Here is a 56917-nt window from a genome sequence, read left to right as displayed (position 1 = left end):
GATAAGCGGCCGACGATCCGGGGGTCATGGTGCGGCCAATGCCACAGTCGGGGGCGTACGCGCCGCCCGCAGCGCCGGGTACAGCCCGGCGAGAGCGCCGATCACGACCGTCGCCGCGATCCCGCCGACGGGTGCCACGAGCGGGATCGCCGTGGGCCAGCCCTGGCTGAGAGCGTATCCGGCGGTGACGGCCACGCCCAGCGCGGCCCCGCCCGCACCGCCCAGCATGGACAGCAGCAACGCCTCCACGAGGAACTGACGGGTGATGTGCCGGCGAGCGGCACCGAGCGCACGGCGCAGACCGATCTCCCTCCGCCGCTCGATGACCGTGATGACCATGGTGTTGGCCACCCCGATGCCGCCGACGAGCAGCGCCACGCCCCCGAGACCGACGAGCAGCCCGGTGAACGACTCCTCGGCCGCCTGCCGCGCCGCCAGCGCGTCCGAGGGCCGGCTGACCACTACGTGTTGAGGTCCGGCGGGGTTGACCGCCCGCGGCAGCAGCCCGCGGACGTAATCGACGGCTTCGTCGGCGGAGCGCTCGTACACCGTCGTCGGGTGACCGTCGAAGCCCAGGTACCGCTCGGCCGCCTTCCTGTTCACCAGGACGGCCGTATCCAGCTCCGGCGCGAGCGGCACGGGGGCGAGGATGCCCAGAACGGTGAAGTAGCGGTCAGCGAGCCACACCTGCTCGCCCGGCCCTGTCACCCCGAGCCGGTACGCGGCCCGGTGGCCGAGCACCGTCGTTGGGTAGTGGTCCGGCGCCCGGTCCAGCCAGCCGCCCCGGCTCACCTTGCCCCGCAGCGTGCTCAGCAGCCTCCGGTCGGCGGCGAACACCGACAACGCGTTCGTCTCCGCGCGGTCCACGCGCGCGTTACGGTAGGCGGCCGCCTCTTTGATCTCTCCGATGGAGCTGACGGAGTCGACACGGTCGGTACGGGCGACCGTCTCCACGGTGGTTACGGGAAGCGGTATCTCCTGGCTCGTCTCGGGGTCGAGGCCGGGGGCGATGGTCAGCAGATTGGTACCCAGCTTCTCCAGCTGGGCGTCGAGATATGCCTGGCTGGAAGTGGAGATCCCGATGACGGCGATCATCGCGGCGATCCCGATGGCGATGCCGGCGGCGGAGAGCACCGCCCGCAGCGGGCGCGTCCGGAGCCCGTTCGCGCCCAGCCGGAAAAGATCGCCGCCGCGCAGCCGCGAGGGCGGGAGGTCCGTGCGGCTCACGTGGTCACCCTGTCCTCTCGCGGACCGGGCCCCCGGCGCCGGCATCCTCGACGAGCCGCCCGTCGCGGACGAGCAGATGGCGCGGCAGGCTCGCCGCCAGCTCGGTGTCATGAGTGATGATCACGACCGTGGTACCCGCCGTGTGCAGTTCCCGAAGCAACTCCACCACCAGGGCGCCCGAGCGGGTGTCCAGTGCGCCGGTTGGCTCGTCGGCCAGCAGCAGTGCCGGATCGCCTACGACGGCGCGGGCGATGGCCACCCGCTGGCGCTCGCCGCCCGACATCTGGTGCGACCGGTGCCCTGTCCGGTGACTCAGGCCGACCCGGTGCAGCGCCGCCTCGGCGCGCGCCAGGCGGCGGCGCCGAGGCAGGCCCGTGTACAGCAGTCCGTCGGCGACGTTGTCGACGGCACGGGTGCCCTCGGCGAGATGGAAGTGCTGGAAGACGAAGCCGATCCGGTGGGCGCGCAGCGAGGACAGCCCCCGGTCGTCGAGCCGCGCCACGTCGTGCCCGTCGATGACGACCTGCCCGGAGGTGGGCCGGTCCAGGGTACCGACGAGATTGAGCAGGGTCGACTTGCCCGACCCGGACGGACCGGCGACGGCGACGAGTTCGCCGGGCGCGATCGACGCGGTGACATCCCGCAGGGCATGCACCCGGTGCGGGCCGCTGCCGTAGGCACGCCCCACCCCGGTCAGCCGCACCACGGGCTCGGGGGAACCGGCAGGCAGGACAGCAGCGTCGTGGAAGACGGCGGTCACAGCTTCGGCACCCCCACCCGCATACCCTCGGCGATGCCCGGAACGCTGATCGCGGCCCGTCCGTTCGCGAACACGCCGGTCTTCACCTTCACCCGGCGGACCCTCCCGCCGTCCACGATCTGCACCTCGTAGCCGCCGCCGGACAGCGGCAGAAGCGCCGTGACCGGCACCGAGAACACGTTCTCGGCCTCCACTTTCCTCAGCAGCACGACGACGTCCGCACTCTGGAACTTCTTGACACGCTGCGTCGAACGGAGTCTCACGGTGATCGGGACGATCTTTTTGTTGTCCTTGTTCGTCTTCAGGGTGCCGACGGAGGAGACGGTCCCCTTCGTCCGCCGGCCGTCGGGCAACTCGACCTCCACACCCGCGCCCTTGACCGCGAGATCCTGCTCGGCCGCCGGAACCTCCGCCGAGACCCGCTGCCCGGAACCGCTGGCCCGCAGCACTTCCAGGCCGGCCACCACCCGATCACCGGGACGCGCCGTCACGGTCGTGATCCGCAGCGCGCCGGGGGTGAACACCACCCGGCCCAATTCGATTCTTCCGCTCAGAGGCAGACCGGTGTTCTTCTGCCAGCGCTTCACCGCGGCCTCGGTCTTCTCGCTGAACTTGTCATCGACGGTGAAGCCGTCGTACCCGAGCACCGCGAGATTCTCCTCCAGCATGCGGACGTCCTTGCCGTCCTGCATCCCCGCCTTGAACTCCCTCCAGGCGGGCAGCTCGCCATGCAACAGGACGACCGGCATGTCATCGACCGCGTACAGGCGTTCCCCGCGTTCGATGACGCTGTTCGCCCGCGGCATCCAGGTGGTGATCCCCGAGAGCTGGTTCTTGACGCCGCGGGCACCGGAGAACTGAAGGGAGCCGAAGGCCCGTACCTCAGAGACCAGATCGCCCCGCACCACCTTCTCCGTGCCGGGCGGCAGCGGCTCGCTCACCGTCTGCCGCTCAGGCGGACTCACGCGGGCGTAGAGCACCCCGCCGGTGACCGCCACGGTCACGACACCCACCGCGACAACCGTCAGCACGCCGCGCCACCGCCCACGTTTCTCCCCGTTCTCGGTGGGCTCCGCGACGTAGGTCACTTCCTGCCGCCCTCCTCCATGAGCTTGTCGATCTTCTTGCCGAGTTCATCGTCCACGGACTTGCATGCCTTCATCGCCGCCTCGTACTCGGGGGTGAACCGCATGGTCACGTTGCCCTTGGCATCAGGCTTGGGAGGCTCGAATCCGTTCTCGCGCAGGCACTTGTCCAGCTTCAGACGGAGCGCCTGGACGTCGGGGTCGTTCTTGACGCTGGGGTCCGCGCCGGTACTCTGCGCCTGACCGGCGGGGGCCTTGCCGCACGCCTTCTCCGCCTTGTCCAAGGCGCTCTGCGGGGTGCCCCCGGGAATCTGCGGCGGCTCACCCGGCTTCGGATCGTCGACGGGGACGCCGTTGTCCCGCATGCACGCGGCGAACTTGACTCCGTCGGCGCCCGAGGGGTCGCCCGATCTCCCGGCCTGCGACGGTGCGGCGGTGGACGGTTTTCCCTCGCTTCCCGCGCACGCCGTCCCGGTGGCCAGCACCAGGATCGTGGCGGTCGCGGCGAAGCCACGGCGCAGTGTACGGGCGGTGAAACTCACGGATATCTCCAAGGAGCGACGGCGGCTTCGGTGAGCCGGACATGGGCTGGCGACACATGGCCACCGCCGGGGCGGAGGAACACCCGGAGACGGTCGGCCAGGGCCCACTTCATCGCATCCGGCCTATCGTGAGAGTCTGTGAAATTCCATACACTCACCACACATCCGGCGTTCCTCAGCCGATCAGCATCCCGAGGTCACGGACCACGCCTTGCCGTCGATCTCGCGACGCGATGCTCCGCCAACCGCCTCGGCGGCACCGCTGACGAGCGGGCTCGGCGCGCCCTCTCGCCCTTGAGGTCCTAACGAAATGATCTCTGGCGTATCCAGGCTTGGGCGGTGAAGCTAGCCGCTCGTCACCGAGGAGATCTCTGCCAGGGGGAACTCCAGGTAGTCGCCCGCCTCCTCGCACCAGGCGTCGAGCACGCCGCGCCGCAGCTCGCCGTGGCTGATCGTCGCGGTGAGCCCGTCGGACAGCGTGATCAGCGCGCGCACCCCCCGGTCGACGACGAACCCCAGCAGGGACTGCTGCGCCGTGGGCAGGCGGGTCGCCATGCGCCCGATCACCGCCCAGGTCTGCCCGGTGTGGCGCTCCTGCTCACGGGTCTCCATCAGGCGCCTGGCGTGCTCGCGGGGGTCGGGAGGCGGCTCGGCGATGGGGGCCTGCGGCTCCTCCAGCTCGGCCACCCGGCCGCCGGGCAGCAGAATCAGCCGCCCGCCCTGCGGCTCGCGCCTGATCGCGATCTCCCCGGTGTCGTCCACGGGCACCGGGGCGTACCCGGCGTCGCGCAGCGCGGCGAGCGTGCGGTCGGCCGGAGCGGAGCCGGCGAGCACGGTGGGCGCGAGCAGCCGCAGCCCGAGCTTGGCCAGGCGGCGGTGCGCGGCGATCTCGGCCAGCAGCCCGGGGTCGGAGCCCTGGATGATGCAGCCGACCGTGGTGACCGTGACCTCGCCGTACCGCCGCGCCACGTCCTTGACGAGGTACGTCAGCGGCTGCGGGAGGGTGCCCGCCGTACGGAGCTCCTCCAGCAGCGAGTCGGCGGAGTAGCCCGCGTCCAGGGCCCGGCGCACGCTGGCGGCGGTGAACCGCCACACCGACGCGGCGCCCTGCGACTCGCGCTCGGCTGCGCGGTCGAGCAGGCCCGACAGCTCGGCGGCGGGAGGCCCGGTCACGACGGCCGTCAGGTCGGCCCCGAACAGCGCGGTGCGCTGCGCGCCCGCGAGCGCGTGCACCGAGGACTCCACCAGGCCGGGATCGCGCTCGATCTCGGGCACCGTCTCGTCCTGCTCGTCACCGGCCACGGCCGAGCCGAGGGCCGCCAGCGCCCGCCCGAGAGCGGTCAGCGTGTCGGAGGTGACGAGGCCGAGCAGCCGAGCCTCCGCGAGGATGGCGGGGCAGCACTCCGCCAGAAGCTCCCCGTCGAGCAGCGGTGCCCGCCAGTGCACGGCCTGCACGAGCTCGGGCAGGCTCGCGAACGCCGTGTCCGGGGGCAGGGCGGCCAGCGTGGCGAGCACGGCCCAGCGGATGCGCGCCACGGTCTCCCCGGCCGGGTCGTCGCTGAGCACCGTCGGGTACCTGCCGGCGGTGCGGCGCAGCGACGAGCGCTCCATGCGCCACCACGCGGCGAGCAGCACCCGCAGCCGCGCGGGGGCGTCCTCCAGCCGCCAGGCGTCGAACCGCTTGGTCGGGATCAGGCCGCCCGCCGTCTCGTCCCAGGCGAGCAGCCGCGCCACGGCGCAGACCTCCAGCAGCAGCCGGGTCTCCTCCTCGGTGCAGCCGGTCTCCTTGATGACCCGGCGCACCTCGCGGACCCCGACGCCGCCACCCTTGAGCAGGGGGAGCGGGATCTTGTCGGTGTTCTCCAGCAGGGCGGCCGCCCGGTCGACGGCGTGCGGCGCGGCCAGGCACAGCGCGTGGTCGACGGCCTCGGGGTCGGCGGGCACCGTGCCGAGCTGGGGCGGCTCGGGGGTGAAGGGAGGGTGGTAGTCGGGGCCGCGCAGCGCGAGCGCGACCTCGCGGGGCATCTCGGCGATGTCCCACTGGGTGCGGTAGAGCAGGCCGCGGTCCGCCGCCCACTTCTCGGGGGAGCCGGGGGAGACGAAGCGGTTGCCGTCGACCCCGCGCACCGGCCCGTCCCACGCGAACTCGTCGAGCAGGCTCACCGTGCCGTCAGGCGCGCCTGCCAGCACGGCGGCCAGCCGGTCGGCGTCGCCGAGCACCGCCGTGACGCGGGTCATGAGCTGGCGCCTGCCGCCCTGGGCGGGCAGCCCGAGGGCGCGGCTCATGCGGCGCAGGCCCTCGGCGTTCAGGGTCCAGGAGTCGAGGTAGGTGACGAGGGGGTCGCCGAGCCCGCACGGGGCGGTCCACCAGCGGGCGACGGCCTCGGCCAGGTGGAGGCGGCCGTCCGGCCCCGGCCAGGCGAGGGCGTGGTCGAACAGGCCGTCCAGCCAGGGCATGACCTCGGCCCTGGTCACCCCGAGGAAGCGCGCGAGCTCGTCACCGGTGGCGCGCTCGCCGATGACCAGGGACGCCTGCAGGATCTCCAGCGGGGGCAGGGGCAGCCCGCGCATGACCTCCATGACGGCGAAGTTGTCGCTCAGGCGCCGTGCGAGCGTGTCGAGGCGGCGCGGCCAGGGTGCGGCGATCGCGTCCGGGCGGTTGGCCAGGACGCGGGAGAGCCGCTCTTCATCAAGGGTCGTCAACCAGTCGAGCAGGTGATCATCCATCACAGTCTCTCGAAGGTCTCGCGGGAGTCACCAAGTAGCCACCGTAATGCAGAGCACCCGCCTGACGGGATCGACGTAGCAGAATAGAACCGGAATCAATGAGTCCCGAGATCAACATCTTCTCCGCGGATCTGTACGAGCAGGGCGCGCTCTGGGGGCCAGTCAGCTGCGAGTTGACCCCGCAGGAGGTCGGGAGGCCGGAGGGCACGTCAGGGGATCCGTGACGAGCTCGTCGGGCAGGCCGGGGAGGGCCGCCTGCCGCGTCACGGGCGTCGCGGCGCCGTTGCCGCTGTAGGTGAGTCGGCTTGTCATGTGTATGTGTTCCGCGAACCGCCCGGCGCGCCCGTCGAGGATCCTTCGACGGCGCGGCCGAGCTGTTCGATTTGTTTGAGTATGGCATCCAACGCGGAAAAGCTTGGCGACTTCGGTGATGTGACGGCATCCTCACCAGGTGGTCACTATCCGGGGTCGCCCTCGCCGGAGAGGTCAGCTCTTGAGCACGGCCCAGACGACCTTGCCGTACGGGAGCAGGGGGTTCCAGCCCCATCGCAGGCTCATCGACTCCACGATGTGCAGCCCCATGCCGCCGGGCTCCAGTGGCGAGGGGTGGCGCAGCACGGGCGCCGCCGAGCCGGGGTCGGCGAAGACGCAGGTCACGAGGGAGTCCCTGCGGATCATCGACATGCGGATCGGCTCGCGGCCGCTTCGCCGGAGGTTCCGGGAGTCGAGCACCAGGCCGTGGCGGAGCGCGTTGGTGGCGAGCTCGGACACGATCAGCTCCATGTCCTCCACGACGTCGCCCATGCTCCAGCCGAGGAGGCATCCGGCGGCGAAGCTGCGGGCCGAATGTACGGATTCGGCCCGTGGGGGGAGCACGAAGGTGGCACTGGACGTGCCGGCTCCAGGGGGCGTGAGGTCGCGCGCTGGGTTGGGCCACCAGCCGGCGGGAGGCCACCAATCGTTGGCCGACCACTGGGTTTGCCCACGTGTCAGGTCCGTGGAGTGCACGAGATCATCTTGGTGCAAACTCCTGTGCAGGTGCAAGAGCGAATGCACGTGCAGAAGACCCGTGCAACCGCTACGGTTGGCCAAGGGAGTAAGACCGAAGGGGGCCCTCACGCGCGATCTTTGACAGACTGTGAACCAGTCCACAACCGGAGGAAAGCACGTGTCCATCGACCCGCCTGGTTCCGGCTCAACGGTTCGGCGCATCATGTTGGGCGCCAGCCTACGCAGGCTGCGTGAGGAACGCGGGCTAACCCGTGAGGTCGCGGGATTCCACATCCGCGCCTCGGAGTCCAAGATCAGCCGGATGGAGCTCGGACGGGTCGGGTTCAAGACGCGTGATGTCGAGGACCTGCTCACGCTCTACGGCGTCAACGACGACGCCGACCGCCGTGGGCTGCTCGAGATGGTCCGTGAGGCCAATACTCCCGGATGGTGGCACAAATACAGCGACCTGCTTCCCACATGGTTCTCGACGTACGTCGGGCTGGAAGAGGCGGCCTCGGTGATCCGCACCTACGAGGTGCAGTTCGTACCAGGTCTCCTGCAGACCGCCGCGTACGCCCGGACGGTAATCAGGCTCGGGTACCCGGACGTCACGGACGAGGAGATCGAGCGTCGTGTGCATCTGCGCATGCAGCGGCAGGAACGTCTCACCCGTGAGGACGGACCGAAACTCTGGGCTGTCATCGACGAGGCCGCGCTGAGGCGGCCCATCGGCGGCAAGGAGATCATGTATGAGCAGCTGCAGCACCTGATGGCGGTCGCGAGCCTGCCGACCATCACATTGCAGGTGATGCCGTTCCAGTTCGGCATGCATGCGGCCGAGGGTGGAGCGTTCACCATCCTGCGTTTTCCAGAGTCCGACCTGTCGGACGTGGTCTACGTCGAGCAGCTGTGGGGTGCCCTGTACCTGGACAAACGTGAGGACATCGATCCGTACCTCACCGCCATGGAACAGCTGTGCATCGAGAGCACAACTCCCGGGGGCACTGCCGAGATACTCGGCGACATACTTAGAGAGACCTAGATGAACCAGCCGTATAACGGAATGCCGGCCACGAGCCTAACCGGCGTCGCGTGGCGAAAGAGTGTTCACAGCAACTCGCAGGGTAACTGCGTCGAGCTTGCCAAACTCCCCGACGGGGGCGTCGCCGTCCGGAATTCGCGCTTCCCGGATGGTCCAGCCCTCATCTACACCCGAGACGAGATCCGGGCGCTCGTGCTCGGCGTCAAGGACGGCGAGTTCGACAATCTGGTCGCGTAACATCCTGTTCACATATCGCGAGTCCGGTTAACCGGAGAGCGCTGATCGCGTAACCGGGGTCGTTCATCGATCCGGCAGACTTGGTCCGTCCACTTCCTGAGATTCTCGTGGGGGCCGTGATGCTGGACCAGATGACTCTCTATCCCGTAGCCGACGACGTGCTGTTCGCACCAGGGGGCCGCGTCGTGATCCGTACGTACGGCGTCGCGTCCGCGGCCTCCACCGAGGAGGACGGCGCCCGTCCCGTGTCCTACCGCACATGGGTGACGGGAGTCAGGGACCAGCCGAGATACTGGCGCTGGGGTCACTTCGAGGACGCCCGCCGGGGTCACCACAGGGTCCTCGAATGGCTGACCGGCCGGGGCCCCCAGCCTCAGGCCGTCGCCGGCTGACCGGTCTCCTGAGGCCGCGGCCCGGCCGACCTGGCGAGACCGGTCCGGCGGCAGGTCTTCTCTTCCGGTCCCTCCGTTGATCGTCCTGTGCGTTCACGGCTTCTTGTACGGCTGCCGCGCCGAGGCTAGTCTTCGACCAAGCGTTAGCTTGGTTAGGGGAGGTCTCGATGCGCCGTGGGATCTATCTGATCGAAGAGGTCGACTTCCGGCCGATGAACTCGCGCAAGCCGCTTGAGTACCTCACCTGGCTGACCAGGTACAAGAAGGAGGACGAGCGGCTCGACCGCCCCGAGCTGACCAAGGGCCTGTCCATCCGTTCACGGGAGATCGACCTCGTCGGGGCCTTCTACGCGGTGGGCATCACCGGACACCAACAGTTCAAGGCCGTCACGCTGTGGGACTGCCACGGCGGCTGGGACGGCGGCTGGCGCCAGATGATGAACATCTACGACGGCGTCGACGACAGGCTCTTCCTGTCCGACATCGACGACCTGCGGTTCTCGGCCCTCTCACGCCCCCTCGGCGCCGCCGGCGGCAGCCCCGCCGTCGCGGACCTGCTCGCCGAGGGGTACGCGGCGCCGTTCTACCTGTTCGAGAGCGCCCAGGTGCGGCCGGGAGCGGCCCTCGACTACCTCGCCGCCGTGAAGGACGAGCGGGCGCCCGTCCTCGCCGACCACGGCCACCGGCTCGTCGGCCTGTACGAGGTGCTGTTCTGCGACACCGAGGTCGTCACGATCTGGGGCATGTCCCTGGACGACCACCTCGCGACCCAGCGGGCCCGGGACGCCGCGCTCGGCCTGGACGACGAGGTCGAAGCCGACCCGCGGCTACTCGACTGGGGAAAGCGTGCGAGGAACTTCCTCGACGGCCCCTGGCGCGAAACCCTCCTAGCCCCCTTCCCTGGGTCGCGGCTGGCCCCGTGAATCCGGCGCTGCCGCCCTTTGCGACGAGGGCCTTGCTGGGATGGCAGGGGTCCTCGCTCTAAGGCGGTTACCTGTGTTCTCGTTGGTCAATCCGGGAACGTTGTGGTGCCGGGAGTATCGGGCGGGATGAGCGGTTGGGTGGTGGCCGGATGGATGGAGGCGTCTTTCTTCGATCCGATCCTCAAGTTCCACAACCACGGGGCCTGCAACGCTCCGGGTGAGCAGGTTCCCGACGATCATTGGGTTCACCCGATAGTCTGGGCAAATACAGGTCCCGGGGACTTCGGGGACCTCTGGGATGGATGTATTTCGGACCGCGGTAGCTGTGCGAGCAGAACGTCACTTTATCCCAAGCTTGAGGGCGCCAGAGCCTATGCACAACTACTTCAGGAGCATCTGGCCAGTATTGAGGTGAATTACACCGGCTGGTAAAACCAAGGTGGCGCCCATTGTGCAAGCCTCCCGAGGGAGGCTTGCACAATACTCTTGAAGAAAACGATTCGGATTTCACACTGGAGGGCAAGGTGAGGAGGTGATGGAGGAGAGCTTTGAGGATTCGACGCGTGGATACAGTGTCGTGGTCGTGAGCCTGCTCGTCATCGCGATGGTCGCACTGCTGGTCATCACCCACGGTTATATCTGGACAGCCAACTCATCGGCCAGGAATAGCGCTCGATCCGCGGCCGAGGTGTTTGCAGCGAGATTCGGCGCTCAACTCAAGAACAATCCTTCAAGCGAGCCCGCAACCTCCCATCTTGTGGCGGAGATCGCCATTGTGAATGCGAGTCGCACATCTGACGCCTTGAGCATGGTGGCTGTTTCCACGGTGAAAAAGGGGTCGATGTTCGGAGGAGCTACCCTGTTTTCTACATGCTTTATAATCAAATATAAGCAACCGGGAACGAGTAAACAGGAATATGTGATCAATGACTATCAGAGTTGTCGGTACGCGGATGGGTGACCTCTGCTGACGCAGAGATGCGAGCGCTCCAGGACTGGATCGCCCGCTGATCATTCCGCTAGGGGCGCGCCGTTAGAGAGGGGAGCTCGATACAGGCGCGTTCCAGCGCGCGACGGCGTGCTCCTCATGCTCGAAGCCCAGTACGGAGATGGTGCCGGTGTCGAGCTTGAAGCAGCGGCCGTCCTGCGGGGGCAGGCCGAGCCAGCGGGCGGTGAGGACGCGCAGGAAGTGCCCGTGCGAGACCAGGACGACGGTGCCCTCGGCCTGGAGGACCCGCGCGATCACCTTGTCGGCCCGCTCGGCGACCTGTTCGATGGACTCGCCCGGATGCTCGGCGTCGCCGGGGATCACGCCGTCGCGCCACAGGTACCAGCCGGGACGCCGCTTCCTGATGTCGGGCGTGGTGATGCCCTCGTAACCTCCGTAGTCCCACTCCCAGAGGTTCGCGTCGAGCTCGTACTCGGTTATCCCGGCGAGCTCCGCCGTACGCCGGGCCCGGAGCGCGGGGCTGACGAGGACGAGCGAGAAGCTCTTGTCCTTCAGCGCGGGCGCGAGCGCGCGGGCCTGCTCCTCACCCTTGGGCGTGAGCGGGAGATCGGTACGCCCGGTGTGCCGGCCGTCGCGGCTCCACTCGGTCTCTCCGTGGCGCAGAAGAATGAGCTCGTCCATATCGCACAATCATCTACCGTCCGGCGAGCTCTTCGACGATCGGGGTGAAGGCGTCCAGGTCGGGCTCGTTGTGCAGGACGAAGTACGAGAGGTCGTGCTCGTCGCGCCAGCGGCGGAGCTTCTCCACGATCTCGTCGTGCGAGCCCAGCAGCACCTGGGGGGTCTCGTCCTGCCGGCTGGAGTCGGCGGCGCTCCACGCGGCCTCCGGCTTGCGGACGCCGATCTGCAGGACGCTGGTGCCGAGCTCGATCGCGTCGTACCGCTCTCCCGCTGCCGTACGGACGATGTCGATCTTCTTGAGGAACGCGTCCAGGCCCGCGTCGGAGCGGTCGGGGCCTCCGCCGTCGGCGCGTACCCGCATGGTCAGGTTGATCACGTCGGCCTCCCGCGCCGCGAGCCTCAGCACGCGCGGCCCGCCGCCACCGAGCACGATCTTGGGGTGGGGCCGCTGCACGGGCTTGGGCCGCTGGTCGAGGCCGGTGATCCGGTAGTGCTCGCCCTCGAAGGTGAACGGCCCGTCGGCCCAGAGCCCCTTGAGCACGGCCATTCCCTCGGCGAGCCGGTCGATCCGCATGCCGGGCGGGTCGAGGGTGAGCCCTGCGGCGGTGTAGTCGGCCGCCATCCAGCCGGTGCCGAGGCCGACCTCCAGGCGGCCCTCGGAGAGCACGTCGATGGTCGCGGTCTCCTTGGCGAGCACGGCGGGGTGCCGGAAGTCGTTGGCGAACACCAGCGTGCCGACGCGGAGGCGGGTGGTCGCGCAGGCGGCGGCCGTCATCGCGGCGACGGGGGCGAACCTCGGGCCGACCAGGTGGTCGGGGACGAGCAGCACGTCGAAACCGGAGTCCTCCAGGCGCCGGGCCTTGTCCGCCCAGGACTTGGCGGTGTCGGCCTCGCGGATGACGGCGGCGAACCGGAACGGCCTCTTCACTGCGGTCTCCTCTGTGGCTTCCAGTTGTGTGACCAAGCGCTTGCTACAGACTAGGTCGCCGGTCCTGCTCCGGGGAAGTCCGGCTGTTGTCGGTCTTCGAGCGGGAGGGGCTGGATGGGGCCTTCTGGGTCACCTTCGCCGGGTACGGGCATCCGCACCGGCCCGAACCCCGCTACGACCTGGACACGTGGTCCCTTCAACCCGCCCGGCTCTGTTCGGGGAGCCGATCGTCGTTGGCCTCACCTCAGAGGGTCTTGTCCGTTTCTGGAGACAGCATGGCCCCGGAACGGGGCACTCACTCCTTCATGAGCGGTTGCGGGAAGTGGACTCGCCAAGGACACGCAGCCCATGCCCGACCTGCGAGGAGACCACTGAGATGAGCGAGACGATCGCGGGCGTCACCATTCCGGACTCGGCGCTCGCCGACGAGGCCACCCAGCTCGTCCGGGACGCGACGCCCCCGCTGCTGTACGACCACTCGCGCCGGGTCTACCTGTTCGGGACGCTGCAAGGACGGCTGCTCGGACTCGAAGCGGACCCGGAACTGCTCTACATCGGCGCGATGTTCCACGACCTCGGGCTGACCGAGACCTACCGGCGCCCCGACCAGCGGTTCGAGATGGACGGCGCCGACGAGGCGCGCCGCTTCCTCGCCTCGCACGGCTTCCCGGAGGAGGACATCCGCAAGGTGTGGGAGGCCATCGCGCTGCACACCACCCCGGAGGTGCCGTACCGGCTCGAACCGGAGATCGCGCTGGTGACGGCCGGCGTCGAGACCGACGTCCTCGGCATCGGCTACGACAGACTGGACCCGGAGGACATCGCGGCGGTCACGGCCGCCCATCCGCGTCCCGACTTCAAGCGCCAGATCCTCGCCGCCTTCACCCACGGCTTCAAGGACCGCCCCGACACCACCTTCGGCACGGTCAACGCCGACGTCCTCGAACACTTCGTCCCCGGCTTCAAACACATCGACTTCGTAGAAGTAATCCAAACCTCCCCCTGGCCCGAATGACTCCCCGGTCCGCTCGCCGCGTGGTCTTGGCCGGAAGGAGTCCTGACTGGTCGCTCCGTTCACCCGGGGCGGCCGCTGGGATCACTTTCTCGCGCCCGCTTGGGGCTTTGCCGGGCCGGCGTCGGGGGCAGTGGGTCCGGAGGGGCGGCGCTCGGGATCCTTTCCTCGCCCCTGCCTGGGCTTTTCGGGCGCCGCGTCGGTGGGGTGTTCAGCGGTGGGGGTCGGCGCTGTGGGCGGTGGGTGCGGTGGGGGTCTCTGCCGGCTGGTCGCCTTCGGGTGGTTCCTCAGCCGGATGGTGGCACTTCTTGCGGAACCAGACGGTCTTGCCGGTGCCGGACCGGTCGGGAAGGATGCCCCACTCGTCGCTGAGGGCCTCGACGATGGTCAGACCCCTGCCGTGCTCGGAGTCGTCGTCCTCGGGGCTTCGCTCCGGCCGGCCCGCGCCATGGTCGGTCACCTCGGCGGACAGCATCTCTCCCGACACCCGGAGCGTCAGCTGGATCGGCGGGAGCCCGTACAGGACGGCGTTGCTCAGCACCTCGGTGGTGGCCAGCACGATGTCGTCGGTGAGGTCACTCGATCCGGCGAGCTGCCAATTGGTGAGGGTCTGCCGGACCATGCCCCGGATGTCTCCGAGGATCATGGGGTCCCTGGGGATGTCCCAGCGTACGGCGCGAAAACCGTCCGGGGTGCCGATCATTCTCTTCCTTGCTTGCGCCATATATGACCCGGAAGACCCTACTCTGTCCAGGTTTGGGCTGTTCATGGGGATGGGTTGCGGGCGTGATTCGTCGTCAAACAGCAACGAAGCGGGCTTCACTGGTGAGGTCTGGCAGCTCGGCCTCGCGCATCAATTCCCGCAGTTCGGCGAGCAGGCGAGCGTCCAGGATCAGCGGCTTGCGCGCGTGCCAGTGCGCGATGGCGTAGTACCGGCGGCTCCAGAGCCCGTAGAAGATCGTCCACCTCGGCTCGCCGGGGTCCAGCTCCCTCGCCGCCGCCCGCGCCTCCGGATCCCAGTCCCGCCGCCGCACCATCTGCCGGCCGGTACGTCTCTCGGCATGCCACTGCTTTCCGCCATGAAAACTAACGGTGGGTAGGCATTCTGGGAGTGCGGCCGACTGGCGGGCGGATGCGTTCGCAAGCCATCCGGGCCGCTGTCACATCGGACGCGACCGGAGCTCGGAGGGGCCTTCGGCGACCAAGGAGGCGATCATGCCCCCAGGACGACGGTGTGGCGACAGATCGCTGTCCGGATCAGGTCCGAATTACCGTGACCGGTGTCTGCGTACGCGTGCCAGACTTCGCAATAACCTGGTTTCGCTGGGAGACGACCCGTGGGGTGGAGTGCTTTACTCAGCTCTCCTGAAGCACCCAGCGAATCGGCTTGACGCGGCTCACCGGGCTCGCCATGCCGAGGAACTTGAAATCCACTGTTGCGATGTCGGAAACCTGCAGACGCTCGGCCATCGCCAGGACGATGCCGTCGACGTACCCGAGCGGCCCCGTCACCAACCGGCGAGCGAGATCAACTGCTCGAACCCGGTCATCCGGTTCTGGGGTGATGATCTCGAAGTCGCCTTCATGATCCGTCAGCGCCTCCAGGAACTGGATTTCCAGCGCCGGGCCGTTACGAACGTGGTTTCGAAGAAAGTTGCACGTCTCGCCGAGCACGGGCTCGGGGACCAGTAACTTGCCCGGCCACTGGGCCAGGAGGCGAGCGCATCGTGCGAAGTCCTTGTCGCGATCGTTGTAGGTCGCGATCAACGGGCCTGAATCGCATAGCAGCGGCCTCATGCACTCCGCCGCACGGCGTCGATGGCCTCGACGATCTCTCGGTCACGCCGGGCCTCAGCCATGATCTCGCGGTATCGAGCGGCGAGGTCGGGTTCGTCGATGCTTGCGAGCCCTACCCACGGGAACCGGCGGCGAACGACCTCATAGTCGATCTGCTCCTCGTCACTCATACTGCAAATGTAACGGACGCCGATTCCGCTGGCGGGAGAAACGCGGACCCCTGCTCTGGGACGGCCGGTGCGACTTCTCGATCTTGTGGATGGGGGCGCTCCAGGCGCCGCCAACCTGATCCGCACGGTCCGGCGGGGACGAGCATGTGATCACACTGCCTGCGGCGTTGACGTACAGCCTCTGCCGCAACCTCATGCAGAGCATCCTTCGGATCAAACAATCCCAGCAGGATGCTGCTGTCGATGACTACCTGTCCCATTCGTCACGCAAATTCTGCAGGGCGGTCGCTTCCGCTAGGCCGGGGGCGGAGCCGATCAAATCGTCCAGGGCTGACCAGTCTCCCGGGTCGGCACGATGGTCCATGCTTTCCCCGAACTCGGGCGCGACGATGGCTGCCAGCCGACGACCATTTCGAGTCAGATAGATGACTTCGCCCCCCGCAGCGGCTGCTGCGAGGTCGTCCAAGTGCGCTGGGACCTCGGAGAGGGGTAGCTCGTACGCGTGATCGGGCACAAACCGATATTACAATGCGCGCATGGTTGATCGCATTGGGTCATCAAAACTGTGGTCACATGAGTCGACTACACCACCCCCTCCAGAGTGCTGAGTAGCGCTCGGTCCGCCAGGCGAGCGGATCCTACCCACAGAGGGCGGTATCGCCGGTGGGCGCGTCTACCTGAAGGTCCGGGTCAGGTGGGCCAGGGCGGAGTGCGTGTAGAGGGAAGCTCCGGTGGTCAAGCCGTACGCGAGGTCCTCCAGGAGCGAGCACCGGGCGTAGAAGGTGGCGCGCTCGCGGTCGGCGTCGTCGAAACGGGCGCCGTAGTGGGACAGCGTCAGGTCGAAGATCTCCGGGCCGAGGTCGCGGTAGATCAGCGCGAGGTCGCAGGCCGGATCGGTGATGGCCGCGTCGGTCCAGTCGATGACGCCCGTGATGGTGCTCGCCCGGACGTCCACCAGCAGGTGCTCGCCGCCGAGGTCGTTGTGGCAGAACGCTCCGGCAGGGGGCTCGGCCGGTGGCGTGCGGCCGAGGAAGTCCTCGACCAGGGGACGAGCCGCCGTCGGCACGTGCGGCACGATCTTCCGGTAGTCCCGTTCGGCGTCGTCTCTCCAGGAGGCCAGGGGAAAGGAGTCATGCGGGGCCAGTTTCTCCATCTCGGCCACGGGAGCCTGGTGCAGGCTGCTGAGGAACCCGCCCAGCGGGGCCGCCAGCCGCGCGGGCTCCGCGACCGGATGGCTGATCAGGGGAACGCCGGGGAGCCTGACGTACGCCAGGAATCCCGCGTCCATGTCGGCGAACACCGGTTCCGGGACCGGCAGAGGGGACAACCGGGCCACCACGGCGAGCAGCTCGGCCTCGCGCCGGATCGCTTCCGCCCGGGCGGCGGGGTCTGCCTCCTTGCTTCCCCGGACGATCAGGCTTCCTCCAGCGATCAGGCTTCCCCCGGCGATCAGGCTTCCCAGGGCGACCGGGCTTCCCGGGGTGATCGGCTCGTGGTCGACCTCGTAGGCGACGTTGTCCAATCCCTCGCCGAGCTTCGTGATGGATCGGACCTCGCGGCCGGGCAGGTGACGGGTCAGCAGCGCGCGAATCTCGTCGATCACACCCGCAGCCTAGCCACGGCGCACGTCCGGGGGGACGGCCCGGCTGGGTGGCGCCTGGCCCTGGGGGTGGCGCCGGGCCCGGGGTGGGTGGGGCGTTCGTACATCAGTTGAAGGTGGGGTGTACGGCGAGATGTGCGGCCGGTGACATGGTCAATAGCCCTCCCGTGATCCGCGTGCCGTGGTGACCCGTTGCTTCCCACCCAGACCATTGCCCACCCACAAACCGGAAGGCGAGGCCCCACCAGCCGGCGCGCGGCCCGGTCCACCTGGGGATCGCCGGCCAGGGAAGGGCCCAGGGCTGTCACCCCTGGATCGCCGGCCAGGGAAGGGCCCAGGGCTGTCACCCCTGGATCGCCGGCCAGGGAAGGGCCCAGGGCTGTCACCCCTGGATCGCCGGCCAAGGAAGGGCCCAGGGCTGTCACCCCTGGATCGCCGGCCAGGGAAGGGCCCAGGGCTGTCACCCCTGGATCGCCGGCTCGGGGAAGGTGCGGGTGGGCTGTAGCGGTGTTTCGGGGCCGGCGGGCTGGGTGGGTGGCACCGGCTCGCCACCCAGGTGGGTGCCGGGTGGGGCGAATTCTCTTTCCCGAACAGCCTGGCCGCGAAATCTCTCAAGCGGCGACCCCCCACGCGGCAGCGGCCCGCGGGAGGCGCCGGGCCGGGAGCCGCCTCCGCCCGTGCGTCAGTTGAAGGTGTCGGGGTTCGGGCCGGTGCGGGTGCCGTTGTCGAGGGGCTCGATGGCCGCCAGGTCGTCGTCGGTGAGGGTGAAGCCGAAGACGTCGAAGTTCTCCCGGATGCGCGAGGGGGTGACCGACTTCGGGATGACGACGTTCCCGAGCTGGAGGTGCCAGCGGAGGATCACCTGGGCGGGGGTCCTGCCGTGCCGTTCGGCGATGGAGGTGATCACCGGGTCCTTGAGCAGCGCGCCCTGTGCCAGCGGGCTCCAGGCCTCGGTGGCGATGCCGTGTTCGGCGTGGAAGGCGCGCAGCTCGGCTTGCTGCAGGTTGGGGTGGAGCTCGATCTGGTTGAGAACGGGCACGATCTCGGTCTCGTCCAGCAGCCGCCGCAGGTGGGCCGGGTGGAAGTTGGACACGCCGATGGCACGGACGCGGCCGTCGGCGTACAGCTTCTCGAAGGCGCGCCAGGTGTCCAGGTAGCGGTCCTTGGCCGGGGTGGGCCAGTGGATCAGGTAGAGGTCGATGTGGTCGAGCTGGAGTTTCGCGAGGCTGGCGTCGAAGGCGGCCAGGGTGGAGTCGTACCCCTGGGCGCTGTTCCACAGCTTGGTGGTGACGAAGACCTCCTCGCGCGGCAGGCCCGCCTTGGCGAGGGCGGTGCCGACGGCCTTCTCGTTGCCGTAGATGGCGGCCGTGTCGATGCTGCGGTAGCCGGTCTCAAGGGCGCTGGTGACGGCGGCGACGGTCTCCGGCTCGGGCACCTGGAAGACTCCGAAACCGAGCTGCGGGATCCGCACGTCGTTGTTCAGCGTGACGTTGGGCACGGGTGACATGGATATCGCCTAACTTGATCGCTTTGTGGTTCTTCGTACCGAACGGGCACCCGGAATGCTCTCCCCGGTCAGGGGTGGGGCAAACCGTGCGCTCAGGGAATCAGGGTGGGGATGACACCGCCGTCGACGCGCAGGGCGGCTCCCGTAGTCGCGGACGCCTGCTCGGAGCTGACGTACAGCACCAGGTCGGCGACCTCCTCCGGGCGGGCCAGCCGTCCGAGGAGCGAAGTCGGGCGCTCCTCGGCGATGAAGCGTCGTTCGGCCTCCTCGAAGGGCACGCCCGGGCCGACCCGATCGGCGATGAACTTCTCAACGCCCGGAGTGAGGGTGGGACCTGGGAGCACGGAGTTCACCGTGACGCCGGTGGCGGGCACGGCCTGCGCGATGCCCCGCGAGATCGCGAGCTGGGCCGTCTTGGTCATGCTGTAGTGCACCATCTCGGTCGAAGGATGGACCGCGGACTCGCTGCTGACGAACACCACCCGACCCCAGCCGCGCCCCACCATGCGGGGGGTGTGGTGACGGGCCAGGCGGACGCCGCTGAGGACGTTGACCTCGAAGTAGCGCAGCCACTCCTCGTCGGGGATCTCGAACACCGGCGTCGCGGCGAAGATGCCGGCGTTGTTGACCAGGATGTCCACGTCCGGCTCGGCGGCGATGAGCGCTTCGGCGCCCTCCTCGGTGCCGACGTCGGCGGCGACCGGGTGGACCTCGGGATTGCCGGTCTCCGCGCGGATGCGGGCGGCGGCCTCGTCCGTGCGCTTCTCGTCACGCCCGTTGACCACGACCCGGGCGCCCGCTCGTGCGAACGCGGTGGCGATGGCGTGGCCGATGCCGGAGGTGGATCCGGTGACGAGCGCGGTGCGGCCGGTCAGGTCGATGTGCATGCCCGAGCCTCCAGGCGGTTGCCAGGTCCTTGGGGGGTCGTCGTCAATAATTGCACACGCTTTCTATTGCAAACGCCGACCACTCGTGTGGACGCGGTAAAGCCTCAAATAGTGCGGTGCGCGACCGTGACCGTCCGATTACCATCCGCATCTACGAGTGTTTGCCAGCACCGGCTAGCTTGAAGGGATGAGTAGTTGAACATCCGGGTTCCCGACCAGATGCTCGACCAGATCAGGGCGCGTGCCGCCGATCGCAGGCAGACGGTGCAGGACTACGTCGCTTCCCTGATCAACCGCGGCATCGACACCGAGCGCGCCGCGGCGTCCGCGTTCATCGCGGAGGTTCTCGAACGGGACGGCCTCTGGCTCGATGAGCTGGAGTCGCGATGAGTGGGCATGGACGTGCGGGTCATGCTGATCCTGGCGGAGGGGATGCGCTGAGGTCAGCGGGTGGCGGGGGCCTGGGTGGGGAGGGGCTTGGCGGCGCGGGCCTCCATGGCGTGCTCGACCAGGGCGACCAGCACCCTCTTGCTCGAATCCTTCTGCCGCGCGTCGCACAGCACGACAGGGATGTTCGGGCCCAGGTCCAGCGCCATCCGGATCTCCTCGAGGTCGTAGCGCTTGGCGCCCTCGAAGCAGTTCACCGCGACGACGAACGGCGTGCCGCGCCGCTCGAAGTAGTCGACAGATGGGAAGCAGTCGGCCAGGCGGCGGGTGTCGGCGATCACCACGGCGCCCATCGCGCCCAGCGCCAGCTCGTCCCAGACGAACCAGAACCGCTCCTGGCCCGGGGTGCCGAACAGGTAGAGCACGTGGGCGTCGCCGATCGAGATGCGGCCGAAGTCCATCGCGACCGTGGTCGTCTTCTTGGCCTCCACGCCCGACAGGTCGTCCACGCCGACGCCCCGGTCGGTCAGCAGCTCCTCGGTGCGCAGCGGCCGGGTCTCTGACACCGAGCCGACCATGGTCGTCTTGCCGGCCCCGAACCCGCCCGCGATCAGGATCTTGATCGCGGTGGGCAGCTTCACCCGTCCGACGTCGCGGTTAGAGCGTCCGGAGTCCATTGAGCACCGCCTTGTAGGTTTCCAGATCGAGAACGTCCATCTCGCGCACGGGCTCCTGGATCGCGACGAAGCCCCGGTCGACGAGGTCGCCGAGCAGCACCCGGACGGTGCCGGCCGGCAGGTCCAGATGCGCGGCGATCTCGGCGACCGAAAGCGGCCGGTCGCAGAGCCTGACGATGGTGTGGTGCTCGGGCCCGATGCCGGGCTCCGCCGCGATCGCCGGGTTGATGGTCACCACGAGGGTGATCAGGTCGATCTGACCTCGGCTCGGCTGCGTGCGCCCGCGCGTCATCACGTACGGGCGGACGATGCGTCCGGCCTCGTCGTCGAGCCACTGTTCGTCAGCGGGGTCGTCGGAGAGGCTCGTCATAGGGCGCCCTCATTCCTTGGTGAAGGGTTCTCCGAGCGTGCGGGCGAGGTGAGGTACTGTCCGACCCGGGTAACCAGCATGGCCATCTCGTAGGCGACCAGGCCCACGTCGGCGTCGTGGGCGCACAGGACCGCCAGGCACGCGCCCTCGCCCGCCACCGTCACCACCAGGTACGCCGATTTCAGCGCGATGATGGTCTGGCGTACGGCTCCGCCGCCGAACCGCTCGCTGGCCCCCTGGGCGAGGCTCTGGATCCCCGCCGCCACGGCCGACAGGTGCTCGGCGTCGGCCTTGCCGAGACCTCGCGACGTGGCGAGGAGCAGGCCGTCGGTGGACAGGACGATCCCGTGCTCGGCTTCCCTCACCCGCGAGACCAGGTCGTCCAGCAACCAGGTCAGATCGGCGGGGGAACTGGTCCTTTGCATCACTCGCTGTCCTCTTTTACCGGCTCACACTGTTCACTGCGTCGTCTGATCGATCTTCACGGCCTACCTGCCAGGCGAAGATCCAAACCACTATTGGTAGCGCATCGGCTCGTCACCCGGATCCGGGTCGGGGTCGAGGCGGCGCGGCAGTCTCGCCGCCTCGGACCGTCCGCGTTCGGTGCCGCTCTGGAAGGAGCCCATCAGCCGCCGGAGATCCTCGGGGGAGAGTTCGTCGTCGTCCTCCGCCGTGGCGCTGGGGGCGGGGGGCGGCTCGCGGCGCAGCTCGGGCGCCAGGTGCGCCTGGGCGACGCGGCGAGGCAGGCCGGAGGGCGTGTAGTCCTCGGGCTCGGCGGCGGAGGCCTGCTCGAACAGGGACGCCCCCTGCTGCGCGGAGGCCTCCTGGTCGGCCCAAGCCTGGTCGGCCCAAGCCTGGTCGGCCGAAGGAGACCGCGGCGGCGAGGACGGCTCGCGCTCAGGCGCGGCCTCAGCCTGCCCGGGAACGGCCGGCGCGGGCTCGCTCCGCTCGTCGTCCTCCCACCTCGGGACCGCAGTCAGCAGGAACGGGCCGGCCTCACCGGGGCCGCCCGCCTGCACGGGGAACTCCCCGGTCGTGCGGTGCCTGCCCTGCCGCTCCTGTGCCGTGCCGGGGGGAAGCTGCCTGCCGGGCAGCGCGTCGGAATCGGTACCGAGATCCATGTCGGTGTCGACCTCGCCGTTGATCAACTCGCGGGGTATCAGGACGATGACGGTCGTGCCGCCGTAGGGGGACGCCTTGAGCGTGACCTGGATCTGGTGGCGCGAGGCCAGGCGGCTGACCACGTACAGGCCGAGCCGGGGCGTGCCGGTCAGCTTGAACTCGGGCGGGTCCGCGATCCGGTCGTTGGCCGAGGCCAGGTCTTCCGGAGTCATGCCGAGGCCGCGGTCCTCGATCTCGACGACGTAGCCCTTGGCCACCTCCTGGCCGCTGACGTGGACCGAGGCGTACGGCGGGGAGAAGGAGACCGCGTTCTCGATGAGCTCGGCGAGCAGGTGGATGACGTCGCCGATGGCGCGCCCTGCCAGCTCGGCCTCACCCATGGGCATCAGCGTCACCTGGGTGTAGTCCTCAACCTCGGCGAGCGCGCCCCGTACGACGTCGACCATGGGCACCGACCTGCGCCAGGCGCGGCCGGGGGAGGCGCCGGACAGGACGATGAGGTTCTCGGCGTTGCGCCGCATCCGGGTGGCCAGGTGGTCGACGCGGAACAGGTCGGCCAGCTCGCCCGGCTCGGTCTCCCGGCGCTCCATGGCGTCGAGGATGGTGAGCTGCCTGTGCACGAGCGACTGGGTGCGCCGCGCCAGGCTGAGCAGGATGCCCCGGTAGCTGCGCCGCAGCTCGGCCTGCTCGACCGCGACCCGGATGGCCGTCTCCTGCACGGTGTTGAAGGCCTGGCCCACCTGCCCGATCGCGTCGTTGCCGACCGCGAGCGGCGGTGCCTCCGCGGCCACGTCCACGTCGTCGCCCCGGCCGAGGCGCTCGACCACGCCGGGCAGCCGCCGGGCGGCGAGCTCAAGGGCGGCGGTCCGCAGCTCCTCCAGCCGCCGTATGAGGGCTCGGGCGGTGGTGATGGACAGGACGATGGACGCGATGACCGCCAGCAGGCCGAGGCCGCCGGCGAGCGCCAGCCGTACGACGACGCCGATGGCGATGGGCGTGGCACGCTGGACGAGCCACTGGCCTCCTTCGACCACTACCAGGGTCTGAAGCCGGTTCAAGACGAAATCGGCCGCCGACTTCCACTGCTCCGCGTCGACGGCCGCCAGATCCGTCCGCCCGCTGTGGACGAGCCGGTCCTCCAGGGTGCGCAGGCGGCGAAACTGCTCGCTGCTCATAAGCTGCTCGAAGGACTTACGCTCCGCGGACGGCAATTTCTCCAGGGCCTCGGACATGACGAATCGCTGGGCGCCCACGATAAGACCGAACTGTGCTCGGTCGGTTGCGAGGAAGCGTCCTGTGCCGAGAGCGCCGGCCGCGAATGCGTCCTCCTGGGCGAGGAGCTCGCGTGCTCGGGAGAACTCGATAAAGGTGCGGGTGTCTCTGGCGAACTCCTTGTCGTCCAGCGCGGCCATCGAGTCGTACATCGGGTAGAACGACTGGATGACATCGGTGTACGCCGTGGCGGCACGGCCGCGGTCGATCTGGCGCGCGTCGACCGTCTTGCGGCCGGCGTGCAGCGCCTGTAGTTTGGCGACCGTTTCGGCGATGCGCCGGTTCAGAGTGTCGCTCGCCGCCCGTCGTACGTCGCTTCCGGTGGCCAGTCGCTGGAATCTCAAGCTCGCGGCCTCGGTTCGGGCCCGCTGAGCATCCAAGCCGGTGCGCTGCTCGGTACCTGAACCGACGCCGCCAAGAAATAGGACGGTAAGCTTGCGCTCCCGCTGCAACTCAAGCAGTAGCGGTTCGCTGGGCCCGGAAACGCCTGAGGACAGTGTGGTGACCCAAAGGACGTTCAACCCCTCCTGGAGCGTCACCCATGCCGCGAACCCCCACAGGGCGACAAGGGACACCAGCAGGGCCGTGACCTTGGTCCGGATACGCGAATTGCGGAAGCGCATATCTCCATCCCTGGCGAAAATCGGGAAGCCCACATCACGGTTAACCGCGACTAGCGACTGTTAGGCAACTACGCGTTACTTAACGCTGCATTGTGGGATAGTGCGGCAGTTTGTCGCATCACATCGGAGAACCCTAGCATGGGTACGAAATGCCTTGACGACAAACCTCTGTCAATTTTGTAGTCATGTCTGGTTCGGCCAGACTTCATGACCTTTCCTCACATTTGTTCCCTAACGGCCCTGTCGCTGCGCGAGGTGCATCGCCCCGAGGATCGCCGCACGCACGATCGCCCCGGGAAAATACAGATCCTTGTCTATCCACATCGGTGGATCATCGGACCGCGCGGCCGACCGCAGGAGGTAGGCGTAGCCCTGCGTGATGACGTTGTCATGCACCGGTTCGTCGTGCGTCGTCTGGGTCAGCAACAGAGATTGCATCGCGTACGCGGTCTCCTCCGCGGTGCCGCGCCACAGGCCCCAGGACCCGTCCGCGCGCTGCGTCGAAAGCACCCAGCGCACCGCCCGGCGTACGGAGTCCCTGGAGGCCGGGCCGCCGAACTCGTCGAGCGCCAGCGCGCAACAGACCGTCGCATAGTAGGGCGAGACGTGCCAGCGGTCCGGCCAGCTCCCGTCGGGGTTCTGCCGCCCGCGCAGCCAGCCCGCGAGCCGGTCCATCGGCTCGCCGTACCGCGCCCGCGCGCCCGGACGGGCGCGCACGTACTGGCCGAAGGCGTCCAGCACGTGGGCGTTGACCGTGGTCGAGAAGCCCTGCTCGCCCTGCCACGTGCAGAAATGCGTGCCTGTGTGGTAGCCCAGCAGGCTGTCGGGCTCGCGTGGCGCGCCGAGCAGCGCAAGCGCGTACAGCGCGACCGAGGTGGTGTCCGCGTCCGCGGGCAGCCCCGGGCCCGCGGGCACGCCGCCGGGGCCGAGCCCCGCGCCCAGGCTCGCAACCAGATCCTCAGGGACGGTGACGGGGATCCCGGCGCGTACGAGCCAGCTCAGCACCCAGCCGCGCTCGAACGCGGTGATGGGCACGGCGCACGACACCGGCCCGCCGTGCTGCTCCGCCGCGGACTCCAGGTGCGCCCGCGCGGGGTGGCCCGGTTCCCGCGCTCCGAGGTCGCCGAGCCACGCGGCGGTGGCCGCAGGGGACGCTCCGACGGTGCCGGCCGCCGTCGGGCGGACGCCGGGAGCCTGGAACACCGCGTCGCCCGCGACCTCCAGGGCGTGCAGCAGCTTCTCGGGAAGCGGGGCGCCCGACCGCAGGCGCGACCGGATCATCTCCAGCCTGGCCCCGTCCACACCGGCGGGCAGGGGCAGAGGCGGCACCCCAGCCCACGTGCGCAGCCCGTCCACCGGTGCGTCCCGGAGGTCGTCCAGGTGCCGGTTGATCGACCTGATCAGCGAGGGGACGACGAGCTCGATCGCGGGCATGTCGGGAAGCGGGGAGCCGTAGTCCCGGCGTGACCAGCGGAACAGCGCGTGCAGTCCCTTCCCCGCGGCCTCGGCCGCGGGGGATGGGTCGCGGGTGCCCCGCGCCAGCTCGGCCAGCAGAGACTCGGTCGCGCTCAGGGTCGGGACCAGCGCGTAGTCGCTGTGCGCGCCCCAGCCGCCGCCCGGCCGCTGGGCCGCCACGAGGTACGCGAGCCGCTCGTCGTGCCCGGCGAGCCAGGGAGCCAGGGAGACCAGCCGCCCGGTCTCGTACACCGAGGGGGAGGCGTTGCCCCACGGCCGCGCCGCCAGCCCGGCCAGCAGCGCGCGGGCCTCGGCCGTCACGTCGACCGTGCCGGTGTCCGTGGTGTCCGTGGCGTCGGTCGTGGCGGCGAGGCTCGCCATGTGGCGCGTGAAGGCGCGGGCGGGCGCGGAGACGAAGTCGTGGACGCTCAAATCGTTCCCCAGTAATCGGCGAGTCGGTAGAAGCCCGCGCAGAAGTCCATCTGACGTTCCAGATAGCCGGCGATGTACGGGTGGCTCTCGTGCAGGGGGGCGATGAGCTTCCGGCTCCGCTCGGCCAGCAGGGAGACCCGCCGGTCGACCTCCTCGCGGCTTACGCCGAGCAGCAGGGCGTTGAGGTCGCCCCACTCCAGGTCCCTCTCGTACGTCCCGAGGTCGTTGAGCAGCCGGATCACCCGTTGCACCGCCCGGCCGGCCTCCCGGATCTGGTCGAGGTCGGCCGCCACGGCAGGTCCACCGGTGTGGATCAAATGCGAGGTGAACGCGAAGGAGAAGCCGAGGTTGTCGGCGTTGTGGAGGTACTCCTCCAGCGAGGGTGTGACGGGAGAGCCTCGCCACTCGCGCTCTGTCACCATCGCCTGCAGCATCCGCTGAAGTTCCTCGCGCCAGGCCGGGCCCAGAGCGGGAAACGTGGGAGCCGACCCCAGCTCCCGCCGGATGTCCCACAGGAAGCGGGTGAGGTCGTCACCGTCGCGGGGCTCCGCGCCGTCGGCCACGGCAAGGCACCCGCGCATGATGTCGTGCACCTCGCCGGCCGAGGTGGCCACGTAGTCGACCAGCCAGTCCAGGCCGAACGCCCACAGGCAGACCTTGTTGGCCATCCGCAGCTGCGCCGCGCTGAACCAGGGTCCACTGAACGCCATGGCCATGGACAGAGTGCTGGAGAGCGCGGCGTCGAACGGCTTCGCCGAGAACAGCTTCGGATAGGCGGCCATCCATTCCTGCATCTCGCGCTGCGATCGGCCCGCCACCGCGCAGATCATGCCGCACTCCGTGGCCGGGAGGCCGTATCCGGTGGGCTCCGCTGTCATCGCCGGCCCTCCCCGGCATGCTGGACCGGCGTCAGCCCTAACTCGATCTTCGGGTTGGGGCGTATCGACGCGGCGGGGGCGGGTTTGAATGGTCCGCGATTGCGCAGCACAGGCCGGAACCGGCTCAAGAGGGCTGCCAGAACCAGTGGCGCCTCAACGTGGAACAGGTGCTGGCCGAGGCACGCGTGCGGGCCGCCGCCGAACGGGAAGTAGGCATACCGGTGCCGGCGCTCGGGGCTGTCGGGTGAGAATCGTTCGGGGTCGAAGTGCAGCGGCCGCTCCCAGATCTCATCGAGCCGATGCGTCGCGTAAGGACTGATCAGCACCTGCGACCCGGCCTTGATGAGGAATCCGCCGACGTCGTCGGATCGGCGGGCCATCCGCGGGAGGATCCAGCCCGGCGGGTAAAGGCGCAGCAGCTCCTGCAGGACCATCTTCGTGTACCGCAGCTCCGGGACATGTGACGGAAGCGCCGGCCCGGCGCCGACGACCCGGTCGATCTCGGCGTACAGCCTGGCGGCCGGCTGCGGATTGGCGTCGAGCAGTGGCCACAACCAGGTGAGGGCCATCGCGGTCGTCTCGGAAGCGGCTCCGAAGACGCTGACGAGGTCATCGCGGATCTGCTGGTCGGTGATCTGCTCGCCGTTCCGGCCACGGGCGCGGCAGAGCGCGGAGATGACGTCGAAGCCGTCGTCAGGATGCTTTCGAGCCGACCGGATCAGCGGGAACACCACCTCGTCGATCTTCTTGACGGCGTTCATGAAGGCTCGGTCCCCTGGCACCCGGACGGAGTAGGGCAGGAACGGCATGAGTAGCCGGAAGCCGATCGAGGTGGCCGCTCTTTCAAAGGCGGGGGCCAGCCGTTCCCCGTCCTGGCGGGAGATCTTGTCCCCGAACAGGACCCTGATCACGGCCTGGTTCGTGATACGCCCGATCTCCTCGGCGGCGTCGATGGAGCGCCCCGTCCGCGCGTGCTCCTCCAGCTCGCCCACCTGCTCATCGATCGTCTTCGCCAACTCCTCGGCGATCGTGGCGATGTATCTCGCGGTGAACAGCGGCTGCAGGATCTTTCTGCTGGACTCCCAAGCCGGGCCCTCGTCGAGGATGCCGTTGCCGAGCAGGCGCTGCAGGGGCCGCCAGAACATCCCCTCGCGCACGTAGTTGGTGGAGTTTCCGCGCAGGACATGCTGCACGTGATCAGGATGAGTCACCAGATAGAGGCGGAACGCACCCGCCCGCAACAGCACGACGTCCCCGCGGGCCCGCCTTCCCAATTCCGCCAGCGCGTTGACGGGATCCCGTACGACGTCGGGCAGGATCCGGTGGATCGGGACAGCTGTTGCCTGTCGTGTGCCAGTAGCAACCGACATTGCGATGATCTCCAACCTCAAGCGACCCGGAACCGCACAACGTGACTGGACCGCGGTGACGCGTGGGCGTCACGGACGCTTCGGGGATCGCGGCCGCCGCCGTCACCCGGGAGACGAGGCGGGGGTCAGGCCGAGTAGCAGTGTGCGGGCACTCTGCGTGTCTTGCGGCCATCTACCCCGAATACCGGGCACCACAGAAGCCACGAATACGACACACAGTCACTCTCGCGGCAATTGTCACATTGATCAATGAAGTATCACGATCACTAACTACGATCAAGTTTTTCTGTCAAGACTGTGAACCGCGCGCTCGTCACGTTTCTTAGACCAAGCGCTTGCTTTAGTGGTGGGATTGGTTCGAAACTGGGGCATGGCCACCAATGCCCCGGTCCGCGACGTGACCGATCATGAGGTCGAACACTTCAAGGAGAACGGCTGGGTACGGCTGCCTCGGCTGGTCGACCCCGGCCGGGTGGACGGGCTGCGCGAGCGGGCGCTCGGGTACTTGCGTGCCCGGTCGCGTGAGCGCGCCACCCTGGTCGACCAGGCGTTCGGCCAGTCCAGGGACATCGCCGAGGCCGACGAGGCCTTCCACGACCTGGCCTTCGACGCCGCGATGGGACGCTGCGCCACCCGCCTGCTGCACGGTGTCAGAGGCGTCCGCATCCAGGTGACGAACCTGCTGATCAAGGAGCCGGGCGACGGCGGGCACGGCGCGACCGAGTTCCACCAGGACTTCCCCTGGATGCCGATGGACCGCTCGGCGATGCTGACCGTCTGGCTCGCGCTCGCCGACGTCCCCGCCGAGATGGGCAGCCTGCGGTTCTACAACGGCTCACACCGGCACGGCATCCTCGGCAGGAGCTTCACCCGCGACGGCGACGACCAGCTCACCCAGCACCCGTGGCTCAAGGAACTGGAGCTGTCGCCACCCCTCGACCTGCGGGCGGGCGACGCGACCGTCCACCACTCGCTCACCGTGCACGGCGCGGGGGCCAACCGGGGGGACACCCCGCGCCTGTCCTTCACGGTCACCTACTTCGACGCGGACGCGCTCTACACCGGCACGCCGTACAGGCAGACCGACGGCCTCGGCCTGCGGGTGAACGCGCCCTTCGACCACCCGAGGTTCCCGGTCGTCTCCCATGCCTGACCGCGACGGGGCGGTCGAGACCGTGAGAGGGCCGGTGGCGGGCCTCGGGGCCACGCTCATGCACGAGCACGTCTTCGGGCTCAGCCCGGAGATCCTGTGGAACTGGCCGGACATCCCCGAAGGATGGGACCTGGAGCGAAGGGCCAGGGAGGCGGCGGCCAAGCTCGACGAGCTCAAGGCCGAGGGCGTCGACACGGTCGTCGACCTGACCGTGGTCGGCCTCGGCCGGTACGTTCCTGCCGTCCAGCGGGTCGCCGAGCTGACCGAGGTCAACATCGTCGCCGCCACCGGGCTCTACACCTACGACGCCCTGCCGCCGTACTTCGGCAACCGCGGCCCCGGGAGCCTGTTCGGCGGCCCCGACCGGCTGGCGGAGTTCTTCGTCAGGGACATCACCGAGGGCATCGGCCGTACTGGAGTGAAGGCCGCGATCCTCAAGTGCGCCTCCGACCACCAGGGCATGACGCCGGGCTGCGAGCGGGTCTTCCGGGCCGTCGCGCGGGCGCACGCCGAGACCGGGGCGCCGATCACCACCCACTCCCACAGCGCCTCGCGCGGCGGGCTGGAGCAGCAGCGGCTCCTCGCCTCCGAGGGCGTGGACCTGTCGCGGGTCGTCATCGGCCACGCCGGCGACTCCACCGACCCCGCCTATCTCGAAGAGCTGGTCGCGGCGGGCTCCTACCTCGGCATGGACAGGTTCGGCATCGAGACGATCAGCTCGTTCGAGGACCGGGTCGCCATCGTGGCGGAGATGTGCGCGCGCGGCCACGCCGGACGCATGGTGCTGTCGCACGACTCCTACTGCTTCAACGACCGGTTCGACCAGGACGTCGTGCGAGAGCGCCACCCGAACTACCACCTGCTGCACATCTCCCGCGACGTCCTTCCCGAACTGCGCAAGCGCGGCGTCACGGACGACCAGATCCACCAGATGCTCGTCGAGAACCCCCGCAGGATCCTCACCCCCAGGTCGTGATCATGCAGAACACCTCACCGGCCACCGCCACCGACTTCGACGTCACCTCCGACTGGCACGTCGCCTCGCCGTACGACTTCCTGCGCAGGCTCAGGCACGAGCGGCCGGTCTTCCACAGCGAGCACCTGGACGCGTACGTCCTGACCCGCCACGAGGACGTCCGCGCCGCTTACGGGGACGCCAGGCGGTTCTCCTCCGAAGGGTCGCTCACGATCTCGCGGAGCCTGGCCGCCGAGACCAGGAAGGTGCTCGGCGACCACGGGTCCTTCCTGTCCAGCTTCGTGGCCAACGTCGACCCGCCCACGCACACGCGGCTGCGGCGTTCTGTGTCCAGAGCCTTCACCCCGCGCGCGGTCACCGCGATGGAGGAGCGCTTCCGGCGGCTCAACGAGGACATCCTCGACCGGGTGGTGCCGCAGGGCGGGGGCGACTTCGTCGCGGAGCTCGGGCACGTGCCGTCGGCCAAGCTCAGCGCCCGGTTCATCGGCGTGCCCGAGGAGGACGAGGAGTTCGTCAAGGAGCACGTCAAGGACTGGTTCATGCTGTTCCTGTCGCCGCAGCCGCCCGACCGGCAGATCGTGCTCGCGCGCAGCTTCCTTTCGTACCTCGACTACGTCGACAAGCTCGTGGCCTCGCGCGCCGCCGCTCCGCGCGACGACTTCACCTCGCTGATGACCGGGCTCATCGGCACCGAGCTCTCCCACCGGGAGGTCGTCGAGCTGATCTCCACGATCCTGCTCGGCGGCAACGACACCGTGCCCAACCAGCTCGGCAACAGCGTGCTCAGGCTGCTGCGCGAGGACGCCTGGCCGCTCGCCCCCGGGCTGGTGGAGAACGCGGTGGAGGAGTGCATGCGCATCGACGGCTCCAGCCTCGGCTCCTTCCGGTACGCCCTCACCGACATCGAGCTGCACGGCGTGACGATCCCGGAGGGCTCCCTCGTCCTGCTCTCCACCGACTCGGCCGCGCACGACGAGACCGTCTTCCCCGCGCCGGAGACGTTCGACCTCGGGCGCGAGAACGCCGACGCGCACATGACGTTCGGGTACGGCATCCACTTCTGCGTCGGGGCCGCGCTGGCGCGACTCCAGCTCCGCACGGCCCTTGAGGTGCTGGGCCGTCGCCTGCCCGGCCTGCGGCTGGTGCCCGGCGGGCCGATCGCGTACCGCAGGTCCCTCGTCGGGCGGGGCCTGCCGTCGCTTCTGGTCGAATGGTGATCACCCCACGCGCGAGGTTCTGGTTGGGCTAGTCTCGCCACGAATCGTTCGGTACGTCGGGGAGCTGAGCGCCGTGGAGCCAGTGGCGGTAGGTCTGATCGGAGCCGGGCCGTGGGCGGAGGCCGTGCACGCCCCCGCGCTGGCGGCGGGGCCGCACACGCGCCTCGCCGGAGTGTGGGCGCGCAGGCCGAGGGCCGCCGCCCGGCTGGGAGCCCCGGTCTACGAGCGGGTCGAGGAGCTCTTCGAGGTCTGCGAGGCCGTCGCGTTCTGCGTGCCGCCGGGCGTGCAGGCCGAGCTGGCCGTGCGGGCGGCAAGGGCGGGCAAGGCGCTGCTGCTGGAGAAGCCGCTCGCGGCCGACCTCGACGGCGCCAAGCGCCTCGCCGACGCCGTGGGCGAGGCGGGGGTGGCGTCCCAGATGGTGCTCACCTTCCGCTACTCGGCCGCGACCAAGGCGTTCCTCGAACGGGTGCGCGCCATCGAGCCGTTCGGCGGGTACGCCCGCAACATCTCCGGCGCCCTGTACACCATCGACTCCCCGTGGCGCCAGGAGCGCGGGGCGATCCTCGACGTGGGGCCGCACATGATCGACATGCTCGACGCCGCCCTCGGGCCGGTCGTCGGCATCCGCGCCCACGGTCACCCGCTCGGGTGGACCGGGCTGCTTCTTGAGCACCAGAGCGGCGCGGTCAGCGAGGCGTCGCTGTCCATGGCCGCCCAGGTCGAGCACGGCTCCTCGCACGTGGCCGTCTACGGCCGCCACGGCAGCGAGAGCCTCGACGGCGGCGACCTCGGCTACGACGTCTTCCCCGACATGGTGGCCGAGTTCGCCAAGACCGTGCGCGAGGGCGGCGGCCACCCGCTGGACGCCCGCCACGGGCTCCGCCTCCAGGAGTTGATCAGCGCCGCCGAGGCCCAGCTCGCCTGAGTCTCCGGTCAGGATTTGTGCGGCTTTCGACCCGTCGTATCCGGTTGCGGCATTGGTTGATACCGTTCCTGTGACGCGCAGCGTGCAGCGAAGTCCGGTGTGAGTCCGGCGCTGTCCCGCAACTGTGAGACCCCCTCGGGTCGAGCCAGGTCGCCTGCATGCCGCGCCGACGTCGTCAACCCTCGTGGAAAAGGGTGATCCGTCAACACGCGGGTCCCTCGATTTCCCGGCAACTGGAGGAACTCTCGTGAGGCCCGTACGCACGGCCCTGGCGGGCGCGTTGCTGGGTGCGCTGACACTGGCCGGATGCGGCCAGTCCACCGGCACCGCAGACCCCGCCACCGCCGCCCCCGCTCCCACCGCCTCGCAGGCCGCCGGCTTCCCCGTCACCGTCCAGGCGGGCAACGGCTCCGTCACCATCGGCGAGAAGCCCAGCCAGATCGTCTCGCTCTCGCCGAGCGCCACCGAGAGCCTGTTCGCGATCGGCGCCGGGCCGCAGGTCGTCGCCGTCGACGACCAGTCGACCTACCCCGCCGAGGCCCCGAAGACGGACCTGTCCGGCTTCAAGCCCAACGCCGAGGCCATCATCGCGAAGAAGCCCGACCTGGTGGTGCTCGCCAACGACACGGGGGGCATCGTGGCCGCGCTGACCAAGGTCGGCATCCCCGTGCTGCTCGAACCCGCCGCCACCAAGCTGGACGAGACCTACGACGAGATCGCCGACCTCGGCGCCGCCACCGGCAACAAGGCCAAGGCCGACGAGCTCGCCGCGGGCATGAAGCGGCAGATCGACGAGCTCGCCGCCGCCGCGCCCAAGGACAAGAAGCTCACGTTCTTCCACGAGCTGGACAACACGCCGTACTCCGTGACGTCCAGCACGTTCATCGGCCAGATCTACGGGCTGTTCGGGCTGACGAACATCGCCGACAAGGCTCCTGACGCCGCCGGGGGGTACCCCAAGCTCTCCAGCGAGTTCGTCGCGAAGGCCGACCCCGACCTGATCTTCCTCGCCGACACCAAGTGCTGCGGCCAGTCCAAGGAGACCCTGGCCAAGCGGCCCGGATGGGGAGGCCTGTCCGCCATCGCGAAGGACCGTGTGGTCACCCTCGACGACGACATCGCCTCGCGCTGGGGCCCGCGCGTGGTCGACTTCGTCAAGATCGTCGACGCGGCGGTCAGGGGGGCCGCCGGCTGAGACCCGGTGGCACACCTGGAGCGGCGCGCGAAGTGAAGCGGCACGACCCTGGTACGACGCGCGCGGCGAGGCCGCGGCCGGCGGCGCTGGCCGTCGCCCTCGCCGTGCTCGTGATCTGCGTGGTCGCGGGCCTGATGATCGGCGCGGCCGGCGTCTCGTTCAAGGGCATCGTGCTCGAACTGCTCGACCGGGTGCCGTTCGTCTCGGTGGACTCCGGGCTGTCGCCGGTCGAGCGGGGGCTGGTGTTCCAGCTCAGGCTGCCGCGCGTGGTGCTGGCGGCGGTGGTCGGGGGCCTGCTGGCGATCGCGGGCGCGGGGTACCAGGGCGTGTTCCGCAACCCGCTCGCCGACCCCTACCTGCTCGGGGCCGCCGCCGGAGCGGGCTTCACCGCGACCCTGATGATCGTGCTGATCCAGGTCGACGGGCTGGTGCCGCTCGCCGCCTTCGGCGGGGCGATCGGCGGCGTGCTGCTGGCGTACGCGCTCGGCAACACGGCGGGCCGGGGCGGCGGCACGTCCACCCTGGTGCTCGCCGGGGTGGCGGTGGCCTCCTTCCTGTCCGCGCTGCAGACCTTCGTGCAGCAGCTCCGGGTCGAGCAACTCCAGCGCATCTACTCGTGGATCCTCGGCGGCATCGGCGGCGACTGGTCCCAGGTGTGGCTCATCGCCCCGTACGCCGTCGTGTCGACGGTCGTCCTGCTCGCTCACGGGCGGCTGCTGGACGTGCTGTCGGTCGGCGACGACGAGGCGGTCAGCCTCGGGGTCAACGCGGCGCGCGTGCGGCTCGTCGTCCTGTGCGCCGCGTCGCTGGCCACGGCGTCGGCGGTCGCGGTCAGCGGGCTCATCGGGTTCGTCGGCATCGTCGTGCCCCACGTCGTGCGGCGCCTCGCGGGCGGGTCGTACCGGGTGGTCCTGCCGCTGTCGCTGCTGGCGGGGGCGTCGTTCCTGGTGCTGGCCGACCTGGTCGCCCGTACCGTGCTCGCCCCGGCCGAGCTGCCGATCGGCGTGGTGACCGCCTTCATCGGCGCGCCGTTCTTCGTCGGCGTCCTGCGCGCGACACGGGCGGTGGACGCGTGAGCGCCATCGAGGTGCGGGACCTCTCGGTCGCGCTGGACGGGCGGCCGGTGCTGTCCGGGATCGGCCTGTCCGTGCGCGGCGGCGAGTGGCTGGCGGTCGTCGGGCCGAACGGCGCGGGCAAGTCCACGCTGCTGCGGGCCATGATGGGACTGCTGGAGGCGCAGGGTGACGTGCTGGTCGACGGCATGCCCGCGCGCAGCCTCAAGCCGAGGCAGCGGGCGCGGCTGATGGCCTACGCGCCGCAGAGCCCCATGCTGCCGGCGGGGCTCACCGTCTTCGAGTACGCCCTGCTCGGGCGCACGCCGTACATCTCCTACCTGGGCAGGGACACCCACGACGACCGGGACGTCACCCGCTCGGTGCTGGAACGCCTGGACCTGTCCGACTTCGCGACCCGGCCACTCGGGCACCTGTCCGGCGGGGAACGGCAGCGGGTGGTGCTCGCCCGCGCGCTCGTGCAGCGGGCTCCCGTGCTGCTGCTGGACGAGCCCACGACCGCGCTGGACCTCGGCCACCAGCAGCAGGTGCTGGAGCTCGTCGACCGGCTCCGTCTCGCCGACGGGCTGACGGTGGTCACCACGATTCACGACCTCAGCCTGGCGGGGCAGTACGCCGACTCGATGCTCCTGATCGACGGCGGACGGCACGTCGCCTCCGGGCCGGTCAAGGAGGTGCTCACCGAGCCGCTGCTCGCCCGGCACTTCGGCGCCCGCGTCCGCGTCGAGCAGGGAAGTGACGGCCGTCCCCTCGTCAACCTCGTCCGCCCGGCACCCGACCCCCCCTGACCCCGTACGCCACCGCCCCCGCGTGAGCCGTGCGCTCCCCGGACCCGCATGTTCCCGGGATCCCGCATGTTCCCGGGTCCTGTACGTTCCCGGGACCCGTTCGTTCCCGGGACCCGTACGCTTTCGGGGCCTGGCCGGTTCTGTACGCTTCCGGGACCCGTGTCGTGAGGAGGCCCCATGCTGTCCCTGAGCCATCGGCACGAGGACGGCGCCCGTCTCGCGTCACTCCTGTGGGAGTTCGGACCGGGATGGCGGATGATCTCCTCGGCCATGGTCGGCGGCGGCATCGGGCCGGGCGAGTGGGTGCTGAACGCGCAGGTCGTCGGGGCGTACTCGCGGATGGACCCGATCGACCACCTGCTGGAGCTGGCCCCGGCCGGGCGTCCTGGGGTGGGCATGATGACGGCGGCCTCCGTCGCCCACTACACCCGCGCGAGCGACGGGGGAGCAGAGGCGGTCGCCACGGTCGGCCTGCGGGTCCCCACCTGGGCCGCCTCCCCCGAAGGCGTCCCCGACCCCGAACTCCGCCCCGAGCGAGGCGATCCGGCGCCCCGCCCCGAGCGAGGCGACCTGGCGCCCCGCCTCCAGCGAGCCGGGTTGGCGCCCCCACCAGAGCGGGTCGGCCCGGCATCCCCATCCGAGGGGGCCGGCCTGGTGCCCCGGCCGGCCTCTCCCGTTCCCTCGCCGACGGCACCCGGGACGATCAACATCATCGTGGCCGTGCCCGTGGCGATGAGCGACGCCGCGCTGGTCAACACCGTGATGACGGTGACTGAGGCCAAGTCCCAGGCACTCGCCGAGGCCGGGTACGCGTGCACGGGCACGGCCTCGGACGCCGTCTGCGTGGCCGTACGCGCCGAAGGCCCGGAAGAGCTGTTCGGCGGCCCGAGATCCACTTGGGGCTCCCGAATAGCCCGCGCCGTCCACCATTCAGTCCTCAACGGCGCCCACGCCTGGGCGGATGTCGTCGGCTTCGTACCGGCGGCCCACAGAGGCTAGCGAAGCCTGCGCCGGCTGGCGGATGTCGTAGAGGGATAAAGCATGATGAACTTTAGGTTTCCGCAGGTAATTCGCCTTATGCCATAGATCGCCGATGGCAAAGTGTCCGTCCGTGCCGCTGCCTATACTCGGACGCATGAGCGCTCAGCGAGAAGAACTCCATCAGCTCATCGACGATCTGCCCGATGAGCAGGTGCCCGCCACTCTCGCCTTGTTGCGTGCGCAAACCGGCCGCACGACAAGTGAGTGGCCTCCGAGCTGGTTCGGAGCCGCAGAAGCACGCCAGCCGGACATATCCGAGCGGGTGGACGAGATCCTGCAGGAAGAGCTCGGTCGTTCAGCATGATTCTCGTCGACACCGGTCCGCTCGTGGCCGCCGCCCTCCACGGTGACACGAACCACATGCGCTGCGTCGAGCTGTTCACATCCGCTCACCTCGCCGGAGACGTGTTGCTCGTCCCTTCTTTCGTGATCACAGAGGTGTGTTACCTCCTGGCCAGAGAGGCCGGGCCGCAGGTCGAGGCGGAGTTCGTACGCTCGCTGGCCATGCAGGATTTCAAGGTCGTGAACGTCGAGCTCATGGATCTGGCCCGGGTCGTCCAGCTTATGGAACGTTACATAGACCTGCCTCTCGGGGTGGTGGACGCATCCGTCATCGCGCTCGCGGAGAAGCTGGGCCTGACCGAAGTGGCCACTCTCGATCGGAGACACTTCTCAGTAGTGCGGCCCAATCATGTGGATGCCCTCAAGCTGCTGCCGTGACACCGTCGCCTTCGGCGATGAACCCTCAGGCGCGTTGAACGTCATGGTCGGACGCTGAGGGCGCTTCCGTTGGCGCGAGGCGGAGGCCGTAGGTGGATTGGGCGGTGGTGGGGGTTATTTTGCCGGTGGTGAGGTCGAGGAGGATTTCGGGGGCGGGGCGGTCGGCGGGGGAGCCGATGCCGCCGCCGCCCGTCGTCTCGACGATCAGCGCCTCGCCGGCCCCGAAGCGCACGTTGTTGACCTTGGAGTTCAGCCGTTCGACGGTGCCGTCCAGGTGGCGCCTGAAGAAGCCGCCGAGCCGGCCGGGCAGGCCGCCCGCTCTGCCGGGCGGGGCGTTGCGCAACCGGTCGCCGCGCGTGGTGACATGGGCGTCGGCGAGGAAGCGGAACACCGTCCTCGACCCGAGGCCGCCACGCCAGCGCCCGGGCCCGCCCGAGTCGGGGATGGTCTCGACCGACTCCACGATCAGCGGGCAGCGGGACTCCACCGGCTCAACCTGCGGCACCGAGTTGCGCCCGATGCCGAAGTGGACGCCGGTCGCGTCCGGTCCGTCCTTGCCGGCCCTGGCCCCCACCCCGCCGAAGTCGTACGAGAGGTGGATCCAGTACGGCGCGGCGCACGCCGCGATGCTGAAGGGTTGCAGGATGCCTGAGGCGGCGATCGCCCGATGCGGCATCGCGTCAGAGAGCGCCTGGAAGATCGCCTCCATGGCCGCGTAGATCGGTACGAAACGCCCGCCGCACGGGTAGGGGGAGTGGGCGTTGAGCAGCGACCCGGGCGGCAGGCGCACGTCGATCGCGCGCAGGCAGCCCTCGTTCATCGGGATCGCCGGGTCGAGGAAGCACCGCACCGCGAACACCGCTGCGGCCAGCGACTGCGAGGACGAGGAGTTGATCGCGGCGGGCACCTGAGGATCGGTCCCCTCGAAGTCCAGGACGATGCCGGGTGCGTCGTGCGCCGCCGGCGCTCCGGCGGGCGGCACGGTGACGGTCACGCGGACGGTGTGCGAGCGGGAGAGGTCGATGCCGTCGTCGTCGATGGCGTAGGACGAGACATGGCTCCCCTCGGGCAGTTCGGCGAGAGCAGCACGGGTGCGGGTCTCGGTGTAGTCGAAGTAGGCGTCGATGCCCGAGGCCAGCCTGCCGGGGCCGTGCTCGACCAGCAGCGCCTCCAGCCGGGTGGCGGCCACGGCGGTGCCCGCGATGAGCGCGCGGACGTCGCCCATGACCTTGTCCGGCGTACGGCTGTTGGCCCGCAGGATCGCCTCGATCGCCGGTTCGGGCCCGGAGGCGGTGGCCAGCCGCACGGGAGGCAGTTGCAGCCCTTCTAGGAAGATGTCGGTGGCGAGCGGTGCCATGCCGCCGGCCGACAGGCCCCCGAGGTCGGAGACATGGATCATCGTGGCAGTGAAGTACGCCGGCCGCGCGTCCACGAACACCGGACGGTAGACCAGCAGGTCGTTGGTGTGCACCCCTCCCCGGTAGGCGTCGTTCAGCGCGTACACGTCGCCGGGCCGCATGGTCTGGGCGGGGATGTCGTCGAGCAGCTCGGGGAGCGCCACCTTCAGGGCCATGCTGTTCATCAGCGTGGTGGCCATCGACTGCGCGACGAGCCGGCCCTCGGCGTCGAGGATCGCGGCCGAGGCGTCCGACCCCTCCACGATGAACGTCGAGTAGGCCGACCGCACCACCACGATGCTGGCCTCCTCCGCGGCCACCACCAGCGCGTTCCTCAGCACCTCGGCCGTGAGCGACTCGGTCAACGGCCACGCTCCAGGATGACGGCCCCGGCGGGGGAGAGGGCGGCGGTCCAGCCGGGCGGCACGACGATGGTCGCCTCGGCGTCCTCGATGATCGCGGGGCCGTACGTCGCCCGGCCCGGTGCGCCGCGCAGGTGGTCGCGGGTGAGTACGGGCGTGGTGGTGAAGCCGCCGCTCTCCGGGAACCAGGCGAGCCTGGCCCGCCCCTCGCCGCCCGTACGGCCGCCGGGCCCGGCGCCCGCGTCGTCCCGCGCGGAGGGCGGGACGGAGGGCGGGACGGAGGGCGGGGCGGCGGGCGGGGCGGCGGCCCGCTGGGTCAGGCGGACGCGGTAGCTCACCACCTCGACCGGCCCTCGCTGCGCGATGCCATACACCTGCTTATATTTCGCGAAAAATCGGGCGGCGAGCTCGTCGGGCGAGTCGCTCCACGGCACCGTCAGGTCATGCGCCTGCCCGGCGAACCGCACGTCGGCCGAGCGCTCCACCGTCACGCCAGGGGAGTCGAGTTCGAGCCCCAGGTCCGCCGCCGCCCCCGCCGCCAGCTCGCCGAAGACCGCCGACGGGTCACCGGCCCCGAGCCGGGAGAGCACGCGGTCGGTGGACAGGTCGCCGGCCAGCAGCCCGGCCGCCGACCCGACCCCGCAGTACGGCGGCACGACCACCGTGTCGATGCCGAACCGCTCGGCGACCCGGGCCGCGTGCATCGGCCCCGCGCCGCCGAAGGCGACCATGACGAAGCCGCGCGGGTCGATGCCGCGCTGCACGGTGACGACGTGCACGGCGGAGCCCATCGCCGCGTTGGCGATCTCGTGCACCGCGTGCGCGGCTTCGGCGCGGGAGACCCCGAGCGGCCAGGCCAGCCTCTGGTCGACGGCCTTCTCGGCCAGTTCGGGCGAGAGCGGCAGCGAGCCCAGGGACGATGGATCGAGGTATCCGAGCACCAGGTCGGCGTCGGTCACGGTGGGCTCGCCGCCGCCCAGGCCGTAGCAGGCCGGGCCGGGCTCGGAGCCCGCCGACCGGGGGCCCACCCTGAGCGCCCCGGCGGAGTCCACCCAGGCGATGCTCCCGCCCCCCGCGCCCACCTCGGCCAGGTCGATCGCGGGCGTCTTGATCGGGACGCCGGTGCCCGCCCGCCTGCCGCCGAAGCTGCCCTTGCCGCCGACGTGGAACTCGTGGGTGATCTCCGGCCTGCCGTTCCTGACGACGCAGGTCTTGGCCGTGGTGCCGCCCATGTCGAAGGAGATGACGTCGGGGTACCCGGTCAGGGACGCCGCGAGCACCCCGGCGGCCGGGCCGGACTCGATCGTGGCGACGGCCCTGCGCGCCGCCAGCTCGGCCGACATGACGCCGCCGCCCGACTCCATCACGTGGACGGGCGCGGTGACGCCCACGGCGCGGAGCCGCTCGCGCAGCCGCCGGAGGTAGCGGGCCATCACCGGCCCGACGTAGGCGGACATGATCGTGGTCGTGGCCCGCTCGTACTCCCGGATCTCCGGCCACACCTCCGACGAGGTGACCACGGTGGACCCCCCGGGCAGCGCCTCGCGCAGGATCGCGGCGACCCGGGCCTCGTGGCGGGGGTCGGCGTAGGAGTGCAGCAGGCAGACCGCGACCGACGTGATGCCGCGCCCGGCGATCTCGGCCGCCACCTCCCGGGCCGCGTCCTCGTCCAGCGCCTCCAGCGTCTCGCCGCGCGGGCCGACGCGCTCGGGGACCTCGAAGCAGTCCTCCGGCGCGACCGGTGGCGGTGGCGGGTCGAAGCGCAGGTCGTAGCGGTCCTCCTCGACCCGCGCGTAGCGGCCGAGGGGGACCGCGCTCCGGAACCCGCGCGTGGTCACGTACGCGACCCGCACCCCCGTGCGTTCGAGCACGGCGTTGGTGGCCAGCGTGGTCGCGTGGACCACCCTGGTGACCGACGCCGGGGGCACGCCCGCGCGGCCGAGGGCGAGGGTGATGCCGTCGAGTATCCCCTCGGTGGGGTCGTCGTGCGTGCTCAGGACCTTCGCCACGGTCACCGTGCGCCCGCTGACGACCACGTCGGTGAAGGTGCCCCCGACATCGACCCCGATGGCATAGCTCACGAGCCGCACACTATTACCCGAGCAAGCGCTTGTCTATCAAGATGCCGCCGGTCAGGAAGTGAACTGAACGCTCCCGAGGACGCCGTCGATCATCGTCTGGTCGCACTTCGCCGGCGGGCAGAAGAAGGCGATCAGCGCCACGGGCTGCCCCTGGCCCCGCCCGACGATGTAGACGACCAGGTCCAGGCGCCCCTGCTGCGCGGGGTCGTTCACCACGCCGGTCAGCTTGAACGCGGGCTTGCCCGCCACCGTCGCCGTGGTCGGCGCCGAGGCGAAGTCGGCCGGTCCCGGCAGCACGAAGCTGAGGCTGCGCTTCAGCGTCTCGGGCGTGTCCGAGGTGGTGATGGCGTCGTTGACCTCGGTGAAGATGCCGGTCGCCTGCTCGGGATGGGTGGTGAGCAGGCCGTTGACGGCGGTCCAGTCAGAGGCGATGGGCACGGAGAACAGCGTGTCGAACTCGGCCGCCGCCGGGGACAGGATGACGTACTCGTCGGCGTGCGTGCGGGCCTCCCAGCCGCCGGGGTAATCGAAGGAGAGCGGCGCGGCCGTGGTGCCGGGGTAGCGCTTGGACCCCACGGGGCCCGGCCCCTGGCTGACCAGCAGCGTCGCGGCGACCGCCAGGGAGACCAGCACGGCTCCCGCCCCGATGAGCACGCCCACGGGCAGGCGCCGCTTCTTGGCGGGCCGCCCCGTGCCCGGCCTGGTCAGCGGCCCGCCCTGGCCGGACGGCCCGGACGGCCCTGCGGTCTCCAGCGAGCGGATCGACGCGGTGGGCCGCATGGACTCCATGGCGTCCATGGCGCGCAGGGAGGGAGACGAGGTCGCCGGGGGCGCCGACCAGGCCGCGCGGCCCTCGGGCGGGCTCGGGTGCTGGTCCTCGCCGCTGATCGCGTCCCTGAGTGCGGCCACGAACTGCCCGCAGGTGGAGAACCTGTCGTCCGGGGTCTTGGCGAGCGCCCGCGACATCACCTGGTTCACGGCGTGCGGGAGGTCGGGCCGGTACGGGGTCAGCGGCGGCGGCTCGTGGGAGACGTGCGCGTAGAGCAGGGCCAGTTCGGTGTCCCGCTGGAACGGCGGAAGCCCGCTCAGAGCCTCGTACACCACGCACGCGAACGCGTACAGGTCGCTCCGGCCGTCCACGGGCAGCCCGCGGATCTGCTCGGGCGCCACGTAGCGCGGCGTGCCCATGAAGTGGCCGTGGCTGGTCAGCCCGGCCTCGGAGTAGGTGCTCTTGGTCAGCCCGAAGTCGGTGAGGTAGATGTGCTCGGGGTCGCGGTCGGACCCCTCGGCGACCAGGATGTTCGCCGGCTTCACGTCGCGGTGCACCAGGCCGTGCTGGTGGGCGGAGTCCAGCGCCGACGCGATCTGCGAGAACAGGCGGTAGGCGCGGGCCACCGGCATCGGCCCGCTCGCCTGGATGAGCTTGCGCAGGTCGGCGCCCTCGACGTACCGCATGGCGATGAACAGCAGGTCGTCGCTCTCGCCCGCCTCGTAGATGGGGATGATGTTGGGGTGGTCGATGCCGGCCACCAGTCGCGACTCGCGCACGAACCGGTCGCGGAAGCGCTGGTCCTGCGAGAGTTGCGGGGCCAGCACCTTGAGCGCGACCGCGCGGCCGAGGCGGTGGTCGCGGGCGCGGTAGACCGTCGCCATGCCGCCGCGCCCGACGACCGCCTCGACGAGGTAGTCCCCCACCTGGGCGCCGATCAGTGGAGGCATCGAGAATCCCTGGTCGCTCATTGGTCCGCCGGGTGCCCGCAGAAGCCGCAGAAGCGGTGCGCCTTGCCGAGGCGCATGCCGCACTGCGTGCAGAACTGCACCTGCCCGCCGTGGCCGGCAGCGTTCGCGCCGTGCCCGGCGACCGCGGAACCGGCGGCACCGGCCGGGGCGGGACCCGCCCCGGGAGCCACGGCGACGGGCGAGGGGCCCGTGCCCGGCTTCGACGCCTGGCGGTACGCGGGGAAGGAGCCCTCCGGGGGCCCGGCCTCCATCGTCTGGGTGCCCTGGGGCGGCCAGGTGGAGACGGCCGCGAGCGGTTCGGGCGGGGTCTCGCCCGGTGCCCCCTCCGCCCGCCGGCGCCGCCGCAGCGTCAGCGGCACGGCCACCGCGATCAGCACGCAGACGGCCACCACGCCGATGGCGGTCAGCAGCAGCGGCGACAGGGCCGTGGCGCTCTTGACGGGCTGCGGCCTCGCCTGGCCGGAGGCGGGCGCGGCGGCGCGGTTGGCCCGGGCGATGCGCAGGTGGTCCTGGGCGACGGCGTGGTCGGGACGCACCCGCAGCACCTGTTCCAGCACGGGTATCGCGTTGGCGTAGAACTTGTTGTGGTACGACCCGAGCGCGGTCTCGTACAGCACGTCCACGGGCCCGCGGCGGGCGGTGAGGTTGGCCGCGACGAGCGCCTCGCGGATGTCCTCCACGGGGGTCAGCGTCTCTGGCGCGTCGCCGCCGCCGGTGACGAGCCCGATGACCTCGCTCTTGCCGTCGTCGATCACCGCGGCGCCGTCGCCGTCGTTGGAGAGGAAGGCGCTGAGCTTCGCGCGCTCGGCGGGCTTGAAGGTGCGCCCGCCGGGCGGGTCGAGGTGGGCGGTCTCGACCTTCGGCGGCGCCTTGGCGCTCGGCCGGGTGGGCAGCCCGACGACGTCGGTGGACTCGATGCCGCTGCCCAGCGACGTGGCGAGGGGCACCGTCGGGAACGTCGCGTCCTCGCCGCCCTTGCTGATCTTGAGCACGGCGGGCGCGGACGGCGAGGTGCCGGTGCGCAGGAGGTCCGCGGGATAGCCCTCGGGCGCGGGCGGGTCGGCGTACGGGAACACCGTGACCTTGGTGGCGAGCGTGAAGATGCAGGTGGCGTTCTGCTGCCTCGGCGGGTAGCAGGCCTGGAGGCGGGCGTTGAGCTCGGGGTCCTTCAGCTTGTGCCGGGAGAAGTCGGCCGGGATCTTGACCTTGAAGTACTCGGCGAAGACCCGGTTGGCCGCGTAGACGGCCGGGTCCTTGCTCGACTGGACCACGCCGGTGGCGGTCACGATGACGCCTTCGGGGGCGACGTTGAACCCGCTGCCCTCGCCGACGGGGATGTCGTACTCGCGGTCGCGGTTCTGGATCACACCCCGGTCGTCGAACAGGGTGACGGCCACATGGGCCCGCGCCTCGACACGGACCGTTCCAGGTGTGACCCGGTCGGTCGAGCCGCTCGGGTGGGGGTGCATGCCAAGGGTGAGCGATCCGAGAGCGCTTAACCCCGCTAAGAGGTGGTGCAGGCGGGGCATCTCCGCCTCCTGTTCCGGATCGGGTAAATCCAGAGTCGCAGTGCGGGCACCGCCATTCAAGGCGTAGGCGACGGCCGTCATGGACTTGCAATCGGTCCTTGAACGACCTGCGACAGGAGTTATCGATCTTGATCGGACTTGGAGGCCACTTGCAGGCGACTTGGGGGCGTGGCATTGGCCGTGTCGCGGACCCCGATTGAACATTAACCTCCAGGCTATGGCGGTATTCACCCATTTTTATCGGCACTTCAGGGCGCCGAAATCCTGCGCTCCTTTCACCGTGGTGCCGTTCCGGGCCCGAGTACGCGTTCCGATCTGCCGAGGAGACCTCTCATGACCATCCGCATCGTCGTCGCCGACGACCAGTCCATGGTGCGCGCCGGGCTCCGCCTGGTCGTGGAGTGCGAGCCGGGCATGGAGGTCGTGGGGGAGGCCGCCGACGGGGTGGAGGCCGTCAGCGTGGCCCGCCGCCTCCTGCCCGACGTCGTGCTGATGGACATCTCGATGCCGAGGATGGACGGCCTGACCGCCGCCCGCAAGCTCCTCGACACCCCGAACCCCCCGAAGATCGTCATGCTGACGACCTTCGACACCGACGAGAACCTCTACGCCGCGCTCCGTACCGGCACCAGCGGGTTCCTGCTCAAGGTGTCGCCGCCCGAGCAGCTCGTCGAGGCGATCAAGGTGGTCCACGCGGGGGACGCCCTGCTCGACCCCGCCGTCACCACCCGCGTGATCGCGTCCTTCGCCGGCAGGCACGAGCCCGTCAGGCCCCCGCAGCTCGCGGAGCTGACCCCAAGGGAGCTGGAGGTCCTGCGCAGCCTCGCCCGCGGCCTCACCAACGCCGAGATCGCGACCGAGCTGTTCGTCGGGGAGGCCACGGTCAAGACCCATGTGGCCCGCGTCCTGATGAAGCTGCGCCTGCGCGACCGCGCTCAGGCGGTCGTGTTCGCGTACGAGTCCGGAGTCGTGCGCCCCGGCGTCGAGACCGCATAGTACGAATCCCGGCATTCCCGACACCTCCGCCCTCCAGGTCTCCTGTCGCCTAGGACGGTACGCGTGTGACATCACGCACATCGTCCCTCCAGCGGGTGACCCGCACTCCGCCGCCCGGTGGAACCTCATGCGCGGGACAGCCCCTGCCACATCGGATCCGGCGCGGACCCCCGTACCGGGTCCCCCGGCGCGGGTCCCGTAGCGGGGCCGTTCCGCGACCGGTACGGGGAGCGGCCGTACCCGGACCGGAGACGTCATGCGCGCTACGGGTTTCCCGCAGGAGGGGGTCATGCATGTATATTTTCCGTATATAACCGGATGATCCTGGAGAAATTTCGCTATTGGAGGGGTGGGGCGGTATGAGGGCTTTCCCGAGGGTGCTGTTCGACGAGGCGCACAACGAGTCGTGGACGATCCGCCGTGAGATCGCCGAGGCGATCAACCCGGCGCACCCCGATGACAACAGCTACGCCGGCGCCGCGGAGATCCTCCGGCACCTCGGGCACACCGTCGCCGCCCACACCGAGGGCCCGATCACGCCCGCCGTGCTCGCCGCCCACGACGTCTTCGTCGTCGCCCATCCCTCCGCCGACCGCTGGGAGCGCACCACCGGGCTCGGCAGCCCGATCCTGCCGGTGGAGGAGCTCGACGCCATCGAGGAGTACGTCGCGGACGGCGGCGGCCTGATCGTGCTCGCCGAGTGCGAGCAGGAGAAGTACGGCAACAACCTGGCCGAGCTGCTGGCCCGGTTCGGCGTGGGCATCGAGCACGCCACCGTCCAGGACCCGGGCAACTCCTACAACGGCGTGGCGACCTGGGTGCTCGGCACCCCCGTACCGGCCGAGGGGGAGGACCTGACGGCCGGCGCGCGTGAGGCGTGCTTCTACCGCGCGGGCGTGCTGAACCCGCCCGCGGGCGCGACCGTCCTGTTCGAGACCTCGCCCGCCGCCGACCTTCCGCGCCGCGCGCTGGCGGTCGCCCTGCGTCACGGCCGCGGACGGGTGGTGGTGTTCGCCGACTCCGACCTGTTCGGCGACGACTCCATCCACGATCTCCGGCACGCCCGCCTCTGGGGCAACGTCGTGACCTGGGCCGCCCGCGTCCCGGTGGGCGCCACGGGCGCGAGCGAGGCCGACGACGGCTTCGCCGAGCTCAAGGCCGCCGTCGAGGAGCTGCGCCCGCTCACGGCCAAGGACGGGTCCGTGGCGGACGCCGAGGCCGCCGCTCCCATCGTCGAGCGCGTCGTGGCGGGCATCGAGAAGCTCGCGCCGCGCTTCCCGCATGACGAGCGGTACCTCGCCACCGTGGTCGCCGACCTGCGCAAGTGGCAGGCCGCCGGCTACGGGGTGCCGGACTTCCTCGACTCGCTGAACGCCTTCCACCCCGACACCCAGCGCGTCGACGGGCTGGAGCACCTGGTCGTCTTCCCGATGTACACCCAGAACGGCAACCCGAACCGCAACCTGGAGGCGGTCTGGATCCGCACGGTGTGGCCCGAGTGGCTCGCCCACCTGGAGAGCGGGCGCTACGACAACCCGATGTTCGTGCCGATCGCCTTCGTGGACTTCACCGCCGGTTACGACACCAACTGCGCGGTGCTCTTCCCCGAGACCGTCGCGGTGCGCGAGACCCCGCCGAGGTTCAGCTGGGGCGGCATCTTCTGCGACCGTGAGGCCGCCCGATTCCGCAGCGTCAGCCGCGCCGCCGCCGACACGCTCAAGCTGGCACTCCCGGCGGACGCCGGGCGCCTGCTCGAAAGCCAGGAGCTGGCCCAGGACACCTTCGTCCTGTGGGACCTCGTGCACGACCGCACCCACAGCCACGGCGACCTGCCGTTCGACCCCTTCATGATCAAGCAGCGCATGCCGTACTGGCTGTACTCCCTGGAGGAGCTGCGCTGCGACCTGACGGCGTTCGGCGAGGCGGTCAAGCTGGAGAAGGAAGGCGTGCCGCACGCCCGTTACGTGCAGTTCGCGATCCTGTTCGACCGGCTGTTCCGGTTCCCGATCACCGGCGAGCGGGTGCGCAACTACGACGGCCTCGGCGGCCAGCTCCTGTTCGCCTACCTGCACCGCAACGACGTCGTCCGCTGGACCGACAACCGGCTCAGCATCGACTGGGACCGGGTCGCCGGCTGCGTCGCCGACCTGCGCGGCGAGGTCGAGAAGCTCTACCGCGACGGCATCGACCGCTCCAAGCTGGCGCACTGGCTCGCCGCCCACCAGCTCGTCGCCGCCTACGTCGCCCCGCACCCCTCCTCGGTGTGGAACCGCGGCGCGGACGCGCTTCCCGTCGAGGGCTTCCCGAAGGCCGTGGTCGACGCGGTCCTGCCCGACGAGTTCCCCCTGAGCATGTTCTACGAGGCCCTGCGTCGTAAGCTTTCCGGCGTGATCGAGGCCACGAAGGGAATCCGCGCGTGAGCAACCCCACCCACCAGCCCCGTACGGTCGTCGTCGCGGGGGCGGGCGGTCCCACGGGCCGGGCCGTCGCGGCGCGCCTGGCCGCTCGCGGCGACACCGTGATCGGGGTCGGCAGGCACGAGGCCGACGGCGTGATCGCGGCCGATCTCACCGACCCGAAGGCCGTGCGCGAGCTGGCCCGCAAGATCCAGGAGGAGCACGGGCGGGTCGACGGGGTCGTTCACCTGGTCGGCGGCTGGCGGGGGTCCAAGACCTTCGCGGAGACCGACCTCGCCGACTGGGACATCCTGCACGAGCAGCTCATCCGCACCCTGCAGAACGTCTCGCTGGCGTTCGAGCCGGCGCTGCGCGAGAGCGACGGCGGCCGGTTCGCCATCGTCTCCGCGAAGGCCGCCCAGGAGCCCACCCAGGGGAACGCCGCCTACGCCGCCGCCAAGGCCGCCGCCGAGGCGTGGACTCTGGCGCTCGCCGACGCGCTGCGCGGCACCGAGAGCGCCGCGACGATCCTGGTCATCAAGGCCCTGGTCAACGACGACATGCGCGCGGCGAGCCCGGAGCGGAGGTTCCCCGGCTTCACCGACGTGAACGACCTCGCCGAGGCCGTCGCCGGTCTGTGGGACCGGCCGGCCGGCGAGGTCAACGGCACCCGATTGGACCTCACCACGTGACCCAGGCACGACGGCACCACGACCCCTCGGTCAAGGGGTTCGCCAGCGACAACTACGCGGGCGTGCACCCCGAGATCCTCGAGGCGCTGGCCCTGGCCAACGGCGGCCACCAGGTCGCCTACGGCGAGGACGTCTACACCGAGGCCCTGCAGGAGGTCTTCAGGCGGCACTTCGGCCCGGTGGCCGAGGCGTGGCCGGTGTTCAACGGCACCGGCGCCAACGTCGTCGGCCTGCGTGCGATGACCGCGCCGTGGGAGGCCGTCGTCTGCGCCGAGAGCGCGCACATCAACACCGACGAGGGCGGGGCGCCCGAGCAGAGCGCCGGGCTCAAGCTGATGAGCGTGCCCACGCCCGACGGCAAGCTCACCCCCGGCCTGATCGACCGGCAGGCGTGGGGCTTCGGCGACGAGCACCGTGCCCAGCCCCGGGTGGTCTCGATCTCCCAGAGCACCGAGCTGGGCACGCTCTACACGCCCGAGGAGATCACCGCGATCGGCGCCCACTGCCGCGAGCTCGGGATGCTGCTGCACCTCGACGGGTCGCGCCTGATCAACGCCGCGGCGGCCCTGGACGTGCCGCTGCGGGCGCTGACCACCGACGCGGGCGTGGACGTGCTCTCCTTCGGCGGCACCAAGAGCGGGCTGATGTTCGGCGAGGCCATCGTCGTGCTCAACCCCGCCGCCGTGCGGGGGCTGATCTACCTGAGGAAGAGCGCGATGCAGCTCGCCTCGAAGATGCGGTTCGTTGCGGTGCAGTTCGAGGCGCTGCTCGCCGGCGACCTGTGGCTGCGCAACGCGAGGAACGCCAACGCCATGGCCGCGCGCCTCGCGGCGGCCGTGCGCGACATCCCCGGAGTGACACTGACCAGGGCGGTCGAGGCCAACGCGGTCTTCGCCATCCTGCCCCCCGATGTGGCGGAGAGGGTGCGCAAGCGGTTCAGGTTCTACACCTGGAACGAGGCCACGGGCGAGGTCCGCTGGATGACCGCCTTCGACACCACCGAGGCGGACGTGGACGCCTTCGCCGCCGCGATCGCCGAGGAGATGGCCCAGGCCTGAGGCGCCGGGCCTACTTGAGGATCGACGGGTACGGCTGCGCGCCGCGGTCCTTCAGCAGGCCGGTCATGTACTGGATCTCGCTGTCCTGCGTGTCCACGATGTTCTGCGCCATGCCCCGCACCTCCGGGCGGTTCGACAGCTTCAGCAGGGCCTTCGCCATCTGCACGCCGCCCTCGTGGTGGCGGATCATGAGCTGGAGGAAGAGGGTCTCGGCGTCCTTGCCCTTGGCGGCCTGGAGGCCCTTCATCTCCTCGCCGGAGGCCATGCCGGGCATCGCGGCCGGCCCGCCGGTCGCCGGGGCCGCTCCCTGCCCGCCGGTCGTCGCTCCGTGCCCGCCGTGACCGGCCATCCAGGCCATCGCCGGCCGGTCGGTCGCCTGGTTGAGGCCCCACTGCTGGAGCCACCCCATGAAGACGCCGCGCTGGGCCGTCTGGGTGGTGATGATGTCGTACGCCAGCGACCGGATGGCGGAGTCCGTGCTCCCGTCGCGCACGGCGAAGCTCATCTCGACCGCCTGGGCGTGGTGGACCGCCATGTCCCGCGAGAACCCCGCCTCGGGGGAGGCGTCTCCAGGAGGAGCCGACCGTCCGGTGATCAAGAGCATTGCGACGGCGGTGGCCACGCAGGAGACCAGCGCGACGAGTACCAGGCGAGTTCGTGAGGTGATCATTGCCAGCCAGGAGAGTGATTGCCTTGGGCGTTAGACGCAAACGTTATTACCTACCCACTATCCTCCACATAAGTAACGAAGCTTGAGCATTCAGGGTCATGAACAGCCGTTGGAGGACTGATGGCCAAGGAGAGGACGCAGGCACGGCGGGAGCACCTCGCCCAGCTGCGTGCCGCGCAGAAACGCAAAGAGCGGCGCACCGCCATGCTCATGTGGGGAGCGGGGGCCTTCGTCATCGTCCTGCTGGTCGGCCTGGTCGGCTTCTACGTGATCCAGGAGCGGTCCCAGTCGGCGCTGGACGGGGTCAAGACGTTCAGCTACAAGGGCTCACAGCACACGCCGATCAAGGTCAACTACAAGGAGACCCCGCCGGTCGGCGGCGAGCACAACCCCACGTGGCAGCAGTGCGGGGTCTACGACCAGCCGATCAACAGCGAGAACGGCGTGCACTCCATGGAGCACGGCTCGGTGTGGATCACCTACCGGCCTGACCTCCCCAAGGCGGACGTCGACAAGCTGAAGGCGCTCGTCACCTCCGACTACCTGCTCCTCAGCCCGTTCCCCGGCCTCACGGCGCCCGTCGTGGTCAGCTCCTGGAACCACCAGCTCCCACTCAAGGGCGCCGACGACCCGCGCCTGGCCAGGTACATCACCAAGTACAAGCAGAACCCGCAGACCACCCCCGAGTACGGCGCGACCTGCACGGGCCAGGGCAGCACGGACGCGGTCGCCTCCGACAACCCGCTGCCGACTACGACGCCGTCCCCGGCGCCGAGCGGCGCGGCGACGCCGGAGCAGAGCATGGCTCCGAGCGCCACGCCGTCCTCCTGACCGGCTGATCTCCCTGCCGTACGGCCCCGCGACCCCGGTCGTGAGCGGCCGTACGGCGGACCGCCGGCTCGGCTCCGGCTGAGCCGGATCCCGCTGAGCCGGCCCGGGTCTCAGCGGATGATCTCCTCCGGGTCCACCGACGCGAGGCCGTGGGCGTCGCCGACGGGGCGGCTGGTGAGCGTGCCTCCGTGGGTGTTCAGCCCGAGCGCCAGCGCCGGGTCCTCCAGCAGGGCCTGCCGCCATCCCTTGTCGGCGATCGCCAGGGCGTACGGCAGGGTGACGTTGGTCAGCGCGTACGTCGAGGTGTGCGGCACGGCCCCCGGCATGTTGGCCACGCAGTAGAACACCGAGTTGTGCACGCGGTAGGTCGGATGGGCATGGGTGGTGGGCCGGGAGTCCTCGAACGCCCCGCCCTGGTCGATCGAGATGTCCACCAGCACCGACCCTTCCTTCATCCGGGAGACCAGCTCGTTCGAGACGAGCTTGGGCGCCTTGGCGCCGGGGATGAGCACGGCGCCGATCACGAGGTCGGCGCCGAGGACGGCGCGCTCGATCTCGTAGGTGTTGGACGCGACGGTCTGGAGATGCCCCCGGTAGATCATGTCGGCCTGGCGCAGCCTGTCGATGTTCTTGTCCAGGAGCAGGACCTCCGCCTGCATCCCGAGCGCGATCGTCGTGGCGTTCATGCCCGTCACCCCCGCCCCGAGCACCACGACCTTGGCCGGGTGCACCCCGGGGACTCCGCCCATGAGCACGCCCCTGCCGCCGCCCTGCCGCATCAGGTGGTAGGCGCCCACCTGCGGCGCGAGGCGTCCCGCCACCTCCGACATCGGCGCGAGCAGGGGCAGTGCACCGTTCTCCGTCTGCACGGTCTCGTACGCGATGCCGGTGACCCCGGACTCCATCATCGCCAGGGTCAGCTTCCGCGAGGCGGCGAGGTGCAGGTAGGTGAAGAGGATCTGTCCCTCGCGCATGAGGGGGTACTCCGAGGCGATCGGCTCCTTGACCTTCAGGATCAGGTCGCCCTCGCGCCAGACCTCCTCGGCGGACGCCAGGATCGTCGCGCCCGCCGCGCGGAAGTCGTCGTCGGGGATGGAGGATCCCGCGCCCGCCCCGCGCTCGACGAACACCCGGTGGCCGTGACGGGCCAGCTCATTGGCTCCGGCGGGGGTGAGAGCGACACGGTGCTCGTGGTCCTTCACCTCTCGGGGTATTCCGACCTTCATGAAATCCTCCTTCGACCCCAGGGGCGGCCCTCTGCCATGCCATACGGACTGCCCCCGACCGCCCCCGGCTCACTACGACCCGGGCTGTGCGCGCTTCCGGCTCCCTTTTGGTCCGGGTGCTCGGCGACCCTTGCCTGCTGTGACCTCCGGCCGGGCGGCCTCTCCACGCCTCGACCGGCTTGGTTTCCCCCGGCGCGGTGCCAGGGCCGGTGCCCGATCTCGCCTGCGCTCCCCGAGGTGCTCGGACCCTGGAGCAGGTGGGATGATTCGTCCTGTTGTACGGCAAATTGTCAGGACATCTACAGCCTAGAACTCCCCGCCGGGTCTTCACCCTGCGGTTAGCTCGATCACGCGAGCCTCGGTAGGCTCGCCCGAGCGATGTCAGGCACAGGGGTGAGGATGCGTAACCATCCGGCGACGGACGATCACAGTGGTCCGCCCGAGGCGCCGCCGGATATTCCCGCCGTGCTCGAAGACGAGCCGACGCTCACCATGGCCCGCGTGCCCTCCCAGCCGGACGAGCCCCCGCTCACCCCGGACGAGCCCTGGCTCACCCGGGATGAGCCCTCGGTCACCCGGGATGAGCCCGCGCTTACCCGGGATGAGCCCCCGCTCACCCCGGACGAACCGCTCACCGCTGCCGACCGGCCTGCCTTCGGCCCGGACGAGCCGCCGGTGGGTTCCGTGACGCCCCCGCTCGGTTCGGACGAGCCGCCGGTGGGGCCGGCCGAGCCGCCGATCGGTCCCGGTCAGCCGCCGATCGGCCCGGAGGGGCCGCCCCCCGGCCCCGGTGGTCCCGGCACGCCCGGAGGGCCGGCCGGTCCGAGCGGGCCGCCGCGCGCCGCGCGTTCCACGACCATCGCCCTGATCGTCGGGCTCTTCGTCGTGGTCCTCGTCACGGGAGTCCTCGGCACGATCGCCGTGCTGATGACGCGGGAACCCGGCCTCCCGCTCGGCGCGGCGCCGCCTCGCCGCCTCGCCACCCCCATCCACTTCGCCCCGGTCGTCGGCACGCGGGCCGCTCCGTGCCCGGGCGCGGAGGCGGTGCTCGACGACGCGGGCACGACCTGCTACCAGGTGGACCCCGGGGTCACCGTCCACTCGGTCGTGAAGGTGACGACGGTCGCCGACAAGGACGGCACGTACTCCGTGCGCGTCGTGCTGGCTCCCGAGAGCCGCAAGGAACTGGCCGAACTGACCAAGGACGCGCTCAACCAGCTTCTCGCCGTCGTGGTCGACGACAAGGTCGTCACCGCCCCGAGGGTCGCGCAGGCGATCACCCAGGACAGCCTCAGCATCGCGGGGCTCACCAAGGAGACGGCCGACGCGCTGATGTCCCGCCTGCTCGGATCAGGTGGCCCGGTGCCCGGCACCTCAGGGCCGTCCCCCGAGACCCCCGCCCAGACCTCCACCTGCCCTCCCGCGGACGGCACCACCCAGCCCACCGGCCCCACCGACCCGGTCAACCCGGTCAACCCGACCGGCCAGGCGGGCACCGACGGCAACGTTCCGCCCGGCGGTACCTCCACCTGCCCGCCGGGTGCGGGAGCACCCACCGGAGCCGACACCGGAGCCGGCACCGGAGCCGACACCGGAGCTCCGACGGGAGCCGGCACGGGTGCGCCCAGCGCGTCCGCGTCCCAGCCGGGGTCCGTACCGCTGGCGCCCCCGTCCGCGACCCACACGCCCGCCGCCGGAACCCAGACCTCGCCGTCCGCCCGCAACGCCGGGGTGCCGCAGACCAACGCGACCGGCTCCACGACCATGAGCAAGCGCACTCCGGACCCGCGCTTCGCGAGCTGCAAGCAGGCGCACGCGGCGAACTACGGCCCCTACACCAAGGGCGTCCACGTGGAGTACGGCTGGTACGTCGACGGCGACCACGACGGCGTCGCCTGCGAACGCGGCGACATCACCTAGGGACATCCTCACGCCGACCGGGAACGCCGACCGGGAACCAGGCGACGGGGCTACTCCGCCAGGGCGATGTCGTGGGGGCGGATGGGGACCCGGGTCAGGGGTAGGCCGGTGGCGGCGCGCACGGCGGCGGCCACGGCCGGGGTTGAGGAGAGCGTGGGCGGCTCGCCGGCGCCCCGCAGGCCGTACGGCGAGTCGGGGTCGGGGTTCTCCAGGATCGACAGCCTCATCGGCGGCATGTCGAGGATCGTCGGGATCAGGTAGTCGGTGAACGACGGGTTCAGCACCCTGCCATCCCTGACCTGGATCTCCTCCATGAGGGCGAGCCCGAGCCCCTGCGCGGAACCGCCGTGGATCTGCCCTTCGAGCGCGAGGGGGTTGAGGATCCTGCCCACGTCCTGCACCGCGGCGAGCTCGACCACCTTGACCAGGCCGAGGTCGACGTCCACGTCCACCACGGCGCGGTGGACGCACAGCGCGAGCTGGGTGTGGGAGTCCCCCTGCCCGGTGAGCGGGTCCATCGGGTAGGTCGGCCGGTGCCGGTACTCGCGGGTCTCCTCCACCGGCCCGAACCTCTCGAGCAGGTCTTCGAGCGTGAGCCCCGGGTTCTCCGCGCGCAGCTTGTCCAGCCGCTCGCGCACGGCCTCGCACGCGGTCTTGACGGCGCCCCCGGTGACGTACGACTGGCGGGAGGCCGAGCTGGAGCCCGCCGAGCCCACCGAGGTGTCGGCCGGGGCGACGGTCACCCGGTCGATGCCGAGCTCGGTGCGGGCGATCTGCGTCTGGACCATGAGCAGGCCCTGCCCGACCTCGGCGGCGGCCGTGTGCACCAGCACGTGCGCCTCGCCGCCGAGCAGCTCGACCTTGACCCTGGCCGTCGAGTAGTCGTCGAAGCCTTCGGAGAAGCAGATGTTCTTGATGCCCACCCCGTACCCCACGCCCCGCCGTACGCCCTCGCCGTGGGTGGTCTGGGCGACCCCGCCCGGCAGGGAGCGCAGGTCGGGGGAGCAGGAGGAGCCCGGCAGCGGCATGGCGGCCAGCTCGCGCAGCATGCCGGCGAGCGGCGCGGGCGACTCGATCACCTGGCCCGTGGCCAGCCGTGACCCCTGGGAGACGGCATTGAGCACCCGCACCTCGATCGGGTCGATGCCACACGCCTCCGCCAGCCTGTCCATCTGGGACTCGTAGGCGTAGCAGGCCTGCACGGCGCCGAAGCCGCGCATCGCCCCGCAGGGCGGGTTGTTGGTGTACGCGCCGTAGGCGTCGATCCAGACGGTGTCGACCTCGTACGGCCCGACGCCGAGGGACGCGGCGTTGCCGACCACGGCGGGGGAGGACGAGCAGTACGCGCCCCCGTCGAGGATGATCTCGGCCCTGACGTAGACGAGCTTGCCCTCGCGGGTGGCGCCGTGCTCGTACCGCATGCGGGCGGGGTGCCGGTGGACGTGGCCGAAGAACGACTCCTCGCGGCCGTAGACCATCTTGACCGGCCTGCCGGTGCGCAGGGCCAGCATGCTGGCGTGGATCTGCATCGAAAGGTCCTCGCGGGCGCCGAACGCCCCGCCGACCCCGGCGAGCGTCAGCCGCACCTTCTCCTTGGGCAGGCCGAGGCAGGGGGCGAGCTGGTCCTGGTCGACGTGCAGCCACTGCGTCGCGATGTAGAGATCGATGCCGCCGTCCTCCGAGGGCACGGCGAGGCCGGACTCGGGGCCGAGGAACGCCTGGTCCTGCATCCCCACCTCGTAGTCCCCGGTGACCACGACCTCTGCCATGCCGGCGAAGGGCTCGCGGCCGACCCGCACCGGCTGGTGGCGTACGAGGTTGCCGCCCGGCTGGACCTTCGGGCATTCAGCGTCGAACAGGGCGCGGCGCGTGTCGGTGACCGCCTCGCGTGGTTCGTACTCGACCACGATCGCCGCCGCCGCCCGCCGGGCGGTCTCGGGGTGGTCCGCCGCCACGATCGCGACGGCCTCCCCCTGGTAGCGCACCTGGTCGATGGCGAGGACGGGCTGATCCTTGTGCTCCAGGCCGTAGAACCGCTCGCCGGGGACGTCCTCGTGGGTCAGCACGGCGTACACGCCCGGCATGGCGAGCGCGGCGCCGACGTCGACCGACCTGATCCACGCGGACGGGTGAGGGCTGCGCAGAGTCGCGCCCCACAGCATGTCCGCCAGGTAGAGGTCGGAGGAGTAGGCGAACTCGCCGGTCACCTTCAGGTTGCCGTCCGGGCGGGTCACGCTCGCCCCGACCCCCTGCCCCAGGCTCTGGCTCTGGCTGCTCGCGGTATGGGTCACACGGGCAGTACATCAGCCCAGCTCAGGGCCGCCAATAGGCGCACCCGCGAAACGCCGCGGCGGGCCCGGGACAGGACTTGTAGGTTCGTCCAAAGACGCGCGGATAGCCTGGGACTGTGCGTATACGAGAACTGCTCGCGATGGACCAGCTCGGGCTCGGCCTGCTGTCGGATCCCGAGCATGCGGACCGGCGGTTCACCGGCGTGCACATCACCGACCTGCCCGATCCGGGACGCTACCTGTCCGGGGGAGAGCTGGTGCTCACGGGGCTGATGTGGCGCAGGGAGCCCGAGGACTCCCGGCGGTTCGTCGAGATCCTCGCCGCCGCGAAGGTGGCGGCGCTGGGCGCGGGCAGGGCCTGGCTAGGCGTCGTGCCGGACGACGTGGTGGAGGCGTGCCGCGAGCACGACCTCCCCCTGCTGGACGTGCCGACCGAGGTGTCCTTCCGCACGCTCAGCGAGCTGGTGGAGACCCGCCTGGCCGGGGCCAGGGCCGTGGACCTGCGCGGCGCTCTCGGCCGGCACCGCCGGATCGTCGCCGCCGTGGCCGACGGCGCGGGCCTGGACGAGCTGTTCGCGCTGACGGCCGAGGAACT

The 56917-nt window shown here is 70.3% G+C and carries 54 protein-coding genes and 1 riboswitch (1 of these 55 only partly in view); of the genes, 24 read left to right on the top strand and 30 right to left on the bottom strand.

Features of this window, described 5'->3' with window-relative positions:
• Window positions 1-24: 24 nt before the first annotated feature.
• From OG589_RS23405 to OG589_RS23380, 6 genes are all read right to left on the bottom strand, one after another.
• Entirely contained in the window at window positions 25-1227 is a 1203-nt protein-coding gene (locus tag OG589_RS23405; protein WP_405139488.1) for an ABC transporter permease, read from the bottom strand.
• Between the two features lie 4 nt (window positions 1228-1231).
• A complete protein-coding gene (locus tag OG589_RS23400; protein WP_405139486.1) occupies window positions 1232-1987 on the bottom strand; it encodes an ABC transporter ATP-binding protein in 756 nt (251 codons plus the stop codon).
• A complete protein-coding gene (locus OG589_RS23395) occupies window positions 1984-3075 on the bottom strand; it encodes a peptidoglycan-binding protein (RefSeq protein WP_405139484.1) in 1092 nt (363 codons plus the stop codon). The genes OG589_RS23400 and OG589_RS23395 overlap by 4 nt, the downstream gene beginning before the upstream one ends.
• On the bottom strand, window positions 3072-3614 hold the full coding sequence (locus OG589_RS23390) for a hypothetical protein (RefSeq protein ID WP_405139482.1): 543 nt from the start codon (window positions 3612-3614) through the stop codon (window positions 3072-3074). Before OG589_RS23390 ends, OG589_RS23395 begins: the two co-directional genes overlap by 4 nt.
• 345 nt (window positions 3615-3959) lie before the next feature.
• The gene (locus tag OG589_RS23385) at window positions 3960-6341 is read right to left on the bottom strand and encodes a helicase-associated domain-containing protein (RefSeq protein WP_405139480.1); all 2382 of its coding nucleotides are present in this window, start codon (window positions 6339-6341) and stop codon (window positions 3960-3962) included.
• Window positions 6342-6827: 486 nt separating this feature from the next.
• On the bottom strand, window positions 6828-7217 hold the full coding sequence (locus OG589_RS23380; RefSeq protein ID WP_405139478.1) for an ATP-binding protein: 390 nt from the start codon (window positions 7215-7217) through the stop codon (window positions 6828-6830).
• A gap of 337 nt (window positions 7218-7554) precedes the next feature.
• Here OG589_RS23380 and OG589_RS23375 point away from each other — a divergent pair, with 337 nt between their 5' ends.
• The 5 genes from OG589_RS23375 (at window position 7555) to OG589_RS23355 (ending at window position 10889) form a co-directional block, all read left to right on the top strand.
• On the top strand, window positions 7555-8376 hold the full coding sequence (locus tag OG589_RS23375; RefSeq protein WP_405152104.1) for a helix-turn-helix domain-containing protein: 822 nt from the start codon (window positions 7555-7557) through the stop codon (window positions 8374-8376).
• The gene (locus OG589_RS23370; protein ID WP_114033524.1) at window positions 8377-8613 is read left to right on the top strand and encodes a DUF397 domain-containing protein; all 237 of its coding nucleotides are present in this window, start codon (window positions 8377-8379) and stop codon (window positions 8611-8613) included.
• 131 nt (window positions 8614-8744) lie between these two features.
• Window positions 8745-9005, top strand: coding sequence for a hypothetical protein (locus OG589_RS23365; protein WP_405139476.1), 261 nt, complete (start codon window positions 8745-8747; stop codon window positions 9003-9005).
• Window positions 9006-9172: 167 nt separating this feature from the next.
• Window positions 9173-9928, top strand: a complete 756-nt coding sequence (locus OG589_RS23360) for a hypothetical protein (RefSeq protein WP_405139474.1) — start codon at window positions 9173-9175, stop codon at window positions 9926-9928.
• Between the two features lie 532 nt (window positions 9929-10460).
• Window positions 10461-10889 (top strand): hypothetical protein, encoded by a 429-nt coding sequence (locus OG589_RS23355; RefSeq protein WP_405139472.1) that lies wholly within the window; start codon window positions 10461-10463, stop codon window positions 10887-10889.
• A gap of 72 nt (window positions 10890-10961) precedes the next feature.
• Here OG589_RS23355 and OG589_RS23350 read toward each other — a convergent pair whose 3' ends face one another.
• Window positions 10962-11558: a histidine phosphatase family protein gene (locus OG589_RS23350; protein ID WP_405139470.1), complete on the bottom strand. Its 597-nt coding sequence runs from the start codon at window positions 11556-11558 to the stop codon at window positions 10962-10964.
• Window positions 11559-11571: 13 nt separating this feature from the next.
• Entirely contained in the window at window positions 11572-12486 is a 915-nt protein-coding gene (locus OG589_RS23345; protein WP_405139468.1) for a TIGR03621 family F420-dependent LLM class oxidoreductase, read from the bottom strand.
• 376 nt (window positions 12487-12862) lie between these two features.
• On the opposite strand from OG589_RS23345, the gene OG589_RS23340 reads away from it, so the two are divergent.
• The gene (locus tag OG589_RS23340; protein WP_405139467.1) at window positions 12863-13501 is read left to right on the top strand and encodes an HD domain-containing protein; all 639 of its coding nucleotides are present in this window, start codon (window positions 12863-12865) and stop codon (window positions 13499-13501) included.
• Window positions 13502-13709: 208 nt separating this feature from the next.
• Here the strand turns inward: OG589_RS23340 and OG589_RS23335 are convergent, their stop codons facing one another.
• The 8 genes from OG589_RS23335 to OG589_RS23300 all read right to left on the bottom strand — a co-directional run bounded on the left by OG589_RS23335 (window position 13710) and on the right by OG589_RS23300 (window position 19459).
• Window positions 13710-14201 (bottom strand): ATP-binding protein, encoded by a 492-nt coding sequence (locus OG589_RS23335; RefSeq protein ID WP_405139465.1) that lies wholly within the window; start codon window positions 14199-14201, stop codon window positions 13710-13712.
• A 94-nt stretch (window positions 14202-14295) separates the two neighbouring features.
• Window positions 14296-14535, bottom strand: coding sequence for a hypothetical protein (locus OG589_RS23330; protein WP_405139463.1), 240 nt, complete (start codon window positions 14533-14535; stop codon window positions 14296-14298).
• 319 nt (window positions 14536-14854) lie between these two features.
• Window positions 14855-15295 carry a type II toxin-antitoxin system VapC family toxin gene (locus OG589_RS23325; RefSeq protein ID WP_405139461.1) on the bottom strand — a complete coding sequence of 147 codons (441 nt, stop codon included), beginning with the start codon at window positions 15293-15295 and terminating at the stop codon, window positions 14855-14857.
• On the bottom strand, window positions 15292-15465 hold the full coding sequence (locus OG589_RS23320; protein WP_405139459.1) for a hypothetical protein: 174 nt from the start codon (window positions 15463-15465) through the stop codon (window positions 15292-15294). Before OG589_RS23320 ends, OG589_RS23325 begins: the two co-directional genes overlap by 4 nt.
• Window positions 15466-15712: 247 nt before the next feature.
• Window positions 15713-15931, bottom strand: coding sequence for a hypothetical protein (locus OG589_RS23315; RefSeq protein WP_405139457.1), 219 nt, complete (start codon window positions 15929-15931; stop codon window positions 15713-15715).
• A gap of 207 nt (window positions 15932-16138) precedes the next feature.
• Window positions 16139-17068, bottom strand: a complete 930-nt coding sequence (locus tag OG589_RS23310) for a phosphotransferase family protein (RefSeq protein ID WP_405139456.1) — start codon at window positions 17066-17068, stop codon at window positions 16139-16141.
• 679 nt (window positions 17069-17747) lie between these two features.
• Window positions 17748-18572, bottom strand: coding sequence for an aldo/keto reductase (locus OG589_RS23305; RefSeq protein ID WP_405139454.1), 825 nt, complete (start codon window positions 18570-18572; stop codon window positions 17748-17750).
• 92 nt (window positions 18573-18664) lie between these two features.
• Window positions 18665-19459, bottom strand: a complete 795-nt coding sequence (locus tag OG589_RS23300) for an SDR family NAD(P)-dependent oxidoreductase (protein ID WP_405139452.1) — start codon at window positions 19457-19459, stop codon at window positions 18665-18667.
• A gap of 195 nt (window positions 19460-19654) precedes the next feature.
• Here OG589_RS23300 and OG589_RS23295 point away from each other — a divergent pair, with 195 nt between their 5' ends.
• The gene (locus OG589_RS23295) at window positions 19655-19849 is read left to right on the top strand and encodes a hypothetical protein (protein ID WP_405139450.1); all 195 of its coding nucleotides are present in this window, start codon (window positions 19655-19657) and stop codon (window positions 19847-19849) included.
• 53 nt (window positions 19850-19902) lie between these two features.
• Here the strand turns inward: OG589_RS23295 and OG589_RS23290 are convergent, their stop codons facing one another.
• The 7 genes from OG589_RS23290 to OG589_RS23260 form a co-directional block, all read right to left on the bottom strand.
• Window positions 19903-20523 carry a GTP-binding protein gene (locus OG589_RS23290; RefSeq protein ID WP_405139448.1) on the bottom strand — a complete coding sequence of 207 codons (621 nt, stop codon included), beginning with the start codon at window positions 20521-20523 and terminating at the stop codon, window positions 19903-19905.
• Window positions 20504-20893: a DUF742 domain-containing protein gene (locus OG589_RS23285; protein WP_405139446.1), complete on the bottom strand. Its 390-nt coding sequence runs from the start codon at window positions 20891-20893 to the stop codon at window positions 20504-20506. Before OG589_RS23285 ends, OG589_RS23290 begins: the two co-directional genes overlap by 20 nt.
• Window positions 20890-21318 carry a roadblock/LC7 domain-containing protein gene (locus OG589_RS23280; protein ID WP_405139444.1) on the bottom strand — a complete coding sequence of 143 codons (429 nt, stop codon included), beginning with the start codon at window positions 21316-21318 and terminating at the stop codon, window positions 20890-20892. Before OG589_RS23280 ends, OG589_RS23285 begins: the two co-directional genes overlap by 4 nt.
• Before the next feature lie 90 nt (window positions 21319-21408).
• The gene (locus tag OG589_RS23275) at window positions 21409-23910 is read right to left on the bottom strand and encodes a nitrate- and nitrite sensing domain-containing protein (protein WP_405139442.1); all 2502 of its coding nucleotides are present in this window, start codon (window positions 23908-23910) and stop codon (window positions 21409-21411) included.
• A 231-nt stretch (window positions 23911-24141) separates the two neighbouring features.
• A complete protein-coding gene (locus OG589_RS23270) occupies window positions 24142-25797 on the bottom strand; it encodes a prenyltransferase/squalene oxidase repeat-containing protein (protein WP_405139440.1) in 1656 nt (551 codons plus the stop codon).
• Window positions 25794-26675, bottom strand: coding sequence for a terpene synthase family protein (locus OG589_RS23265; RefSeq protein ID WP_405139438.1), 882 nt, complete (start codon window positions 26673-26675; stop codon window positions 25794-25796). Before OG589_RS23265 ends, OG589_RS23270 begins: the two co-directional genes overlap by 4 nt.
• A complete protein-coding gene (locus OG589_RS23260; RefSeq protein ID WP_405139437.1) occupies window positions 26672-28045 on the bottom strand; it encodes a cytochrome P450 in 1374 nt (457 codons plus the stop codon). The genes OG589_RS23265 and OG589_RS23260 overlap by 4 nt, the downstream gene beginning before the upstream one ends.
• Before the next feature lie 370 nt (window positions 28046-28415).
• Here OG589_RS23260 and OG589_RS23255 point away from each other — a divergent pair, with 370 nt between their 5' ends.
• The 10 genes from OG589_RS23255 (at window position 28416) to OG589_RS23210 (ending at window position 37133) form a co-directional block, all read left to right on the top strand.
• Window positions 28416-29198, top strand: coding sequence for a phytanoyl-CoA dioxygenase family protein (locus tag OG589_RS23255; RefSeq protein WP_405139435.1), 783 nt, complete (start codon window positions 28416-28418; stop codon window positions 29196-29198).
• Entirely contained in the window at window positions 29191-30174 is a 984-nt protein-coding gene (locus tag OG589_RS23250) for a phosphotriesterase (protein WP_405139433.1), read from the top strand. Before OG589_RS23255 ends, OG589_RS23250 begins: the two co-directional genes overlap by 8 nt.
• Before the next feature lie 2 nt (window positions 30175-30176).
• Complete coding sequence (locus tag OG589_RS23245) at window positions 30177-31391, top strand: cytochrome P450 (RefSeq protein ID WP_405139431.1); 1215 nt, start codon at window positions 30177-30179, stop codon at window positions 31389-31391.
• Between the two features lie 82 nt (window positions 31392-31473).
• The gene (locus OG589_RS23240; protein WP_405139429.1) at window positions 31474-32316 is read left to right on the top strand and encodes a Gfo/Idh/MocA family protein; all 843 of its coding nucleotides are present in this window, start codon (window positions 31474-31476) and stop codon (window positions 32314-32316) included.
• Between the two features lie 62 nt (window positions 32317-32378).
• Window positions 32379-32519, top strand: a riboswitch (adenosylcobalamin (AdoCbl) riboswitch).
• Between the two features lie 44 nt (window positions 32520-32563).
• Window positions 32564-33511 (top strand): ABC transporter substrate-binding protein, encoded by a 948-nt coding sequence (locus OG589_RS23235; protein WP_405139427.1) that lies wholly within the window; start codon window positions 32564-32566, stop codon window positions 33509-33511.
• Window positions 33512-33597: 86 nt separating this feature from the next.
• A complete protein-coding gene (locus tag OG589_RS23230) occupies window positions 33598-34587 on the top strand; it encodes a FecCD family ABC transporter permease (protein ID WP_405152103.1) in 990 nt (329 codons plus the stop codon).
• The gene (locus OG589_RS23225; RefSeq protein WP_405139425.1) at window positions 34584-35372 is read left to right on the top strand and encodes an ABC transporter ATP-binding protein; all 789 of its coding nucleotides are present in this window, start codon (window positions 34584-34586) and stop codon (window positions 35370-35372) included. The genes OG589_RS23230 and OG589_RS23225 overlap by 4 nt, the downstream gene beginning before the upstream one ends.
• A 177-nt stretch (window positions 35373-35549) precedes the next feature.
• The gene (locus tag OG589_RS23220) at window positions 35550-36371 is read left to right on the top strand and encodes an adenosylcobinamide amidohydrolase (protein WP_405139423.1); all 822 of its coding nucleotides are present in this window, start codon (window positions 35550-35552) and stop codon (window positions 36369-36371) included.
• Window positions 36372-36507: 136 nt separating this feature from the next.
• Window positions 36508-36717, top strand: coding sequence for a hypothetical protein (locus OG589_RS23215; RefSeq protein ID WP_405139421.1), 210 nt, complete (start codon window positions 36508-36510; stop codon window positions 36715-36717).
• Window positions 36714-37133: a type II toxin-antitoxin system VapC family toxin gene (locus tag OG589_RS23210; RefSeq protein WP_405139419.1), complete on the top strand. Its 420-nt coding sequence runs from the start codon at window positions 36714-36716 to the stop codon at window positions 37131-37133. The genes OG589_RS23215 and OG589_RS23210 overlap by 4 nt, the downstream gene beginning before the upstream one ends.
• A gap of 25 nt (window positions 37134-37158) precedes the next feature.
• Here the strand turns inward: OG589_RS23210 and OG589_RS23205 are convergent, their stop codons facing one another.
• The 4 genes from OG589_RS23205 to OG589_RS23190 are packed head-to-tail and all read right to left on the bottom strand — an operon-like array spanning window position 37159 to window position 44182.
• Window positions 37159-38895 (bottom strand): hydantoinase B/oxoprolinase family protein, encoded by a 1737-nt coding sequence (locus OG589_RS23205; protein WP_405139417.1) that lies wholly within the window; start codon window positions 38893-38895, stop codon window positions 37159-37161.
• On the bottom strand, window positions 38892-40973 hold the full coding sequence (locus tag OG589_RS23200) for a hydantoinase/oxoprolinase family protein (RefSeq protein WP_405139415.1): 2082 nt from the start codon (window positions 40971-40973) through the stop codon (window positions 38892-38894). The genes OG589_RS23205 and OG589_RS23200 overlap by 4 nt, the downstream gene beginning before the upstream one ends.
• A 51-nt stretch (window positions 40974-41024) precedes the next feature.
• Window positions 41025-42692: a serine/threonine-protein kinase gene (locus tag OG589_RS23195; RefSeq protein ID WP_405139414.1), complete on the bottom strand. Its 1668-nt coding sequence runs from the start codon at window positions 42690-42692 to the stop codon at window positions 41025-41027.
• A gap of 17 nt (window positions 42693-42709) precedes the next feature.
• Window positions 42710-44182, bottom strand: a complete 1473-nt coding sequence (locus OG589_RS23190; RefSeq protein WP_405139412.1) for a zinc ribbon domain-containing protein — start codon at window positions 44180-44182, stop codon at window positions 42710-42712.
• A 393-nt stretch (window positions 44183-44575) separates the two neighbouring features.
• On the opposite strand from OG589_RS23190, the gene OG589_RS23185 reads away from it, so the two are divergent.
• From OG589_RS23185 to OG589_RS23170, 4 genes are all read left to right on the top strand, one after another.
• Window positions 44576-45238: a response regulator gene (locus OG589_RS23185; RefSeq protein WP_405139410.1), complete on the top strand. Its 663-nt coding sequence runs from the start codon at window positions 44576-44578 to the stop codon at window positions 45236-45238.
• A 359-nt stretch (window positions 45239-45597) separates the two neighbouring features.
• The gene (locus OG589_RS23180) at window positions 45598-47658 is read left to right on the top strand and encodes a DUF6421 family protein (protein WP_405139408.1); all 2061 of its coding nucleotides are present in this window, start codon (window positions 45598-45600) and stop codon (window positions 47656-47658) included.
• The gene (locus OG589_RS23175; RefSeq protein WP_405139406.1) at window positions 47655-48326 is read left to right on the top strand and encodes an SDR family NAD(P)-dependent oxidoreductase; all 672 of its coding nucleotides are present in this window, start codon (window positions 47655-47657) and stop codon (window positions 48324-48326) included. Before OG589_RS23180 ends, OG589_RS23175 begins: the two co-directional genes overlap by 4 nt.
• Window positions 48323-49384 (top strand): threonine aldolase family protein, encoded by a 1062-nt coding sequence (locus tag OG589_RS23170; RefSeq protein ID WP_405139405.1) that lies wholly within the window; start codon window positions 48323-48325, stop codon window positions 49382-49384. Before OG589_RS23175 ends, OG589_RS23170 begins: the two co-directional genes overlap by 4 nt.
• 10 nt (window positions 49385-49394) lie before the next feature.
• Here the strand turns inward: OG589_RS23170 and OG589_RS23165 are convergent, their stop codons facing one another.
• A complete protein-coding gene (locus OG589_RS23165) occupies window positions 49395-50054 on the bottom strand; it encodes a DUF305 domain-containing protein (RefSeq protein WP_405139403.1) in 660 nt (219 codons plus the stop codon).
• Between the two features lie 120 nt (window positions 50055-50174).
• Here OG589_RS23165 and OG589_RS23160 point away from each other — a divergent pair, with 120 nt between their 5' ends.
• Window positions 50175-50885 (top strand): DUF3105 domain-containing protein, encoded by a 711-nt coding sequence (locus OG589_RS23160; protein WP_405139401.1) that lies wholly within the window; start codon window positions 50175-50177, stop codon window positions 50883-50885.
• Between the two features lie 110 nt (window positions 50886-50995).
• Here the strand turns inward: OG589_RS23160 and ald are convergent, their stop codons facing one another.
• Complete coding sequence (ald, locus tag OG589_RS23155; protein ID WP_405139399.1) at window positions 50996-52111, bottom strand: alanine dehydrogenase; 1116 nt, start codon at window positions 52109-52111, stop codon at window positions 50996-50998.
• A 465-nt stretch (window positions 52112-52576) separates the two neighbouring features.
• Here ald and OG589_RS23150 point away from each other — a divergent pair, with 465 nt between their 5' ends.
• Entirely contained in the window at window positions 52577-54031 is a 1455-nt protein-coding gene (locus tag OG589_RS23150) for an excalibur calcium-binding domain-containing protein (protein WP_405139397.1), read from the top strand.
• Between the two features lie 50 nt (window positions 54032-54081).
• Here the strand turns inward: OG589_RS23150 and OG589_RS23145 are convergent, their stop codons facing one another.
• Complete coding sequence (locus tag OG589_RS23145) at window positions 54082-56322, bottom strand: molybdopterin cofactor-binding domain-containing protein (RefSeq protein WP_405139395.1); 2241 nt, start codon at window positions 56320-56322, stop codon at window positions 54082-54084.
• A 116-nt stretch (window positions 56323-56438) separates the two neighbouring features.
• Here OG589_RS23145 and OG589_RS23140 point away from each other — a divergent pair, with 116 nt between their 5' ends.
• Window positions 56439-56917 carry the start of a PucR family transcriptional regulator gene (locus OG589_RS23140; protein ID WP_405139393.1) on the top strand. It continues 1258 nt past the right edge of the window, so only the first 479 of its 1737 coding nucleotides appear in the window; the start codon lies at window positions 56439-56441; its stop codon lies off the right edge, out of view.

Origin of the sequence: Sphaerisporangium sp. NBC_01403 (genome assembly GCF_045040145.1) — a bacterium.
Lineage (GTDB): Bacteria > Actinomycetota > Actinomycetes > Streptosporangiales > Streptosporangiaceae > Sphaerisporangium > Sphaerisporangium viridialbum.
This window is presented reverse-complemented; position numbering and strand designations above follow the sequence as displayed.

Excerpts from the sequence above, each read along its gene's own strand:
- OG589_RS23385 (WP_405139480.1), bottom strand. The coding sequence starts at position 6,341 with ATGGATGATCACCTGCTCGACTGGTTGACGACCCTTGATGAAGAGCGG.
- OG589_RS23375 (WP_405152104.1), top strand. The coding sequence starts at position 7,555 with ATGTTGGGCGCCAGCCTACGCAGGCTGCGTGAGGAACGCGGGCTAACC.
- OG589_RS23370 (WP_114033524.1), top strand. The coding sequence starts at position 8,377 with ATGAACCAGCCGTATAACGGAATGCCGGCCACGAGCCTAACCGGCGTC.
- OG589_RS23365 (WP_405139476.1), top strand. The coding sequence starts at position 8,745 with ATGACTCTCTATCCCGTAGCCGACGACGTGCTGTTCGCACCAGGGGGC.
- OG589_RS23360 (WP_405139474.1), top strand. The coding sequence starts at position 9,173 with ATGCGCCGTGGGATCTATCTGATCGAAGAGGTCGACTTCCGGCCGATG.
- OG589_RS23350 (WP_405139470.1), bottom strand. The coding sequence starts at position 11,558 with ATGGACGAGCTCATTCTTCTGCGCCACGGAGAGACCGAGTGGAGCCGC.
- OG589_RS23340 (WP_405139467.1), top strand. The coding sequence starts at position 12,863 with ATGAGCGAGACGATCGCGGGCGTCACCATTCCGGACTCGGCGCTCGCC.
- OG589_RS23335 (WP_405139465.1), bottom strand. The coding sequence starts at position 14,201 with ATGATCGGCACCCCGGACGGTTTTCGCGCCGTACGCTGGGACATCCCC.
- OG589_RS23330 (WP_405139463.1), bottom strand. The coding sequence starts at position 14,535 with ATGGTGCGGCGGCGGGACTGGGATCCGGAGGCGCGGGCGGCGGCGAGG.
- OG589_RS23325 (WP_405139461.1), bottom strand. The coding sequence starts at position 15,295 with ATGAGGCCGCTGCTATGCGATTCAGGCCCGTTGATCGCGACCTACAAC.
- OG589_RS23320 (WP_405139459.1), bottom strand. The coding sequence starts at position 15,465 with ATGAGTGACGAGGAGCAGATCGACTATGAGGTCGTTCGCCGCCGGTTC.
- OG589_RS23305 (WP_405139454.1), bottom strand. The coding sequence starts at position 18,572 with ATGTCACCCGTGCCCAACGTCACGCTGAACAACGACGTGCGGATCCCG.
- OG589_RS23300 (WP_405139452.1), bottom strand. The coding sequence starts at position 19,459 with ATGCACATCGACCTGACCGGCCGCACCGCGCTCGTCACCGGATCCACC.
- OG589_RS23290 (WP_405139448.1), bottom strand. The coding sequence starts at position 20,523 with ATGGACTCCGGACGCTCTAACCGCGACGTCGGACGGGTGAAGCTGCCC.
- OG589_RS23285 (WP_405139446.1), bottom strand. The coding sequence starts at position 20,893 with ATGACGAGCCTCTCCGACGACCCCGCTGACGAACAGTGGCTCGACGAC.
- OG589_RS23280 (WP_405139444.1), bottom strand. The coding sequence starts at position 21,318 with ATGCAAAGGACCAGTTCCCCCGCCGATCTGACCTGGTTGCTGGACGAC.
- OG589_RS23275 (WP_405139442.1), bottom strand. The coding sequence starts at position 23,910 with ATGCGCTTCCGCAATTCGCGTATCCGGACCAAGGTCACGGCCCTGCTG.
- OG589_RS23265 (WP_405139438.1), bottom strand. The coding sequence starts at position 26,675 with ATGACAGCGGAGCCCACCGGATACGGCCTCCCGGCCACGGAGTGCGGC.
- OG589_RS23260 (WP_405139437.1), bottom strand. The coding sequence starts at position 28,045 with ATGTCGGTTGCTACTGGCACACGACAGGCAACAGCTGTCCCGATCCAC.
- OG589_RS23255 (WP_405139435.1), top strand. The coding sequence starts at position 28,416 with ATGGCCACCAATGCCCCGGTCCGCGACGTGACCGATCATGAGGTCGAA.
- OG589_RS23250 (WP_405139433.1), top strand. The coding sequence starts at position 29,191 with ATGCCTGACCGCGACGGGGCGGTCGAGACCGTGAGAGGGCCGGTGGCG.
- OG589_RS23245 (WP_405139431.1), top strand. The coding sequence starts at position 30,177 with ATGCAGAACACCTCACCGGCCACCGCCACCGACTTCGACGTCACCTCC.
- OG589_RS23220 (WP_405139423.1), top strand. The coding sequence starts at position 35,550 with ATGCTGTCCCTGAGCCATCGGCACGAGGACGGCGCCCGTCTCGCGTCA.
- OG589_RS23215 (WP_405139421.1), top strand. The coding sequence starts at position 36,508 with ATGAGCGCTCAGCGAGAAGAACTCCATCAGCTCATCGACGATCTGCCC.
- OG589_RS23210 (WP_405139419.1), top strand. The coding sequence starts at position 36,714 with ATGATTCTCGTCGACACCGGTCCGCTCGTGGCCGCCGCCCTCCACGGT.
- OG589_RS23195 (WP_405139414.1), bottom strand. The coding sequence starts at position 42,692 with ATGCCTCCACTGATCGGCGCCCAGGTGGGGGACTACCTCGTCGAGGCG.
- OG589_RS23190 (WP_405139412.1), bottom strand. The coding sequence starts at position 44,182 with ATGCACCCCCACCCGAGCGGCTCGACCGACCGGGTCACACCTGGAACG.
- OG589_RS23185 (WP_405139410.1), top strand. The coding sequence starts at position 44,576 with ATGACCATCCGCATCGTCGTCGCCGACGACCAGTCCATGGTGCGCGCC.
- OG589_RS23180 (WP_405139408.1), top strand. The coding sequence starts at position 45,598 with ATGAGGGCTTTCCCGAGGGTGCTGTTCGACGAGGCGCACAACGAGTCG.
- OG589_RS23165 (WP_405139403.1), bottom strand. The coding sequence starts at position 50,054 with ATGATCACCTCACGAACTCGCCTGGTACTCGTCGCGCTGGTCTCCTGC.
- OG589_RS23160 (WP_405139401.1), top strand. The coding sequence starts at position 50,175 with ATGGCCAAGGAGAGGACGCAGGCACGGCGGGAGCACCTCGCCCAGCTG.
- ald (WP_405139399.1), bottom strand. The coding sequence starts at position 52,111 with ATGAAGGTCGGAATACCCCGAGAGGTGAAGGACCACGAGCACCGTGTC.